Annotated in this window: 45 protein-coding genes (2 of these 45 cut by a window edge); 11 read left to right on the forward strand and 34 right to left on the reverse strand. The window is 70.9% G+C overall.

Annotation, left to right across the window (positions count from 1 at the left end):
- A protein-coding gene (locus ACFVFQ_RS12475) for an acyl-CoA dehydrogenase family protein (RefSeq protein WP_383413248.1) crosses the window boundary here: on the reverse strand, positions 1-462 show its start. The gene continues 678 nt to the left of window position 1, outside the view; the window shows 462 of its 1,140 coding nt (coding positions 1-462); the start codon lies at positions 460-462; its stop codon lies off the left edge, out of view.
- A 166-nt stretch (positions 463-628) separates the two neighbouring features.
- Between ACFVFQ_RS12475 and ACFVFQ_RS12480 the strand changes: the two genes are divergently transcribed.
- Both ACFVFQ_RS12480 and ACFVFQ_RS12485 read left to right on the forward strand, forming a co-directional pair.
- A complete protein-coding gene (locus ACFVFQ_RS12480; RefSeq protein WP_383413252.1) occupies positions 629-2,248 on the forward strand; it encodes an AMP-binding protein in 1,620 nt (539 codons plus the stop codon).
- A gap of 4 nt (positions 2,249-2,252) precedes the next feature.
- Positions 2,253-3,125: a PaaX family transcriptional regulator C-terminal domain-containing protein gene (locus tag ACFVFQ_RS12485; RefSeq protein ID WP_383413255.1), complete on the forward strand. Its 873-nt coding sequence runs from the start codon at positions 2,253-2,255 to the stop codon at positions 3,123-3,125.
- 127 nt (positions 3,126-3,252) lie between these two features.
- On the opposite strand, the gene ACFVFQ_RS12490 is transcribed toward ACFVFQ_RS12485, so the two are convergent.
- Entirely contained in the window at positions 3,253-4,056 is an 804-nt protein-coding gene (locus ACFVFQ_RS12490) for an HAD family hydrolase (RefSeq protein WP_383413258.1), read from the reverse strand.
- A 454-nt stretch (positions 4,057-4,510) separates the two neighbouring features.
- On the opposite strand from ACFVFQ_RS12490, the gene ACFVFQ_RS12495 reads away from it, so the two are divergent.
- On the forward strand, positions 4,511-5,164 hold the full coding sequence (locus tag ACFVFQ_RS12495) for a TetR family transcriptional regulator (protein WP_383413261.1): 654 nt from the start codon (positions 4,511-4,513) through the stop codon (positions 5,162-5,164).
- Positions 5,165-5,191: 27 nt separating this feature from the next.
- On the opposite strand, the gene ACFVFQ_RS12500 is transcribed toward ACFVFQ_RS12495, so the two are convergent.
- A complete protein-coding gene (locus ACFVFQ_RS12500) occupies positions 5,192-6,223 on the reverse strand; it encodes an MDR family NADP-dependent oxidoreductase (protein WP_383413264.1) in 1,032 nt (343 codons plus the stop codon).
- 215 nt (positions 6,224-6,438) lie between these two features.
- Here ACFVFQ_RS12500 and ACFVFQ_RS12505 point away from each other — a divergent pair, with 215 nt between their 5' ends.
- On the forward strand, positions 6,439-7,035 hold the full coding sequence (locus tag ACFVFQ_RS12505) for a ScbR family autoregulator-binding transcription factor (protein WP_383413267.1): 597 nt from the start codon (positions 6,439-6,441) through the stop codon (positions 7,033-7,035).
- A gap of 61 nt (positions 7,036-7,096) precedes the next feature.
- Here ACFVFQ_RS12505 and ACFVFQ_RS12510 read toward each other — a convergent pair whose 3' ends face one another.
- The 6 genes from ACFVFQ_RS12510 to ACFVFQ_RS12535 form a co-directional block, all read right to left on the reverse strand.
- Positions 7,097-9,433: a bifunctional salicylyl-CoA 5-hydroxylase/oxidoreductase gene (locus ACFVFQ_RS12510; protein ID WP_383413637.1), complete on the reverse strand. Its 2,337-nt coding sequence runs from the start codon at positions 9,431-9,433 to the stop codon at positions 7,097-7,099.
- Positions 9,430-10,257, reverse strand: coding sequence for an enoyl-CoA hydratase family protein (locus ACFVFQ_RS12515; RefSeq protein ID WP_383413271.1), 828 nt, complete (start codon positions 10,255-10,257; stop codon positions 9,430-9,432). The genes ACFVFQ_RS12510 and ACFVFQ_RS12515 overlap by 4 nt, the downstream gene beginning before the upstream one ends.
- Positions 10,258-10,588: 331 nt before the next feature.
- Positions 10,589-12,142, reverse strand: coding sequence for an amino acid permease (locus ACFVFQ_RS12520; RefSeq protein WP_383413274.1), 1,554 nt, complete (start codon positions 12,140-12,142; stop codon positions 10,589-10,591).
- A 180-nt stretch (positions 12,143-12,322) separates the two neighbouring features.
- Positions 12,323-13,327, reverse strand: coding sequence for an ornithine carbamoyltransferase (argF, locus tag ACFVFQ_RS12525; RefSeq protein ID WP_383413277.1), 1,005 nt, complete (start codon positions 13,325-13,327; stop codon positions 12,323-12,325).
- Between the two features lie 258 nt (positions 13,328-13,585).
- Positions 13,586-14,815: an arginine deiminase gene (locus ACFVFQ_RS12530; protein ID WP_383413280.1), complete on the reverse strand. Its 1,230-nt coding sequence runs from the start codon at positions 14,813-14,815 to the stop codon at positions 13,586-13,588.
- 79 nt (positions 14,816-14,894) lie between these two features.
- Positions 14,895-16,517, reverse strand: coding sequence for an MFS transporter (locus ACFVFQ_RS12535; protein WP_383413284.1), 1,623 nt, complete (start codon positions 16,515-16,517; stop codon positions 14,895-14,897).
- Positions 16,518-16,612: 95 nt separating this feature from the next.
- Here ACFVFQ_RS12535 and ACFVFQ_RS12540 point away from each other — a divergent pair, with 95 nt between their 5' ends.
- The gene (locus tag ACFVFQ_RS12540; protein WP_383413286.1) at positions 16,613-17,647 is read left to right on the forward strand and encodes a GlxA family transcriptional regulator; all 1,035 of its coding nucleotides are present in this window, start codon (positions 16,613-16,615) and stop codon (positions 17,645-17,647) included.
- A gap of 452 nt (positions 17,648-18,099) precedes the next feature.
- Here the strand turns inward: ACFVFQ_RS12540 and ACFVFQ_RS12545 are convergent, their stop codons facing one another.
- The 12 genes from ACFVFQ_RS12545 to ACFVFQ_RS12600 form a co-directional block, all read right to left on the reverse strand.
- Positions 18,100-20,964 carry a polynucleotide kinase-phosphatase gene (locus ACFVFQ_RS12545; RefSeq protein ID WP_383413642.1) on the reverse strand — a complete coding sequence of 955 codons (2,865 nt, stop codon included), beginning with the start codon at positions 20,962-20,964 and terminating at the stop codon, positions 18,100-18,102.
- Positions 20,965-21,050: 86 nt separating this feature from the next.
- Positions 21,051-22,718, reverse strand: a complete 1,668-nt coding sequence (locus tag ACFVFQ_RS12550) for a 3' terminal RNA ribose 2'-O-methyltransferase Hen1 (protein ID WP_383413292.1) — start codon at positions 22,716-22,718, stop codon at positions 21,051-21,053.
- A 258-nt stretch (positions 22,719-22,976) separates the two neighbouring features.
- Entirely contained in the window at positions 22,977-23,900 is a 924-nt protein-coding gene (locus ACFVFQ_RS12555) for an LLM class F420-dependent oxidoreductase (RefSeq protein WP_383413295.1), read from the reverse strand.
- A gap of 855 nt (positions 23,901-24,755) precedes the next feature.
- A complete protein-coding gene (locus ACFVFQ_RS12560; RefSeq protein WP_383413645.1) occupies positions 24,756-25,211 on the reverse strand; it encodes a DUF6099 family protein in 456 nt (151 codons plus the stop codon).
- A gap of 466 nt (positions 25,212-25,677) precedes the next feature.
- On the reverse strand, positions 25,678-26,034 hold the full coding sequence (locus tag ACFVFQ_RS12565; RefSeq protein WP_274912784.1) for a nucleotide pyrophosphohydrolase: 357 nt from the start codon (positions 26,032-26,034) through the stop codon (positions 25,678-25,680).
- On the reverse strand, positions 26,031-27,467 hold the full coding sequence (locus ACFVFQ_RS12570; protein WP_383413298.1) for a biotin transporter BioY: 1,437 nt from the start codon (positions 27,465-27,467) through the stop codon (positions 26,031-26,033). Before ACFVFQ_RS12570 ends, ACFVFQ_RS12565 begins: the two co-directional genes overlap by 4 nt.
- Positions 27,468-27,522: 55 nt before the next feature.
- Positions 27,523-27,912, reverse strand: coding sequence for a cell division protein SepF (locus ACFVFQ_RS12575; protein WP_383413301.1), 390 nt, complete (start codon positions 27,910-27,912; stop codon positions 27,523-27,525).
- 725 nt (positions 27,913-28,637) lie between these two features.
- Positions 28,638-29,501, reverse strand: a complete 864-nt coding sequence (locus ACFVFQ_RS12580; RefSeq protein ID WP_383413305.1) for an ABC transporter permease — start codon at positions 29,499-29,501, stop codon at positions 28,638-28,640.
- Positions 29,461-30,489, reverse strand: coding sequence for an ATP-binding cassette domain-containing protein (locus ACFVFQ_RS12585; protein ID WP_383413308.1), 1,029 nt, complete (start codon positions 30,487-30,489; stop codon positions 29,461-29,463). Before ACFVFQ_RS12585 ends, ACFVFQ_RS12580 begins: the two co-directional genes overlap by 41 nt.
- Entirely contained in the window at positions 30,486-30,941 is a 456-nt protein-coding gene (locus ACFVFQ_RS12590; protein WP_383413311.1) for a MarR family winged helix-turn-helix transcriptional regulator, read from the reverse strand. The genes ACFVFQ_RS12585 and ACFVFQ_RS12590 overlap by 4 nt, the downstream gene beginning before the upstream one ends.
- A gap of 365 nt (positions 30,942-31,306) precedes the next feature.
- The gene (locus tag ACFVFQ_RS12595; RefSeq protein ID WP_383413314.1) at positions 31,307-32,887 is read right to left on the reverse strand and encodes a PTS ascorbate transporter subunit IIC; all 1,581 of its coding nucleotides are present in this window, start codon (positions 32,885-32,887) and stop codon (positions 31,307-31,309) included.
- A 51-nt stretch (positions 32,888-32,938) separates the two neighbouring features.
- Complete coding sequence (locus tag ACFVFQ_RS12600; RefSeq protein ID WP_383413317.1) at positions 32,939-33,730, reverse strand: PTS sugar transporter subunit IIA; 792 nt, start codon at positions 33,728-33,730, stop codon at positions 32,939-32,941.
- Between the two features lie 396 nt (positions 33,731-34,126).
- On the opposite strand from ACFVFQ_RS12600, the gene ACFVFQ_RS12605 reads away from it, so the two are divergent.
- From ACFVFQ_RS12605 to ACFVFQ_RS12615, 3 genes are all read left to right on the forward strand, one after another.
- A complete protein-coding gene (locus tag ACFVFQ_RS12605; RefSeq protein ID WP_383413320.1) occupies positions 34,127-34,660 on the forward strand; it encodes a hypothetical protein in 534 nt (177 codons plus the stop codon).
- Between the two features lie 810 nt (positions 34,661-35,470).
- Entirely contained in the window at positions 35,471-36,682 is a 1,212-nt protein-coding gene (locus ACFVFQ_RS12610; protein WP_383413322.1) for a cytochrome P450, read from the forward strand.
- Positions 36,683-36,943: 261 nt separating this feature from the next.
- Positions 36,944-37,999, forward strand: coding sequence for a type III polyketide synthase (locus ACFVFQ_RS12615; RefSeq protein ID WP_383413325.1), 1,056 nt, complete (start codon positions 36,944-36,946; stop codon positions 37,997-37,999).
- 139 nt (positions 38,000-38,138) lie between these two features.
- Here ACFVFQ_RS12615 and ACFVFQ_RS12620 read toward each other — a convergent pair whose 3' ends face one another.
- The 3 genes from ACFVFQ_RS12620 to ACFVFQ_RS12630 form a co-directional block, all read right to left on the reverse strand.
- Positions 38,139-39,479 carry a class I SAM-dependent RNA methyltransferase gene (locus ACFVFQ_RS12620; protein ID WP_383413328.1) on the reverse strand — a complete coding sequence of 447 codons (1,341 nt, stop codon included), beginning with the start codon at positions 39,477-39,479 and terminating at the stop codon, positions 38,139-38,141.
- A gap of 124 nt (positions 39,480-39,603) precedes the next feature.
- A complete protein-coding gene (locus ACFVFQ_RS12625) occupies positions 39,604-41,655 on the reverse strand; it encodes an APC family permease (protein ID WP_383413331.1) in 2,052 nt (683 codons plus the stop codon).
- A gap of 229 nt (positions 41,656-41,884) precedes the next feature.
- Positions 41,885-43,837 (reverse strand): NAD-binding protein, encoded by a 1,953-nt coding sequence (locus tag ACFVFQ_RS12630; protein ID WP_383413649.1) that lies wholly within the window; start codon positions 43,835-43,837, stop codon positions 41,885-41,887.
- A gap of 331 nt (positions 43,838-44,168) precedes the next feature.
- Here ACFVFQ_RS12630 and ACFVFQ_RS12635 point away from each other — a divergent pair, with 331 nt between their 5' ends.
- Together ACFVFQ_RS12635 and ACFVFQ_RS12640 are read left to right on the forward strand one after the other, a co-directional pair.
- Positions 44,169-44,837 carry a TrkA family potassium uptake protein gene (locus ACFVFQ_RS12635; RefSeq protein ID WP_274912797.1) on the forward strand — a complete coding sequence of 223 codons (669 nt, stop codon included), beginning with the start codon at positions 44,169-44,171 and terminating at the stop codon, positions 44,835-44,837.
- Complete coding sequence (locus ACFVFQ_RS12640; protein ID WP_274912798.1) at positions 44,834-45,505, forward strand: TrkA family potassium uptake protein; 672 nt, start codon at positions 44,834-44,836, stop codon at positions 45,503-45,505. The genes ACFVFQ_RS12635 and ACFVFQ_RS12640 overlap by 4 nt, the downstream gene beginning before the upstream one ends.
- Before the next feature lie 68 nt (positions 45,506-45,573).
- Here ACFVFQ_RS12640 and ACFVFQ_RS12645 read toward each other — a convergent pair whose 3' ends face one another.
- From ACFVFQ_RS12645 to ACFVFQ_RS12660, 4 genes are all read right to left on the reverse strand, one after another.
- Complete coding sequence (locus tag ACFVFQ_RS12645) at positions 45,574-46,335, reverse strand: DUF3159 domain-containing protein (RefSeq protein WP_383413335.1); 762 nt, start codon at positions 46,333-46,335, stop codon at positions 45,574-45,576.
- 63 nt (positions 46,336-46,398) lie between these two features.
- A complete protein-coding gene (locus ACFVFQ_RS12650) occupies positions 46,399-46,797 on the reverse strand; it encodes an OB-fold nucleic acid binding domain-containing protein (protein WP_199836367.1) in 399 nt (132 codons plus the stop codon).
- 152 nt (positions 46,798-46,949) lie between these two features.
- Positions 46,950-47,633 (reverse strand): response regulator, encoded by a 684-nt coding sequence (locus ACFVFQ_RS12655; protein WP_016570936.1) that lies wholly within the window; start codon positions 47,631-47,633, stop codon positions 46,950-46,952.
- A 175-nt stretch (positions 47,634-47,808) separates the two neighbouring features.
- Positions 47,809-50,364: an ATP-binding protein gene (locus ACFVFQ_RS12660; RefSeq protein WP_383413340.1), complete on the reverse strand. Its 2,556-nt coding sequence runs from the start codon at positions 50,362-50,364 to the stop codon at positions 47,809-47,811.
- A gap of 299 nt (positions 50,365-50,663) precedes the next feature.
- Here ACFVFQ_RS12660 and ACFVFQ_RS12665 point away from each other — a divergent pair, with 299 nt between their 5' ends.
- Positions 50,664-51,248, forward strand: coding sequence for a GNAT family N-acetyltransferase (locus ACFVFQ_RS12665; protein WP_383413652.1), 585 nt, complete (start codon positions 50,664-50,666; stop codon positions 51,246-51,248).
- A 663-nt stretch (positions 51,249-51,911) separates the two neighbouring features.
- On the opposite strand, the gene kdpC is transcribed toward ACFVFQ_RS12665, so the two are convergent.
- From kdpC to dut, 6 genes are all read right to left on the reverse strand, one after another.
- Positions 51,912-52,574: a potassium-transporting ATPase subunit KdpC gene (kdpC, locus tag ACFVFQ_RS12670; RefSeq protein ID WP_383413343.1), complete on the reverse strand. Its 663-nt coding sequence runs from the start codon at positions 52,572-52,574 to the stop codon at positions 51,912-51,914.
- Between the two features lie 6 nt (positions 52,575-52,580).
- Entirely contained in the window at positions 52,581-54,686 is a 2,106-nt protein-coding gene (kdpB, locus tag ACFVFQ_RS12675) for a potassium-transporting ATPase subunit KdpB (RefSeq protein ID WP_383413655.1), read from the reverse strand.
- Between the two features lie 32 nt (positions 54,687-54,718).
- The gene (gene kdpA, locus ACFVFQ_RS12680; protein WP_383413658.1) at positions 54,719-56,395 is read right to left on the reverse strand and encodes a potassium-transporting ATPase subunit KdpA; all 1,677 of its coding nucleotides are present in this window, start codon (positions 56,393-56,395) and stop codon (positions 54,719-54,721) included.
- A 31-nt stretch (positions 56,396-56,426) separates the two neighbouring features.
- Positions 56,427-56,516 carry a K(+)-transporting ATPase subunit F gene (kdpF, locus tag ACFVFQ_RS12685; RefSeq protein WP_016575741.1) on the reverse strand — a complete coding sequence of 30 codons (90 nt, stop codon included), beginning with the start codon at positions 56,514-56,516 and terminating at the stop codon, positions 56,427-56,429.
- Between the two features lie 348 nt (positions 56,517-56,864).
- Positions 56,865-57,668 (reverse strand): DUF3710 domain-containing protein, encoded by an 804-nt coding sequence (locus ACFVFQ_RS12690; protein WP_383413346.1) that lies wholly within the window; start codon positions 57,666-57,668, stop codon positions 56,865-56,867.
- Positions 57,628-57,671 carry the end of a dUTP diphosphatase gene (gene dut / locus ACFVFQ_RS12695; RefSeq protein WP_383413349.1) on the reverse strand. Its footprint extends 478 nt past the window's final position, so 44 of the gene's 522 nt are visible here — the last part of the coding sequence; its start codon lies beyond the right edge, outside the window — the gene reads right to left on this strand; its stop codon occupies positions 57,628-57,630. The genes ACFVFQ_RS12690 and dut overlap by 41 nt, the downstream gene beginning before the upstream one ends.

Consider the following 57,671-nt stretch of genomic DNA (forward strand, 5'->3'; position numbering starts at 1 on the left):
GATCCAGCACTTCTCGCCGGACAGCCGCCAGCGGCCGGGGCCGTCGGGCGCGGCGGCCAGGGCGAGCGCCGCGGCGTCCGAGCCCGCGCCGGGCTCGCTCAGCGCGAAGGCGGCGACGGCCCGCCCGGCGGCCACCTCCGGCAGCCAGCGGCCTTGTTGCTCCGCGGTCCCGGACTGGACGATCGGGCAGGCCCCCAGCCCCTGGAGCGCCAGCGCGGTCTCCGCCTCCGTGCACTCCTGCGCCAGGGACTCCCGCAACAGGCAGAGGTCCAGGGCCCGCGGGCTACCGCCGTCGGGGAAGAGGCGGCGCAGCAGCCCCAGTTCACCGAGGGCGGCGACCAGCGGCCGGTTGACCCGGCCCAACTCCCCCCGTTCCGCCAGGGGGCGCAGCCGTCCAGCCGTGTCGGCGCGCAGTCGGGCGCACCATTCCTCCTGCTCCGGTGCCAGTGCGAATGCGGTCACAAGGCGGCTCCCTGGTCAGCGGTACCGGTCGCGGCGACGGCCCGGCGACCGGTTATCGCGGTCTGTTGACTGCCGTCACGAAGACGTTACGCTGACGGGGATCCGTTCGGCAGTCCCTTCCCTTAACGACCGGCCGCGCGGCGGCCACCTAGGGGGCGCACCCCGCATGGAGCTCCGGCCCTCGGCCCACACCGACACCTTCACCCGCGACCGGCTGCCGCCGCCCGAGCAGTGGCCGCACCTGACCGACCTGGGCTATCCCGACCGGCTGAACTGCGGCGCGGAGCTCCTCGACGGCACCATCGCGCGGCTGGGCGCGGACCGGCCCGCGGTCCTGGCCGCCGACGGACGGGCCTGGTCCTACGGGGAGTTGCGGGCCCGGGTGGACGCCCTCGCGCATGCGCTCACCGACCGGTTGGGCGTGGTGCCGGGCAATCGGGTGCTGCTGCGCGGCCCCACCTCGCCCTGGCTGGCGGCCTGTTGGCTCGCGGTGATGAAGGCCGGCGCGGTGGCGGTGACGGTGCTGGCGGCGCACCGCCCGGACGAACTCGCCACGATCTGCGACCTCGCCCGGGTCGGGCACGCGCTGTGCGACGCCCGCGCGGCCGACGACCTGGTCCGGGCCGAGGTCCCGGGCCTGCGCATCGCCACCTTCGGCGGGGAGGGGCCGGACGATCTGACGCGGTGCGCGCGCCCCGGCGGCGCGCCGTACGAGGCGGTGCCGACCTCCTGTGACGACGTCGCGCTGATCGCCTTCACCTCCGGCACCACCGGCCGCCCCAAGGGCTGTCTGCACTTCCACCGCGATGTGCTCGCCATCGCCGACACCTTCTCCGCGCAGGTGCTGCGGCCGCGCCCGGACGACGTGTTCGCCGGCAGCCCGCCGCTCGGCTTCACCTTCGGGCTGGGCGGACTGGTGATCTTCCCGCTGCGGGCCGGGGCCGCGGCGTACCTCGCCGAATGGGGCGGCCCGCGGCGGCTGTTGGGCGACATCGCCGCGCACCGGATCTCGGTGCTGTTCACCGCGCCGACCGCCTACCGGGCGATGCTGCCCGAGTTGGCCGGGCACGACCTGTCCTCGCTGCGCCGCTGCGTCTCGGCCGGCGAGAACCTGCCCGCCGCGACCTGGCGCTCCTGGCACGAGGCGACCGGCCTGCGGATCATCAACGGGATCGGCGCGACGGAGCTGTTGCACATCTTCCTCTCCGCCGCCGACGACGCGATCCGGCCGGGGACGACGGGGCTGCCGGTGCCCGGTTTCGAGGCGCGGGTGGTGGGCCCGGACGGCGAACCGGTGCCGGACGGCGAACCGGGCCTGCTCGCGGTCCGCGGCCCGACCGGCTGCCGCTACCTCGCCGACCCCCGGCAGACCTCCTACGTCCGCGACGGTTGGAATCTCACCGGCGACACCTATGTCCGGGACGGGGACGGCTACTTCCGCTATGTGGCCCGCGCGGACGACATGATCATCTCGGCCGGGTACAACATCGCCGGGCCCGAGGTGGAGGACGCCCTGCTGCGGCACCCGGACGTGACCGAGGCGGCGGTGGTCGGGCGGCCCGACGAGCACCGCGGGGAGGTGGTCGTCGCCCATGTGGTGCTGCGGGACGGCGCCTCGCCCGGGGAGGAGACCGTCGCGGCGCTGCGGGAGTTCGTCAAGTCCCGGATCACGCCCTACAAATGCCCGCGCGAGGTGGTCTTCCACACCGCGCTGCCGCGCACCCCCACCGGCAAGCTCCAGCGCTTCCGGCTCCGCGGGCCCGAAGCAGGGCCTGCCCTAAAGTGATCCGGTGAGCGACGAGCCTGCCCAGCACACCCCGCGGTCCCTGATCGTCACCTTCTACGGCGCCTACGGCCGGGGCGGCCCCCAGGACGTCGGCGGCGAGCCCGGGCCGGTGCCGGTGGCCGTGCTGATCCGGCTCCTTGGGGTGCTCGGCGTGGATCCGCCGTCGGTCCGCTCGGCGGTCTCCCGGCTCAAGCGCCGCGGACTGCTGGTCCCCGAGCGCACCGCCGCGGGCGCGGCCGCCTACGGGCTCTCCGACGCGGGTCAACAACTGCTCGCGGACGGCGACCGCCGGATATTCGGCCGGCCCGCCGGACCGCCGCCGGAGGGCTGGGTGTTGGCCGTCTTCTCCGTCCCCGAGGAGGAGCGGCACAAGCGCCATCTGCTGCGCTCGCGGCTGGCCCGGCTGGGCTTCGGCACCGCGGCGCCCGGTGTGTGGATCGCCCCCGCGCACCTCTACGAGGAGACCCGGCACACCCTGGAGCGGCTGCAACTGGCCGCCTACGTGGACCTGTTCACCGGCACCCACGCCGGTTTCACGCCCACCGCGCAGGCCGTGGCGCGCTGGTGGGACCTGGACGCCCTCGCGGCGCGGCACCGCGCGTTCCTGGCCGAGCAGGAACCGGTGCTGGCCCGTTGGAGCCGGCGCCGCTCGCTTCCCCCCGAGGCCGCCTACCGCGACCATCTGCTCGCCCTGGACGCCTGGCGGCACCTCCCCTATGCGGACCCCGGTCTGTCCTCTCCCCTCCTGCCGGAGGACTGGCCGGGCGGCCGCGCGGCGGAGGTGTTCCGCCGGCTGCACGACACCCTGCGGGCGGCTGCCGCCGCATACGTGCGGGAGGCGACGGCCGGGACGCACCGCACCCAGGACGCCGGTTGAGCCCCTGACTCCGTCGACCGTGGTCGATCGGGAGGCACCCCGCGTCCTCGTACGCCCCGCTCCGTCGCCTCCCGCCCGCGGTCCGGTGTTCCCCCTGGACCGCGGGCGTGGCCCGTAACCCCCGGTGTCAGCGTCGCCGCTGGTGTGCCCCCACCGGGACGGCGGCGGCCGGACGCTGCCGGACGGGGCCGGCGGTCGACGGACGCGGCCGGGCGGCGGCGATCACCGAGACCACGTCCTTGAACGAACTGCACATCCGGGTCCCGGCGACCGCGGCGAGTTCACCGAAGGTGCCGCTGCCGTAGGTGACCGCGACCGGCTCCATGCGCGCGGTCACCGCCATCCTCATGTCCCCCACGGTGTCCCCGACATACGCGCTCTGCCAGGCCGGGACCCCCAACCGACCGGCCGCGCGCAGCACCATCTCCGGGTGCGGCTTGCCGCGTCGGACCATGTCCTGCCCGATGACCGGGCCGACCAGGTCGCGGATGCCCATCACGTCGAGCAGGGCCTCGGCGCTGCGGGTGGTCTTGGAGGTGGCGACGGCCAGTTCGACGCCGTGGGCGCGCAGCGCGGACAGCCCGGCCGTCACCCCCGGGTAGAGCAACTGCGGCCCCTGGCACAGGACCTCGTAGGAGAACAGCTCCCGGTAGCGGGAGATGGCGGCCTGCACCCGCCCGTCGTCCTCGGGGCGGCCCAGCAGCCGTCCGAACGCGGCGGCCGGGGGCTTGCCGATGGCCGCGGCCGCCTGCCGCGCGGTCACCGAACAGCCCTGTTCCGCCGCCACCTTGACCAGCAGCTTGCTGATCGCGGGCAGGGTGTTGGCGAGGGTGCCGTCCAGATCGAAGACGGCGGCCCTGAGCGTCTCTCCTCCGCTGGCGCTCCGCGCGCCTCTCACAGGACGTTCGCCGACTTCCATTGATACGCGCATGGATGGGACCTTTCCGGATTCCGATGGGTGCGGGGGCTCGGTGACGTGTGCGGGTCCGGCTGGTCGGGCCGACCCCGCACCTCGACGACTGTGGCGGCAGAGGCGGTCTCGCCGTGGCGCACCACTGTCCAAGGGCGGCGCGCGACCGTCGAAGCGGCGGCATCGGAAGGGATCGTCCCGTTTACCGCCTTCGGAGATTTAAAAACCGCCTGCGCTGTTTGTCAATGCGCCTTAGCCCCTCCCTGACGGGTCGACAAGCCTTACCCGGCAGGACACACTGGATGAGGCCCTGGAAGCCGTGCATCCGCCGGGTTCCGGGCCCCACAAGGGCCGTTGACTTTCCGACAGACCGCGGCAGATCCGGCCATTCGTCCTCACCATAGCGAACCGCATGGTTGGTTTTCTCTGTAGACTGCAAGCAGGTTGCAGTCGTACGAGAGACGGGACGGACACCGTGCCCACGCAGCATCGAGCCATCCAAAGCCGCCAGGCGCTGATCCGCTCGGCCGCCGAGACGTTCCTGGAAAAGGGAGTGCCCGCCGCGGGCATGGTCGAGATCAGCCGGCGGGCCCGACTCAGCAAGGGAGCCCTGTACTTCCACTTCACGTCCAAGGACGATCTGACCCTCGCGGTCCGGGACACCGCGCTGGCCACCCTCAACGAGATCGAGGAGGGCTTTCTGCGCTCCCCCGAGCCGTTGACCGTCGCCGTCCGGGACTTCGCGGTCACGCTGTTCGGCCGGGTGCAGTCGGACCCGGTGCTGCGCGCGGGGTTGCGGCTGCGCCCGGAGACCGCACCGGGGTTGGATCTGCACGCCCTGGAGCAGCGCTGGTACGCGCTCTTCCTCGACAAGGCGGTGACCTGCGGCACCGGCGGCCCGGTCGGCCAGGGGCCCGGGCTCACCGGCCCGGACCCCGAGGACGCCGAACCGCGGCGCACCGCCCAGCTGTTGACCTCGGTCGTGGTGGGTCTGCTGCACCTGGGCGGCGGCGATCGGACGTGGTGGGACGCGGAGGCGGTCACCGGGCTGTGGGGTCTGCTGCCGGCGACGGCGGAGCGGGTCGGGGCCGCCGGGCTCCCGGCACCGGCTCGGGTCGCGGCCGGCTGACCGCTCCCCCCGCGCCCCGTGTCCGACTCACAACTCCACGATGACCGCCCCGACGTGACGTCCCTGGGTGAGTTCGCACAGCGCCCTCGGCGCCTGTTCGATCCCCTTCAGCAGCGCGTGCGGGAAGACCAACGAGCCGTCCCGCAGCCCCCGTCCGAACTCCGCCGTCCACTCCTCGGCCAGGTCGGGATGGGCGTACCGCCCGAAGCCGCGCAGCGCCACCCGGCGCGTGATGATCAGCCCCGCGTCCAGCTCGACCGGGCAGGTCGCCCCGCCGTCCCCGCCCAACTGGCTGGACAACACGCCGACCAGGGCGAAGCGGGCCTCCGGCCGGGCCACCGCGAGCGCCGCACGCAGCTGCTCACCGCCCACGGTGTCCAGCAGGACGTCGATCCCGTCGGGCGCGGCCCGGCGCAGCTGCTCCTCGATCGGCCCGGCACCGCGCACGACCGTGGCGTCGTACCCCAACTCCGCCCGCAGCCGGGCGGCCTTGGCCTCCGAACCGGTGCTGCCGATCACCCGGGCCGCCCCCAGCCGGCGGGCGAGCTGACCGGCCAGGCTGCCCACGCCGCCGGCGGCGCCGGTGACGAACACGGTGTCCCCAGGGCGCACCTCGGCGGCCCGGCGCAGCGCGCCCCAGGCGGTGTCCCCCTGGGAGAGGTGCGCCAGTGGCGACGGCAGCGCGGTCGGGTCGATTTTGCGCACCCGCGCCACATCAACAGCAGCGAACTCACGCCAACCATAGGGATGGTGGACGAGGTCGCCGGACGCGAAGGCGCCGCCGGGCGCGGCCACCACCTCGCCGACGGCGGCACCCGACAGCGGCTGCCCCGGCTCGAAGGACGGCATCGGCAAACGGGCCGTCGTCATCCGGGTCCGCATCGCCGCGGTGACCGCCATGAAACGGGTGCGCACCAGCACCTGATCGGGGCCAGGACTGGGCAGCGGGACCTCGGCAACGGTGAAATGACGCCCCGTCATTTCTTCGTCGCCGACCCGGCGGGCGAGCCGTACCTCCCGGTGGACGGAGGGGAGTTTGGGCGCGTCGGTCAGGGTCATCGATCTACTCCTTGCACGTTCGGCAGTACCACAGGCACCGCGCGGCCGAAGCGCGAATTCCGGCCGCAAACCGGCGTGCGGTCAATGAATACCGCACGGTTGGCTTCTTTATGATGCGGAAATAGACTGCGCGGCCACGGCAACGGGTCGCACCCAGGCACAACAACTCCAAGAGAGCATACGGAGGATGATCGGTGGTCAAGCAGGAACGCGCAGTGCGCACCCGGCGCGCCGTCCTCGAAGCCGCGGCCCATGTCATCGGCACCCGCGGCTACGAGGCCGCAACGATGGCAGAGATCATCCAGCGCGCGGGGGTCACCAAGGGGGCCGTGTACTTCCATTTCCGGTCCAAGGACGCGTTGGCGCGCGCGGTCATCCGGGAACAGACCGACCCGTTCGTACCGCCGGTGAGCGACTCCCGCCTCCAGGACGCCATCGACTTCACGCACCAGGTGGCGCTGGCCCTGCGGAGCGATCCGATGATCCAGGCCGGCACCCGGATCGCGGTCGAGACGACCTTCAGCGACGAGCCGTTGGTCCCGTACCAGGCGTGGATCGACATCATGGCCACGATGTTCACCGAGGCCCGGGACAACGGCGAGTTACTACCCGCCGTCGACCCGGACCGGGCCGCGGAGTTCTTCGTCGCCTCCTACATGGGCGTGCAGCTCTTCTCGCGGGCCGCGACCAACCGCGCCGATCTTCCCGAGCGGGTCACGACCCTCTGGAAGCACACCCTGCCGGGCCTGGCGTCGCCCGGCGCGCTGAGCCATCTCGATCCGCACGGCCGCTCCGCACGCGTCACCGTCTGACCCCTGCCACGCCGAGCGGCGCCCCCTTTACCGCCCCGCCCCGCTGCGTTCGGCCTCCCCGTCAGTGCAGCGTGAGGCGGGGCTTCGGCGCATCGGTGCGGCCGGTGGGCGGGGTGCGGCTGCCCGCCTGGTAGGACGGCGGCCAGGGGGCGCCGGGGCCGGCGTAGCCCTGTTCCGCGGCGGCGTGCAGGGTCCAGTGCGGGTCGTAGAGGTGGGGGCGGGCCAGCGCGCAGAGGTCGGTTCTGCCGGCCAGGATCAGGGAGTTGACGTCGTCCCAGGAGGAGATGGCGCCGACCGCGATGACCGGGATGCCGAGGGTGTTGCGGATCCGGTCGGCGAACGGCGTCTGGTAGGAGCGGCCGAAGTCGGGGCGCTCGTGGGGCACCACCTGGCCGGTGGAGACGTCGATGGCGTCGGCGCCGTGCTCGGCGAAGGCGGCCGCGATGGCGACGGCGTCCTCGGGGGTGGTGCCGCCCTCCGCCCAGTCGGTGGCGGAGATCCGGACCGTCATCGGCCGGTCGTCCGGCCACCGTTCGCGGACCGCGTCGAAGACTTCGAGGGGGAAGCGGAGGCGACCTTCGAGGCAGCCGCCGTAGGCGTCGGTGCGCTGGTTGGTCAGCGGGGAGAGGAAGCCGGAGAGCAGATAGCCGTGTGCGCAGTGCAGTTCGAGCAGGTCGAAGCCGGCGCGGGCGGCGCGGGCGGCGGAGCTGACGAACTGGTCGCGCACGGCGCCGAGTTCCGCCGCGGTCAGGGCGTGCGGGATCTGGTTGACACCCGGACGGTAGGGCAGCGGGGAGGCCGCGAGGACCGGCCAGTTGCCGTCCGGCAGCGGCTGGTCGATGCCCTCCCACATCCGCCGGGTCGAGCCCTTGCGCCCGGAGTGGCCGAGCTGGACGCCGAGGGCGGTGCCGGGGGCCTGGCCGTGCACGAAGTCGGTGATCCGCCGCCAGGCCCGCTCATGTTCCGGCGCGTAAAGCCCCGTGCAGGCCGGTGTGATCCGCCCCTCGGGGCTGACGCACACCATCTCCGTCATCACCAGCCCGGCCCCGCCCAGCGCGCGGGCGCCGAGGTGGACGAGGTGGAAGTCCCCGGGGGTGCCGGCACTGTCCGCGGCGTACATGTCCATCGGCGAGACCACGACCCGGTTGCGCAGGGTCAGCCCGCGCAGCCGGAAGGGGGTGAACATCGGCGGCGTCCCGTCGGGGATGCCGGCCTCCGCGGCCACCGCGTCGGTGAACTCGGCGTCCCGCAGCCGCAGGTTGTCGTGGGTGACCCGGCGGCTGCGGGTCAGCAGGTTGAAGGCGAACTGGTGCGGCGGCTGGTCGGCGTAGGTCGCCAGCTCCTCGAACCAGGCGAGGCTGGCACGGGCGGCGCGCTGGGTGGAGGCCACGACGGGGCGGCGCTCGGCCTCGTAGGCGGCCAGGGCGTCCGGCAGGGTGGGCGCCTCGCGCAGGCACGCGGCGAGCGCGAGGGCGTCCTCGACGGCCAGCTTGGTGCCGGAGCCGATGGAGAAGTGGGCGGTGTGCGCGGCGTCGCCGAGCAGCACGATCCGGCCGTGCGACCAGCGCTCGTTGACGACCGTGCGGAAGGCGATCCAGGCGGAGTTGTTGGTGCGCAACGGGCGGCCGCGCAGGGTCTGGGCGAAGAGCTCGGCGCACCAGGCGGCCGAGGCGCGCTCGTCGAGGGCGTCCAGCCCGTTGGCGCGCCAGACCTCCTCGCGCATCTCGACGATGACGGTGCTGGCGCCCTCGTCGGACGCGTCGGGCCGCCCGGTCTTGGGGCGGGCGTACGGATAGGCGTGGAGCTGGGCGATGCCGTGGCCGGTGTCGGCGATCTCGAAGCGGAAGGCGTCCAGGGCGAAGTCGGTCGAGAGCCAGATGTAGCGGCACCGGTGGGTGGTCAGTTGCGGGCGGAAGACGTCGGCGTGCGCGGTGCGGGTGGTGCTGTGCACGCCGTCGGCGGCGATCACCAGGTCGTGGTCGCGGGCGAGTTCGGCGGCCGGCGGGGCCTCGGTGCGGAAGACCAGCCGGACGCCCAGCGACCGGCAGCGCTCGTGCAGGACCGCCAGCAGCCGGCGGCGGCCGAGCGCGGCGAAGCCGTGGCCGCCGGAGGTGAGGGTCCGGCCGCGGTGCACGATGTCGATGTCGTCCCAGCGCACGAACTCGGCCTGGAGTGCACGGTAGATGACCGGGTCGGCGTGCTCGATGCCGCCGAGGGTCTCGTCGGAGAGGACGACGCCGAAGCCGAAGGTGTCGTCGGGGGCGTTGCGTTCCCAGACGGTGATCTCGCGGTCCGGGTCGAGGCGCTTGAGCAGGGCCGCGGCGTAGAGCCCGCCGGGGCCGCCGCCGAGCACGGCGACCTTCAGCGGGCGCCCGGCCGTCCCCGCGGCCGCGGTCACTTCCCCTGCCACTGGGGCGCCCGCTTCGCGGTGAACGCGGCGTGGAACTCGGCGTAGTCGGCGCTGTTCATCAGCAACGCCTGGGTGTTGGCGTCCAGTTCGACGGCGGCGGCCAGCGGCATGTCGAGCTCGGCGGTGAGCAGCGCCTTGGTCTGAGCGTGCGCGAGCGCGGGGCCGTCGGCCAGCCGTCGGGCGAGCGCCGCGGCCCGCTCGTCGGCCCGGCCCTCCTCGGTCAACTCGCTGATCAGACCGATCCGTTCGGCCTCGGGGGCCCGTACCGGATCGCCCAGCATCAGCACCCGGGTGGCGTGCCCGAGGCCGACGACGCGCGGCAGCAGATAGGCGGCGCCCATGTCGCCGCCGGAGAGGCCGACCCGGGTGAAGAGGAACGCGAAGCGGGCGGAGGGGTCGGCGACCCGGAAGTCGGCGGCCAGGGCGAGCACCGCGCCGGCGCCGGCGGCCACCCCGTGCACCGCCGCGACGACCGGGAACGGGCACTCCCGGATCGCCCGGACGACCTGCCCGGTCATCCGGTTGAAGTCCAGGAGTTGGGCGGTGTCCATGCCGAGGGTGACGCCGATGATCTCCTCGACGTCCCCGCCGGAACAGAAGCCGCGCCCCTCGCCGGCCAGGACCAGGGCGCGCACCGAGCGCTCCCGGGCGAGTTCGGCGAGCAGGTCGCGGAGGTCGGCGTATGCCTCGAAGGTCAGCGCGTTGAGCTTCTCGGGGCGGGCGAGGGTGACGGTCGCGACGCCGTCCTCCCTGCTGACCCTGATGTGCTGCCATGCGCCGGTGCTGCGGGCGGATCCTGCGAACGGGCTCATCGGTCTGCCTGCCCCCTTCAGCCGGTTGGCTGGTGCGTGGTGGCCGCGGATGCGGTGGCGGTGCGGAACGCGCGAAATGCTCCTCGAAGTTATCACTGCTTTGTGACCATCGTCATGAGTGCGCGATATGCGCGCCGTGGCGACGGGGCGGGGAAGTGCGGTGCGGGGGTGGGGAGTTCCGGGTGGGACGGGTCTTGTCGTGCGGGGTCTGCCCGGGTGCGGATGCGGCTTCGGCCCCGGTCCCGGGCGTTGCTGCCAGGGTCGGGGCCGAAGTCGGGGTCGGGGTAGGAGCCGGAGGGGGTCGATCAGGCCGACGCGCGGCGCGGAGCGGTCAGTTGCCGCCGCGGTCCGGGCGGTCCCCGCTACCGGATCCCACATAACCGGAATCCGCCGCGCCGGTCCCTGGCGCCGCCTCGCCACTCCCCCGCGACCCCGGGAAGTCCCCCGCGCCGTCCGGGACGGGCCCGTCGCCCCCGCCCCTGGCCAGGCGCGAGTGCCGGCGCCCGTACAGCGCGTAGACCACCGTGCCGAGGGCGAGGAAGCCGGCGAACTGGAGCCACGTGGCCGGGCCGGTGCCGTAGATGAGGTAGCCGCAGAAGACGATGCCGAGCAGCGGGCTGAGCGGGTAGAGCGGGACGCGGAAGCGGCGCGGCAGGTCGGGCCGGGTGCGACGGAGCACCAGCAGGCTGACGTTGACCGCCGCCATGATCGCGAGGGTGCCGATGGTGGTCAGGTTCATCACCACGTCCAGCGGGACGACCGCGGCCGGGAGGGCGAAGACCACCGCGACGATCCAGGTGTTGGCGACGGGCGTGGCGGTCCGGGGCGAGACCCGGGCGAAGACCCGCGGGACCAGCCCGTCCCGGGACATCGCCATCAGGATGCGGGTCTGCCCGTACATCACGGCGAGGACCACGGAGGCGATGGCGACGACCGCGCCGAAGGCGATCACCGCGCCGCCGACGTTGGAGTGGGTGACCCGGTCGACGATCAGCGACAGCGCGGCCGGGCGGCCGGCCACCTCGCCCGCGGAGAGCGCGCCGATCGCGGCGAGGGCGACCAGGCAGTACAGGACGGTGACCACGCCGATGCAGATCATGATCGCGAGCGGGATGTTGCGGCGCGGGTTGCGCACCTCCTCGCCGGCGGTGGTGATCGCGTCGAAGCCGATGTACGAGAAGAACGCGACGGAGGCGCCGGAGGTGATCCCGGCCAGCCCCTCCGGTGCGAACGGGGAGAGGTTCCCGCTGTGGAACGCGCCGAAGCCGATCACGCAGAACAGCGCCAGCACCGCCAGCTTGAGCACCGCCATCGCCGCGGTCGCCCGGGCGCTCTCCCGGATGCCGCGCACCAACAGCACCGCGGCCAGCAGCACCACGACGACGGCGGGGAGGTTGACGATGCCGCCGTCGCCGGGCGGGTTGGCGAGCGCGGCGGGCAGTTGCCACCCGGTGAGACTGCCGAGCAGTTGGTTGAGGTACTGGCCCCAGCCGACCGCGACCGCGGAGACCGAGACGCCGTATTCGAGCAGCAGGCACCAGCCGACGAGGAAGGCGGTGCGCTCGCCGAGGGTGGCGTAGGCGTAGGAGTACGAGCTGCCGGAGACCGGGATCGCACCGCCCAGTTCGGCGAAGGCGAAGGCGGTGAAGACACAGGTGACGGCCGCCAGCACGAAGGAGACGATGACCGCGGGGCCGGCCTGCGCGACGGTGTCGGACAGGCCGACGAAGATGCCGGTGCCGACGATGGCGCCGACGCCGAAGCAGAGGAGTTGGAACAGGCCCATGCTGCGGCGCAGGCCATGGCCGTGGAGGTCCGCTCCGGATTCGGCGAGGAGGAGGTCGGGCGACTTGATGCGCAATCCGGACGTGCCTGGGCGGAGCATGGGGTGGTTCTCTCTCTGGTGGTGCGTGGCGCGCGGCGCGGGTGGGCCGGGCGCGGTGCGGGGCCCGGACCGGTGGGTCCGAGCCCCGTGTGCGGCTCGATGGTAACCCGAGGCCGCATGATCGTTCATCACCCCGCATGGCTATGCATGACCCGGTCCGCGGCCCGCACGGGCCGCGCCCTACCGCCCCAGCGTCGCCACCATCACGGCCTTGATGGTGTGCATCCGGTTCTCCGCCTCGTCGAAGACGACCGAGTGCGCGGACTCGAAGACCTCGTCGGTGACCTCCAGCGAGGTCAGCCCGTGGCGGGCGTGGATCTCCCGGCCGACCGCGGTGCCGAGGTCGTGGTAGGCGGGCAGGCAGTGCAGGAACTTCACGTCGGGCCGGCCGGTGGCGCGCAACACGTCCATCGTCACCGCGTACGGAGCGAGCAACGCGATCCGCTCGTCCCAGACCTCCTTGGGCTCGCCCATGGACACCCAGACGTCGGTGGCGACGAAGTCGGCGCCCCGCACGCCCTCGGCGACCTCGTCGGTGAGGGTGATCCGGGCCCCGCTGGCCTCCGCGAGCGCCCGCGCCTTCGCGATCACGCCCTCCTCCGGCCACAACTGCCGGGGCGCGACGATCCGTACGTCCATGCCGAGGAGGGCGCCGGTGACGAGGTAGGAGTTGCCCATGTTGTTGCGGGCGTCCCCGAGGTAGGCGAAGGCGGTCTCCTCCAGGGGCCGCCCGCCGCCGTGCTCGACCATCGTCAGCACGTCGGCGAGCATCTGGGTCGGGTGCCAGTCGTCGGTGAGCCCGTTGTAGACGGGCACCCCGGCGTGCGCCGCGAGCTCCTCGACGTCGGCCTGGCGGCTGCCGCGGAACTCGATGGCGTCAAACATCCGGCCGAGGACGCGCGCGGTGTCCTTGACCGACTCCTTGTGCCCGATCTGCGAGCCGGACGGGTCGAGGTAGGTGGTCGAGGCGCCCTGGTCCGCGGCCGCGACCTCGAAGGAACAGCGGGTCCGGGTCGAGGTCTTCTCGAAGATCAGGGCGATGTTGCGGCCCTGCATGCGGCGGACCTCGGTGCCGGCGCGCTTGGCCGCCTTCAACTCGGCGGCCAGCTCGATCAGTCGACGGAACTCCTCGGCGCTGAAGTCCAGCTCCTTGAGGAAGTGGCGGCCCTTGAGGTCTATCGCCATGGGTGGGCTCCTGATTCGCGGCGGTCGGGGACAGGGGGCATCGGGGCACACAGCCCATGGAAGTCTATACGAACTTCCGCATCCCTATACGAGTACCCGGGCATCCAGGCATCCGGTCGCCCGGGTGCCAGGCAGTGCCAGGCACGTCCGACCCCGGCGCCCCGGGATCGCGTCCCCGACTCCCCCAGACTGCCAGTCAGGCCGGACGACCACCGTCCGCGGGTCGACCGCCGCCGGCGGACGCCCGCCTCCGCCGCCTCAGCCGGACACCGCGTCTCTCGTCACCGGGCAGCTCATGCAGCGCGGCCCGCCGCGCCCCCGGCCCAACTCGCTCCCGGGGATCGTGATCACCTCGATCCCGCGCTTCCGCAGGAAGGTATTGGTGGTGACGTTCCGCTCGTAGGCCACCACCACGCCCGGCTCCACGGCGAGCACGTTGCAGCCGTCGTCCCACTGCTCGCGCTCGGCCGAGTGCACGTCCTGGGTCGCGGTGAGCACCCGGATGTCGGCGAGCCCCAGGGAAGCCGCTATGGCGCGGTGCATGTGCTCCGGCGGATGGTCGGTGACCTTCAGGTCCTGCGTGCCCGCGCCCGGCTCGATGGTGTACGAGCGGAGCATCCCCAGGCCCTCGTACTGGGTGAAGGTGTCCCCGTCGATCATGGTCATCACGGTGTCCAGGTGCATGAACGCGCGCCGCTTGGGCATGTCCAGCGCCACGATCGTCCGCGCGGAGCCCGCCGCGAACAGCCCGCGGGCCAGCAGCTCCACCGCCTGCGGGGTGGTCCGCTCGCTCATCCCGATCAGCACCGCGCCGTTGCCCAGCACCAGGAGGTCGCCGCCCTCGATCGTCGAGGGGTAGTCGGCCTGCCCCTCCGACCAGACATGGAACGGCTCCTCGCGAAAGAGCGGGTGGAAGCGGTAGATGGCCTCGTAGTGCACGGTCTCGCGCTGCCGAGCCGGCCAGCGCATCGAGTTGATCGAGACCCCGTCATAGATCCAGGCGGAGGTGTCGCGGGTGAACAGATGGTTGGGCAGCGGCCCCAGCAGGAAGTCGTCCAGGTCCATCACGTGAAAGCGGACCGAGGTCGGCTCCGGATGCCGTTCCAGGAACTCGCGCTTGGTCATCCCGCCGACCAACGCCTCGACGAGCTCCGGCACCGGCAACGCGTCGAACGCCGCCCGCAGGTGATCGGTCGCCAGCGGCCCGTACTCCTTCTCGTCGAAGACCCGGTCCAGGACCAGCGTCCGCGCCTCGGGGATCTGGAGGCTCTCGGCCAGCAGATCCCCGAAGAGGTGCACCTCGACGCCCCGGTCGCGGAGCACGTCCGCGAACCCGTCGTGCTCGGCGCGGGCCCGCCGCACCCAGAGCACGTCGTCGAAGAGCAAGGTGTCCTTGTTGGAGGGGGTGAGCCGCTTCAGTTCGAGGTCGGGGCGGTGCAGGATCACGCGCCGCAGCCGCCCGGCCTCCGAGTCGACATGGAATCCCATCTCCCCATCTTGTCCGCTCCGGGGGCGTCGCGTCGCGGGTCCGGGGATCCCGGACGGGGTGTCGGGCGCGGGTGACGCCCTAGGCGGTGTCCGACCCCGACCCATCGGGCAGGCGCTGACGTCCCGCCGCGCCTCTGTTCTCCCTCTCTAGGCACAAGGCCGCCGCGACCGCGAGCGCCGAGGTCACCGCCGCGATGATCCAGCCGGCGCGCAGCGACCCGAACGCCGGGTGCTGCTGACCGCCCATGACTGCGACCAGTACGGCCACACCGAGGGCGGTACCGGCCTGCCGGGACACCATCAAGACGCCGGAACCGAGGGAGAGTTGGCTACCGGGCAGCGCCCCCGCGGCTGCGAACATCACGGGCTGGTACAGGCCGGTGCCCAACCCGGCGAAGACCAACCCGGGCAGGAACCGCTCCGCGTAGTGCGTCCCCCCGCTCCCGTCGCCAGCCAGGACGATCCACCACAGCGCGGCCGCCACGAAGCACAGCGCGCCGAGCACCGCCGTGCCCCGGCCGCCGATCGCGGCGACGATCCGGCCGGAGACCGCGGAGACCACCAGCACCGTCAGCGGCCAGGGCGCCATCGCCAAACCCGCCGTCCGCACCGGGTAGTGCCAGATGTCGGTGAACAACAGGCTCGCGGCGAGCATCATCGCCCCGTAGGCGACGAAGTAGCCGAGCAACCCCAGGGTGGCCGCGGTGAAACCGGGGGAGCGGAACAGCGCCGGGTGCACCACCGGGTTCGCGGCGCGACGCACATGGCGCACGCCCAGCGCCCCGGCCAACACTCCGGCGCCGAGGACCGCGAGCGTGCCCGGGGCGGCATAACCCCACTCGGGGGCCTCTACGCACGCGGTCACCAACGCGCCGACGCACACCAGCACCAGAGCCGTCCCCGGCAGGTCGAGCGCCTGCCGCGGACCGCGCACCGAACGGGGCAGCAGCCGGATGCCGCAGCCGACCGCGAGCAGCACCACCGGGACGTTGATCAGGAAGATCAACCGCCAGTCGGAGGCGGCGAGCAGCCCGCCGATCACCGGCCCGGAACTCGCCGCCACCGCGCTGACCGCCGTCCAGGCACCGACCGCGGTCGCCCGCTCGCGCGCCGGTAAGGCGGGCAGCGCGAGCGAGAGGGAGGTCGGGATCAACACCGCGGCGGCCGCGCCCTGCACCACCCGCGCCACGATGAGCAGGGTGAGTGTGGGCGCCGCGCCACAGGCCGCCGAGGCCAGCCCGAACAGCACCATGCCGACCAGGAAACACCGCCGCCGCCCGGCCTCGTCGGCGAGCCGACCGGCCGGCACCAGGAGCGCGGCGAGCACGACGGTGTAGCCGTTGAGCACCCACGAGAGCGTGGCGGCCGGCACCGGCGCGAAGTCCTGGCCGATCGCCGGGAACGCGATGGTGACGGCGATCAGATCGAGCACCGCCAGGAACTGCGCGGCGGAGGCGATCGCCAGGATCAGCCAACGGCGGGGGTCGGGTGCCACGGGCTCGGTGGACGCCGTGGTGGGGGTGGACACCTCTGCGGGGGTGGACACCTCTGCGGGTGGGGCGACCTGTGGGGCGGCCAGCGGGGAGCCCCGCCGAGCACCCTGTGTGGCGAACGGGCGTCCGCCGTCGTCGAGTTGGTGGGCAGCGGGGGCCGCGCCGATGGGCGCACCTGTCCCCCGATGCCCCGGAAGGGAAGTGGTCATGTCGATCAAGCATCGGCCCAGCGCCCCCTCCACACGAGTGGCAGCCCTGCCACCACCCGCTACATTTCTGCCACCCCGTCTGCCACACTCGCGCCATGCCCTCCATAGCGATCGCCCTCACCGACGGCATGCCGTTCTTCGAACTCGCCATCCCCGGCCACATCTTCGGCAACGACCGGCTCCAACTCCCTCCTGACTGGTACGACCTCCGGATGTGCCAGATCGCGACTCCGGAGTGCGCCAACCCGGAGGGCGAAGTGCCGCTCGCCGGGGCCCGGTTCAGCACCCGGACCCCGTACGGCGTCGAGGAACTGATCACGGCCGACACCGTGATCGTGCCGGCGACCGCCGATGTGCACGGCGACCCGCCGGACGAGCTCGTCGCGGCACTGCGCGAGGCCCACCGCCGCGGCGCGCGGGCGGTCTCGTTCTGCTCGGGCGCCTTCACCCTCGCCGCGGCCGGACTGCTCGACGGCCGCACCGCCGCCACCCACTGGATGTACGCGACACTGCTCGCCGAGCGCTACCCGACCGTGACCGTTGACCCGACAGTGCTCTACGTCGACCACGGCGATGTGCTCACCGGCGCCGGCGCTACCGCCTCCATCGACGTCTGCCTGCACCTGATCCGCGAGGACTTCGGCACCGGCGTCGCCAACTCCGTCGCCCGCCAGTTGGTCGCGCCGGCACACCGCCCGGGCGGCCAGGCCCAGTACATCGAGACGCCGCTGCCGGAGCACCGCGACGACTCGCTCGCGCCGGTCCTGCAGTGGGCCACCGAACGCCTCCGCGAGCCGCTGACCGTCGCCGACCTCGCCCGGTACGCACACACCAGCCCCCGCACCCTCGTCCGCCGCTTCCACGCCACGACCGGCACCACCCCCATGCAGTGGCTCCAGTCCCAACGCATCGCCCGGGCTCGCGAGTTGCTGGAGAGCACCGACCTTCCGGTGGACCGGGTGGCGGACATCGCCGGCCTGGGCACGGCCGCCAACCTCCGCCGCCACTTCACCCGCATCGTGGGCGTCCCCCCGGCCGACTACCGACGGACGTACCGGGCGGGACGAGAGGGGCGGAAGGGGCAGGAAGGGCAGGAGGGGCGGACGATCCGGGACGCCAAGGCGGCGTGAACTGGCGGCGCGAGCTGACGGCGTGAGCTGGCGGCCTGAGCTGACGGCGTGAACTGATCGCGCACAAGGGAAGGTGGCTCGTTGCCCGCTACCGGTTGGCCGTTGCTGGGCGCCCGGTATCGGTTGCCCGTTGTCGGTTACCCGTTGTCGGTTACGTTCCCGTCGTCAGTTGCCCGCCTTCGACGGTCAGTTGCCCATCTTCGGTCGTCAGTTGTTCGTTGCCGGAGGGCGGATGCCGGTGCCGTGCTCCGCCGCCGGCCGTTACGGCGGCGGAGCCACGCAACGGCGCACCGTCACAACCCTGGGCCGACGCGGACCCGGGCCGACACGGACCCGGGCTGACACGATGCCGCACCGCCACAAGTACGGGGCAATGCGGGCACCGCATCCCCACCGGCACGCCGCCACGCCCTCGTTCCGTCACGGGTGCGGGGACACGCGCCACCACCCGGTCACAGCCGCGGATCCACCGGCTCCGACTCCAACGCGAGCACCGCGAAGACCGCCTCGTGCACCCGCCAGAGCGGTTCCCCGTCCGCCAGCCGGTCCAGCGCCTCCAGCCCCAGCGCGTACTCGCGCAGGGCCAGCGAACGCTTGTGACCGAGCTGGCGGGCCCGCAGACGCCGGAGGTTCTCCGGGCGGGTGTACTCGGGACCGTAGATGATCCGCAGGTACTCCCGACCGCGGCACTTGACGCCCGGCTGGACGAGCCGCCCGTCCGGCTGCCGGACCAACGCCCGGGCCGGCTTGACGACCATGCCCTCGCCGCCATCGGCGGTCAGATCCAGCCACCAGGCGACACCGGCCGCGACCGACGCCTCGTCCTCGGTGTCGACGACCAGCCGCCGGGTCGGCGCGAGCAGCCGTATTCGATCGGTGGCGGGCTCGGCGGGGCCGCCGCCCGGGACGTCCTCCGTCGCGCCGTCCGCCCCCGTCACCAGCCCCTCCTCGGCCGCTATCAGGCGGTCGAGCAGGGCCAGTTGCTCAAGGTGCGGCAGGGCGGCCAGACTGCGCCCCTCGGCGGCGAGTATCTGGAACGGCGCGAGCCGCACGCCGGCCAGCTCCGCGAGCCCCCCGCCCTGCTGCGCCGCACCATCGCGGTCTCCCGCCTCGGCATCCCCAAGGCCGGAACTCCCAGAGCCCGAGCCCCCGGAACCCGAGCGCCCAGAGCCCAGGTCTCCAGCCCCCAGGTCCCCAGAGCCCAGGTCCCCATGGTCCAAGTCCCCATGGCCCAAGCCTCCGGTCGGTGCCGCCTCCTCCCCCACGCGCCAGCAGTAGCGCCGGTACGCCTCGGTGAACGCCGCGGCGTCCGCGGCCCGCCCCCGCTGCCGATCGAGCAGCGCCGCCACGTCGACCCCGCGGTCGGCCGCCGCCTCCAGCGCGCCGAGCACCCCCGGGAACGCCGACCGGGACGCCGCACCCACCGTCGCGTACTGCGTCCGCAACAGCCCCGTCGCCTTCAGGGACCACGGCATCAGCTCGGCGTCCAGCAGCAGCCACCCAGTCTCCAACTCGGCCCACAGACCGGCCCGTTCGACGCACTCGCGGACCCGTCGCAGTATCCGCTCGGTGGTCTCCCGGTCATCGAAGAACGGTCGCCCGGTGCGGGTGTAGACGGCACCCGACACCCCCTCGCCGGCCACTCCGAACCGCTCGCGGGCCACCGCTTCGTCGCGGCAGACCAGCACCACCGCCCGGGAGCCCATGTGCTTCTCCTCGCACACCACTTCGCGGACGCCGGCCGCGCGGTACTCGGCGAACGCCTCCCGCGGGTGCTCCAGGAACCCCTCGCCGCGCGCGTCCGCCTCGGACTCCTTGGCCGTCGCGCAGGGCGCCATGGTCGGCGGCAGATACGGCAGCAACCGCGGGTCCGTCGCAAAGCGGCTCATCACCTCCAGGGCCGCAGCGGCGTTCTCCTCCTTCACGGCGAGCCGGCCCATCTGCCGTGTCTCGACGCTCCGCCGGCCGGCCACATCGCCGAGATCCAGCGGACGGCCGTCCGCCCCACCCGGCGCCTCCGAGGCCAACGGCTTGGCCGGCTCGTACCAGACACGCTCCGCCGCCACGTCGACCAGCTCGCGCTCGGGCCAGCGCAACGCGGTCAGCTTCCCGCCGAAGACGCAACCGGTGTCCAGGCAGACGGTGTTGTTGAGCCAGCCGGCGCGCGGGGTGGGGGTGTGGCCGTACACGACGGCGGCGCGGCCGCGGTAGTCCTCCGCCCACGGGTACCGCACCGGCAGACCGAACTCGTCGGTCTCGCCCGTGGTGTCGCCGTAGAGCGCGAACGACCGCACCCGGCCCGACGTACGGCCGTGGTACTTCTCCGGCAACCCGGCGTGGCACACCACCAGTCCACCCCCGTCCAGCACGTAGTGGCTCACCAGCCCCCGCACGAACTCCGCGACCCCGGCGCGGAACGCCTCGTCCTCCTTGGCCAACTGCGCGATGGTCTCGGCCAGGCCGTGCGTGTGCCGCACCGCCCGACCGTTGAGATAACGCCCCAGCTTCTGCTCGTGGTTCCCGGACACGCACAGTGCGTGACCGGCCGCCACCATTCCGCTCACCAGACGCAGCACTCCCGGGCTGTCCGGCCCCCGATCGACCAGGTCGCCGACAAAGACCGCCGTGCGGCCCTCGGGGTGCACCGCATCCACGGCCCGCCCCCGCGCATCCCGGACCAGCCCATACCCCAGCCGCCCGAGCAGGACCTCCAGCTCCGAACGGCAGCCATGCACATCTCCGACGATGTCGAACGGCCCCGTGAGGTGCCGCAGATCGTTGAACCGCCGCTCCCGGACGACCTCCGCGGCCTCGACCTCCTCCGCACCGCGCAGCACATGCACCTTCCGGAACCCCTCGCGCCCCAACGTGCCGAGCGAGCGCCGCAGTTCGCGCTGGTGCCGCTGGATGACGCGGCGTGGCAGCCCTGCCCGGTCGGGGCGCGTCGCGTTCCGCTCGGCGCAGAGCTGCTCGGGCACGTCCAGCACGATCGCCACCGGCAGGACGTCGTGCTCGCGCGCCAGCCGCACCAGTTGGCCCCGCGACTCCGCCCGCACATTGGTGGCGTCGACCACCGTCAGTCTCCTGGCCGCGAGCCGCTTGCCCACGATGAAGTGCAGCACCTCGAAGGCGTCGGCGCTGGCGCTCTGATCGTTCTCGTCGTCGCTGACCAGCCCCCGGCAGTAGTCCGACGAGATCACCTCGGTCGGCTTGAAATGCCGCGCGGCGAACGTCGACTTACCGGAACCGGTCGCCCCGATCAACACCACCAGCGACAGATCGGGCACACCGAGCGAACGCTCCCCCGTCCGCGCCATCGCCCCCGACGACGCCTGCTCGGCCGGCGACGCCTGCTCGGCCGACGACTGCAACGCCGCACGACCCTCGTCTCGCTCCACGCCACTCATGCCGCTACCCCCTTCCGGCCGCTCGTTCCCGCACCGACATCTCCATCATGACCGCCACCACTGACAACGCGGCCGGGACCGCCGCTGCGACTGGACGCGGACGCCATTCCGCCACTTTCGGCGCTTTCGCCACGACTGCCACCACCGCGCCTACCGCCACTACCGCCCATTTCCTTACGTCCGTTCGCACCCGCATCGCCGTCCCCGCCCGTCGCTTCGCTCCCGTCGTCCTGCCGCGTGAAGCACGCGAGCTGGGTGGGCGGCCCGACCTCCGGGTCGTCCGGGCCCACCGGGCCGAACGCGACCGCATAGCGGTGCCGTGCGGCGACCTCCCCGGCCCACTGCCGGAACTCCGCCCGTGTCCACTCGAAGCGGTGGTCGGCATGCCGCACCTGCCCGGCCGGCAGCGACTCCCAGCGCACGTTGTACTCGACGTTGGGGGTGGTCACCACGACCGTCCGCGGCCTGGCCGCCCCGAAAACCGCGTACTCCAACGCCGGCAGCCGCTCCGGGTCCACATGCTCGACGACCTCGCTCAGCACCGCCGCGTCGTACCCCTTGAGCCTGCCGTCCGTATACGCCAACGAGCCCTGGATGAGCCGAACCCGCCGGGCCTGACGCTCCGGCATCCGGTCGAGGCCAAGCCTGCGCCGGGCCTCGTGAAGCGCCCGCATCGACACATCCATCCCGACGACCTCGGTGAACTGCCCCTCCCCCAGCAGCGCACCGATCAACTGCCCCTGCCCACACCCCAGATCGAGGACCCGAGCGGCCCCGGCCGCACGCAACGCATCGAGCACGGCCTCCCGCCGTCGCACGGCGAGCGGAACCGGCCGCTCCGCGGTGTCCGTCGCCTCGTCCACCGCGTTGTCGATCTCCTCGACGGCCACGTCATCCGCCTCGGCGAGCCGCGCCAACTCCAGTCGCGCCATGGCCTCGCGCGTCAGCGACCGGCGACGGGTGAGGTAGCGGTCGGCGATCAGCCGCTGCTCCGGGTGGTGTTCCAGCCAGCCCTCGCCGGCTCGCAACAGCTTGTCGACCTCGTCGGGCGCCACCCAGTAGTGCTTGGCGTCGTCCAGAACCGGCAGCAGCACATACAAATGCCGCAGCGCAGCGGCCAGTTCGACATCGCCTTCGAGAACCAGCCGTACGTAATGCGAGTCCCCCCACTCGGGAAAGGTCTCATCCAACGGCAGCGGCTCGGCCAGCACCGACCAGCCCAACGGCCGGAACAGCTTCTCCACCAACCCGACGCCACCGCGGGCCGGCAACACCGGCACCTCGATGCGCAACGGAATCGCCCGCCCGACCAGTTCGGGCCGGGCCGCGCACTGCCCCTTCAGCGCGCTCGCGAAGACGCTCCGCAACGCCACCGCCAACAGCGACGACGCCGCGTACGGCCGGTCGTTGACATACCTGCCGAGCGCCGCATCCGCAGCCCCGCCGCGCCCCTTCCCCTGCCCACGACGCACCAGGGCTACGGGATCGACCTCCAACAGCAGTGCTGCCGTGCACCGTTCGGCGTCCGCCTCCGGATAGAAGACGTGCGCCGTACCGTGCGCGGTGGAGAACTGCTGCGCCTTCCCGGGATGCTTGTGCAGCAGGAACCCGAGATCGGTCGCGGGACGGTCAACGGTGCCAGTGGTGGTTATGGTCAGAAACACCCGTTCAGTATGGGTGTGTACGGGCTACCCGCCCTACCGATTTTCCAGGGCCCCTCCCCCTCCCCCGCCTCCCCACCCCACTCCCGCAACCTCAGGCAACGCATTGCCGCAGGCCCAACCGATCCCCCGGCTCCGCCCTGGGCCACCCCGCGGCCGGAGACCGCAACCGGCCCCGGCCCGAGGTCGCCCCAACTGCACACCCCCACGCATCCACGAGGCATCAGCCGAGCCGCAAGACACCAGCGCGGCTACACGACGTCAACGAAGCTGCGACTGAACCTGCCCGTAGATCAACTCCAGGTGGTCCAGGTCATCCAGATCCAGGATCTGGAGGTAGACCCGGGACGAGCCGATGGCGCCGAACTGGCCGAGCCTGTCCACGACCTCCGCCGGCGAGCCCATCACACCGTTGGCCTTCAGTTCGTCGATGTCGCGCCCGATGAACGCGGCCCGCCGCGCCACCTCGGCGTCGTTCTTACCGACGCAGGCGATCAGGGCGTTGGAGTACACCAGGTCGTCCGACGTGCGCCCGACGGCCTCGGCGGCCGCCCGCACCCGTCCGAACTGGCGCTCCGTGTCTTCGAGCGAGGCGAAGGGGACGTTGAACTCATCGGCGTACTGCGCCGCCAACCGCGGGGTGCGCGTCGCGCCGTGCCCACCGATCAAGACCGGCACCTTGCCCTGGGCGGGCTTGGGCAGCGCGGGCGACTTCTCCAACTGGTAGTACGTGCCGTCGTATGAGAACTCCTTTCCCACCTCGGTGGCCCACAGGCCGGTGACGATCGCCAGCTGCTCCTCCAGCCGCGCGAACCTCTCCTTGGGGAACGGGATGCCGTACGCCTTGTGCTCCTCCTCGAACCACCCTGCGCCCAGGCCGAGTTCCACCCGCCCGCCGGACATCTGGTCAACCTGCGCGACCTGGATGGCCAGCACGCCCGGAAGGCGGAAGGTGCCGGCCGTCACAAGCGTGCCGAGCCGGATCCGCTTGGTCTCGCGGGCCAGACCGGCCAGCGTGATCCAGGCGTCCGTCGGGCCGGGCAGCCCGTCGACCGTTCCCATCCGCAGATAGTGATCGGAGCGGAAGAAGGCGTCGAACCCGAGGTCCTCGGTGGCCTTGGCGGCCTTCAGAAGGGTGTCGTAAGAAGCCCCCTGCTGGGGCTCGGTGAAGATCCGTAGGTCCATACCTCCATCCTGCACCGACGCTCAGCAAACCAACCTCCGGGCACTGCCGATAAACCAGGTGTCTTGTTTCCGATCTAGCTCCCCTGCGCGCGGTTTCCGATGCGCGACGTTTTCGACGTGCGACGTTTTCGACGCATGACCTCCCGATGCGTGACCTTTCCGATGCGTGACGTGCTCGTTGTGTGCGGTACGCGGTACGCGTAGCGAAGACCGGCTAGATGTAGTCGACGCAGCGAACGCAGTGACTATGGCGTTGGGATGGACAGACCGATCGAAGCGGATGAGGCGAGTAGCGACTGAGGGATCGGGGCTGGGCAGAAGAAGCCTCGGTGCCCCTGACTCACGACGCTCACGACGCCAGATCGGGGCCACCAAGTCGCCTAATACGGCTGGCAATTGAGATACCGAAGGGCTGCTGCAAAGGCCCGTGGCCCACCAAGGCGGTCACAACGCCGTCAGCGGCAGCAAGCCCACGGCTCGTAACCAGAGGGACAACGGCTCGCCACCAGAGGCGGGAGACAGGAATAGCGGCCAAGAGAACACGAGAGCAGGAAACGGGAGGGAGAGCAGAAGAAGCAGAGGGGAGATGACGCGCGGGCGGGCGCTAACTCCGGGCGTGATGGGGCGGCGGCACAGGTCGATCGTCCCTGTCCCGGCACGCCGGTCGAAGTGGTCGACAGGCGTGCTGCGCCTGCCCAGGCCGACAACGGCTCCAGACCGCCGGCCGCACCGACTGTCCTGGCGACTCCGACCGTTCCGGCCCTTCCGACCCTTCCGATGGTGCTGGCTAGTGCGCTGGTGCTGGCTGTTCCGGTGGTTGCAGGGCAGGCAGCTTGAGAGACGGCCCGCCCTCCGTCAGGCAAGGTGCCGGTCGCGTACCTCCAGCTTCTCCAGTATTCCGGCGGCGTGGTCCCTCGATTCGTCTGCCGTGTCCATGGCCTCCACGCAGGTCCAGTACATCCCCTCCTCCTCGGCCGAGATCACCACCCCGACCAACGCCTCGCACACCTCTCGGAGCAGTTGGCACAGGCTGATTAAGGCCGCCTTGACATCGCGGATCTCGGTCAGTTGAGCTGCTCGAAGCCCCCCGGTGGTCGCCGTCGAGCACAGCAGTCCCCCGCTGAACCGCCCGCCCGCGTCGCCCAACCCTCGGGCCCTGGACCGCACTTCGTACGGCCCGAATATCGCGAGGTGGCTACCTATCGCCTCTGCCAAGGCTTGCGCTTGCCACGCCTCGACGACCACGTCGTGCACCGAGCTCGCCTGCGCCAGACCGCGTCGACTGGTCGCAATGATTCGCACCGCGTCCATCTGCGTCCCTCCTTCCTTCGTCATGCGCGTTCACCTCATTTCCCTTCCACTACCCAGCGTGAGGGTCAACAGCCAAAAACGCCAGGGGAATTCGCAAATCTGTGGACAACCAAGACGCTGTGGAAAGATCCATAACTCCATAGAGTGACGAGAGGTGGTTTTAGAACGGTCGCGCCGACGGTTCTGGCCCGCGGAGCTCCCTCGTGCGTCACTACACCCTCGTTCGCCCCTCAGCAGCCATGAAACAACTTGCACCACGCAGCTCCCTGTTGTCCCGCCAAACACTCCTGCCGCCGACATGCGGCACGCGGTGCGTGACGCCGACCGCGGCGAACCCCGCCGCACGACGGTGCGCGCCGCGACCGACGCCCGTGCGGCGCGCAAAGGGCCGGCGGGGCGGAGGCTCTCGCCCCCGCCCCGCCGGCCCTGACCCTGCGCGCGCCGCCCGATGCGCGCCGCCCGGCGGCTACTCGCCGTCCCGCGGCCGGTCCGGCGGCGCCTGCCGCACCGCCGGGAACCGCGTCTCATTCCGTTCGATCTTCGCGGCGAGCGCGGTCAACGGATCGATCCCCAGCGCCTGGCAGAACTGGAGCAGATACGCCAACACGTCCGCGACCTCGTCCTCGACCCGTCCGGCCGCCTTGGGGTCGGACATCACCTTCGCCGACTCCTCCGGCGTCAACCACTGGAAGATCTCGACCAGTTCCGCGGCCTCGACACTCAGCGCCGCGGCCAGGTTCTTGGGGGTGTGGTACTGCTGCCAGTCCCGGGCGGCCGCGAAGTCGGCCAGGCGTCGTTGCAGCGCATGAAGATCCTCACTCATACCCCTAGGTGTAGCACCTGCACACCGGGCAGCCCGTCGGCGACCGACGGGTCCCGCACCGTCCCCAGCAGCCGGACATGCCCACGATCGGCCATCCGCACGGCCAACGACACCAGTTCCCGGGCCTGTCGACGATCCATGCAACGGTCCATGCCGTCCGCCATCACCGTCATCTGTTGCAGCGCCGACGGGATCTCCCCGGCCGGATCCATGGCGAGCACCCCGGGGCCGGTCAGCAACACCAACGCGAGCGCGAGGAATCGGAGCTCACCGTCGCCGAGCTGCTCGACGGGCATCTCCCCCAACACGCCACGGTCGAGGACGGTCCGTAGGGCCGGCGGGCCCGAGGGCCCCTGACCATCCGGCGCCGCCCCGCCGCCCGTCCCCCCGGTGGATGCGGCGTCCGCCGCCGTCGCCGCATCCGGCTGCCGCGGCACCGCCCGCACCCCGTCGACCGGCCCGGAGCAGGCGTCCCGTACGGCCGCGACCAACACGGCGTGCCGCCGGGAACATTCGCGACTGGTGCGCTCCAGTACGGCGGAGAGGTTCTCGCACGACGACCGCAACCGCCCCTCGTCACGCTCGCCGTCATGCCCCCAACCACTGGCCTCCGCGCCGCTCCTGACGCCCTTCCGCCCGCGCGCCCCCGACGGTCCACCAGAACCACCGGATCCTCCACTCTTGCCCGAGCGCCCCGAGCCACCACTTCGGCCACCACCACGCGCCCCGGCACTGCGCCCCGCGCCTCCCCCGCCCGACGCATCGCCCGCCGGGCGCCCGTAGTTCACGGCGTCCCGTTCCGCGCGATCCCGCATCGCCTCCGGTCGCGGATCACACACGAAGGCCGAACGGAGCGCCACCACGACCTGTTCCGCGGCGGCCAGGACGAGCCGCTGCCCTTCCGTCTTGCCCGCGACCCGCAACGGGAGGAGGGAGGTGGCCAACCGGTCGTCGGGCAGCGGCGCCCGGGTCACCGGGGTGGCACCGGCGGTGTGCCAGGCAGCCTGGACGGCGGGGCGGTTGGGGTCGGCGAGGGCGGTGGTGAGCAATGTCTCGCCACAGCCCGTCAAACGCTCGCCGACGATGCGGAGTTCGGGTTCGGCCTGTACGGCGAGATCGAGGCGAACGGCACCGACCGGGCCGTCGACCGTACAGCCGAGACGGAAGCCGCGCCGCCCCTGGTCATCGGGGCGTGCGCCGGCGGGCACACAGGCGGAGGCCCCTCCCGCCACCACCCCGACGGCCCGTTCGAGCGGATCTCCGCTGCCGAGCCGAGCGAGGAGCTCGTACGCCTGCAACACACTGGACTTGCCGCTTCCGCTGTCCCCACTGAGCAGCGTCAGCGGCCCGAACGGGAGGGAAACGCCACGATGAGCCTTGAAGGCGGACAACCGTAATTCGGTGACCGCCGGACGCACACTGTCGGTATTCATGCGGGGACGCTATGCAGTCCCCCACCCGGAGAACCGTTACGCCCAACTGCTCTTCCTACGAACGGGGGACGGTGCCCGCCGCCGGCTCCGCAACCTCGGTGCCGACCGGCGCCAACAGGAACACATTGGTGTCCACGCGGTGCATGCCACTGCCGAGCCCGAAGACGACCCCGCTGGCGAAGTCCAGGATGCGCTTGGCGACATCGGTGTCGGCACTGCTGAGGTCCAACAGGACCGGAAGCTGCGCCATGAGGTACTCGGCCACTTCCCTGGCGTCCGCGAAGGTCTGCACGCGGATGACGATGAACCGCCGTGTCTCCTCGGTCGGTTCGTCGTCCGGAAGGGCCCGGTGGGCGGGCCAGGAGGGCCATTCACTGCCGCCGCGTAGCGGTACGACTTCGGCGAGCCCTTCCCACTGCTCGTCGGTGGCATCGGGGCCGTTCACCGAATCACCTCACCCAGTGGAGCGCTGGCCTTCTGCGTTATGTGCATCGCACGATTCTAGAGATAAACCTACAAACGTCGCTGACTGCGACACACGCGGCGCCGCAGCCACTCCCATCCTGCCTCATAGCCCTGACCAGTGCGGACAGCTGGGCAGAACTGCCGGATCGAGTTTGTGTATGCCCGTTCATCCTCCCTTGCGACAGAGGTCGAGAGCACCCCGGCGTGGCGGCGAGTCAACTGACTTGGACTCAGCGCACCCCAGGGCAGCCACCCTTGAGCAGGCGTGAGTTGCGCTGGACGAACGGGGACATCGCCACAATCCACGGTGGAGGACACGGCGTTCACCACGGGGACGGACTCTCAGCAGCCAATGCGACGGGGCGGCACCGCCCCACTTCCGCACAGCGCCCTCAGCCACGAACCACACTCCCACCTTCAACACCTGGATCCATGGCCGGCGTTCAGTGCAGCGGACGCGCGAGGGGCCGACCTCCGCGCGATCGCGGCAGCCGCCCCACCCGCGAGGAGGGCGCTCGAAAACGGCGACGCGTCAGGCATTTCCGCTGGCCGAGGCCATTGTCAGTGGCGCCACTTACGGTGGGGGCATGAGTACACAACGTGCCTGTTTCGGAAGGGAATCGACGGCCGGGTCAGCCCGGCCGCCCGGGAAGTGTCCGGGAAGTGCGCCCGCCCGTTCGCTGGGGTGCGACGGCGGCAGACGAGTCAACGTGCCAGACGACCGAGGAGTGAGGATGCGGCGGCGATGCCGGCGGCCGCGGCGCCGACGAGCACAGCGAAGTCGAGGGCCAGATGAGAGGGGGTGCCCAGAAGCAGTCCGCGGAGCGCTTCGACCTGATAGCTGAGGGGGTTGAATCTACTGATGACTTGTAGCCATCCAGGCATGACGGCCACGGGATAGAGGGCGTTGGAGGCGAAGAAGAGCGGCATGGTGATGGCCTGGCCGATGCCCATCAGGCGGTCACGGGTCAGCACGATGCCGGCGATCGTCATCGACAGACAGGAGAAGAAGGCCGAGCCGAGGATCACGGCGACGGCAACGCCGAGCAGGCGCAGCGGGTTCCACGTCATGGCCACGCCGAGGAGCGCGGCAATGAGGATCACCACAACTGCCTGGAGCAGCGCCTTCACTCCCGCGGCAAAAGCCTTGCCCGCAATCAGGGCGGACCGCGGGGTGGGAGTGACCAGCAGTTTGGTGAGGATGCCGGCGTCCCGCTCCCAGATGATCATGATCCCGTAGAAGATCGCGATGAACATGGCGGACTGGGCGATGATCCCGGGCGCCAGATAGTCGATATAGGGGGTGCCACCTGTGGGGATGGCCTTGATACGCGTGAAGGTCTCACCGAAGACCACGAGCCAGAGGGCGGGTTGGACGGCGCGGGTGTAGAGCTCGGTGCGGTCGTGGCGGAGCTTCTGCAGCTCGACCACACACATCGCGGCGACTCTGGCGGGCAGTACCCGCCAGCCGGTACGGGCGCGCGGCGGGGCCAGTAGCAGGTCCAAGTGGCGTGCGGCGGCGGTGGCTTCAGCCGACCCGGGCCGCGGTGCGACGGGTACTCCGGACATCGCGGAAGTCTCCTGACTGCTCGTCGAGGCCGGTGCCGGCGACGTCCCGGAAGACGTCCTCCAGCGTCGGCTCCGTATGGGACGAGGGAGCGGGACGGGACGCGGACGCTGCGGTCACAGACGTCGCGGTCGCGGACGCCGCGGATTCGGTGGTTGCGCTCGCGGGCTGCTCGGCACGGGCGCGGCGGGCGCGCAGGGCGGAACGGAGTTCGCCGGGCGTGCCCAGGGCGCGGATCCGACCGCGGTGCATCAGGGCGACGCGGTCGCAGTACTGCTCGGCCTCGTCCATGTAGTGGGTGGTAACCAGGACAGTCATGCCGGTGGCTGCGCGCACCGCGTTGATGTGCTCCCAGACATTGGTGCGGGCGATCGGGTCGAGACCGATCGTCGGTTCGTCGAGCATCAACAGGCGAGGCGCGCTGACCAGGGCCTGGGCGAGTTCCAGGCGGCGGATCATGCCGCCGGAGTAGGTCTTGGCGAGCCGGTTCGCGGCGTCGGTGAGGTTGACGGCCTCCAGTGCCTGGGTGACACGGGCGGCGCGCTCGCGGCGCGGCACGTCGAAGACCCGGGCGAACAGCGCGACGTTCTCCCGGCCGGTGAGCCCGGCGTCGGCGGACAACTGCTGCGGCACATAGCCCAGGAGGCGCCGCACGGCCATCCGTTCCCGCGCCGCGTCATGTCCGAAGACCCGCACCATGCCCGCCGGAACAGGCAGCAAGGTGGTGATGCAGCGGATGGCGGTGGTCTTGCCTGCGCCGTTCGGTCCGAGCAGGCCGAAGACCTCGCCGGGCCGGACGGCGAGGTCCACTCCGTCCACGGCCCTGGTCTCGCCGAAGGCATAGCGCAGTGCGTGGCAGGAGAGGGCATCCGGGGCGGGGGCGGCTGTTGGGGCCGCTTGTTCGGCGGCCTCCGCCGGTGCACCGGCGGTTTGCTGGAGCTCACCCGTAGCGGTGGGCGGCACCGTCCGGCCGGGGTCGTCGCTGGTCATGGTCCCTCCGTCTGCTGGTGCAGGTTGTGGGCGAGCCGGCGCAGCGCCGGAAGAGCGGCCTCCAATGCCGCCCGGTCGGCCTCGGGGAGGCGGGCGACCTGTTCGTGGACGAGCGCGCTGCGACGGGCCTCCCAGTCGCGCAGCCGTGCCCGCGCCTCTGGTGTGGGGAAGAGCTGGGCCGAGCGCCGATCAACAGGATCGGTCTCACGGCGTAGATAGCCGGCCCGACTGAGCTCGTTGACCAGTGTGGAGACCGAGTTGCCCGCCAGGTAAAGCTCCTGCGCGGCGGCAGAAACCCGGATGCCGGGTCGGGCTGCGACCAGCCGCAGGAGTTCGACCTGCGCGCCCCGCAGCCTGGGCTCGGGCATGCCGGGACGCAGCCGCCGGCGGATCAGCCGCTGGATCCCGGCCAGTACGTCAGCCAACTCATCGGGGAGGTCCCCTGTGGCCATACGTCGACTTTAGCTCTGAGACGGAGGCAATGCAGTAGGGCGGACACTGACCAAACGGGGCAGCACAAAGCGCCTGTGGGCAGGCCGATCACGAGGAAGGCCCCGAGTAGCACGGCGCTCCATCGCCAGGCACAAGGAGCCCGACCCGCGCGCCGCGCTGAGGGGCGCGACCTATCGAGGCGCCCAGGCCCAAAGACACCGGACATCGCCTGCCCACACCGCAGGCAACAGAACTCCACGCCGAGATCCGACGGACCGACCACGGCCTGCCGACCAGCCGGCCCCAACCGCCCCAGCCGGCCCAGCCGTCCCATTGATCGCCGGACCAGTGAGCCGGTCGTTCACTTGGTCGTTTGCTCCTGCGGTCAGTCGCCCAGGGGCGGTGGTGGGGCCGGCGCACCTACGGGCGGCGCGATCTTGGGGTGCCGACGGAGCGGAACCTCAGCACCCGCTCCAGCCCCATCGGCAGCCGTCGACGCCCCCGTAACGGACCCGGCAGCGATCCGCCCGCCACCTGGGTCCCACCCCCGCTCCACCACCCGCCGCTGGAAGACGATCGCGCCGACCAGTACACCCGCGCCGATGACCACCATGGCGACGGCCCCACCGCTGGGCCCCACCTTGGCCGCATAGCCGATGAGCGTGCCGAACCAGCCGAAGTCGGCGTCACCGAAGGTGGTGTTGGCCTTGCCGAACGCACCGAGCGAGGTGAGCAGCAGCGCCGGCAGGAAGGTGATCAGCACGCCGTTCAGGAAGGCGCCGACGATCGCACCGCGCCGGCCGCCCGTCGCGTTCCCGTAGACGCCGGCCGCGCCGCCCGTGAAGAAGTGCGGTACGAGGCCGGGCAGAACGAGCGCGAGCCCAATGGCGGGATGGAGCACCCAGGCCAGCAGAGCGAGGCCGGCCAGGCCCCCGGTGAAACTGGCGAGGAAGCCGATCAATACCGCGTTCTGGGCGTACGGGAACACGATCGGCGCGTCCAGGGCCGGTACCGCGCCGGGCACCACCTTGCCGGCAATGCCCTGAAATGCAGGCACCAGTTCGCCCAGGATCGTGCGGACCCCGAAGAGGATCACCGCGACCGCGATGCCGAATTGCAGTCCCTGCATGACGGATTGCATGAGGTAGTTGCCGAGGTCGCGGGCCGCACCCTCGCCTCCGGCAGCGGCGGCAAATGCCTTGAAGGCAGTGGATCGGCCGGCGTTGGCCAGGTAGACGAGGGCCATGACCACGTAGATCAACGCCATGGACAAGGCCGTGGCAACCATCGAATCCCGTAGGAACCGCAGGCCCTCGGGCAGTTTCCACTCCTCGGTGCTGCGACTGCGGCGGCCGACGAGTCGCCCGGTGACGCCCGCGAGTATGTAACCGGCGGTGCCGAAGTGGCCGATGGCAATGGAGTTGTCGCCCGTGACGCGCTTGGTCCAGGGGTGGGCGAACGCGGGCATGGCCACCAACAGGATGCCCAACAGGACAGCACCAACGGCGATCACCATCGGCGCCGGCTGACCGGCCGCGCTCAACACCATCGTCAACAGCGTGGCCATGAACAGGATGTGATGCCCAGTGAGGAAGACGTACCGCAGGGGCGTAAACCGGGCCAGCAGGAGGGCGACGACGAACCCCAGGATCATCAGCCAGGCAACCCGGGCACCGAACCGCTCCTGAGCGATGCCGACGATCGCCTCGTTGGCCGGGATCACCCCCTGCGCCCCGGTAGCGCCCTGGATCATGCCGCCCAGCGGCCCCAACGCGCCGACGACCAGGGTCGCACCGGCCCCGATGAGCAGAAAGCCGAGCGTGGCCTTGAGTGCGCCACCGACGATCTGCCCGACGGACTTTCGCAGCGCGATCAGCCCCGCCGCGGTGATCAGGCCAATCAAACAGGCCGGCCGGCTGAGCACTTCGTTGACGAGGAACGTGGCGACGGACCGCGGCACGGTCATGAACTCCCCCTTGTCCCAGATGGACTTGGACAACCTCGGACAGCGTCGGCGTCACACGTCGTAGAGGCCGCGGAGCACGCGGTCGACCTCCCTGGTACTGGTGAAGTCCGCCACGACCGCGACCGGAACGCCGGTCTCACCCAACGTCCCGGCGATCTCACGGGAGGTGAGGATGGCGACGGCCTCCGTCGCCCTGCCCCTGGCGGAAATGGTGTCGGTCGCCTCCACGGTGACGTGACGGCTCCAGCCCCAGTGGTCGAGCACCCGCTCCAGAGTGGACTTGAGGAAGAGGCTGGTACCGAGCCCGTTACCGCAGACCGTCAGAATCCGGTGGACGGCGCGGCCCCCGTCTACGGCAGGGACTTCGGCCGCGTCGTCCCGTTGGTGGTGCGCATCAGGACCGGCGAGCAACCTGCGCACGCCCTCAGCATCGGGGGCCTCCCGCAGTGCTCGGGCGGTACCAGGATCATCGAGCAGTCGCGCCAGGGCCGCGAGCGCCGCCGTATGCGCGCCCTGGTCCCGCGCCGCGAGGGCGACGACGAGGCGCACCGGATCGTTCGTCGCATGCCCGAACTCCACCGGCGCCGCCGGACGGACCCACGACATCCCGGTCCGGAGCACCGCGGGCGAGGGGCGGGCGTGCGCCAGGGCGAAGCCGGGCGCAATCACGATGTACGGACCGTTCTCCGCCACGTTCTCGATCATCTCGGCGGTGTACGCGGCCGTCGTCGCGCCGCTGTCCACCAGCAGCCCACCGGCCGTCCGGATCGCGGCCCGCCAGTCCGACACGGACACGTCCAGGCGCACGGCCGCGGCGGGGAGGAGAGCGTTCAGTGCTGCCATGCCGGGACTCTACGGGTGCGTGGGTGGCCATGCACCGGTGCGTGGAAGGGGAGTTGGGGTCAACGTCAGGGTCGGGGTTCGGGTGGGGCTCAGGGTCCGCTCAGGGGCGGATCAGGGTTGGTGAGCGGGTGGGTGGGTGCGGGCGCGGGGACAGATGAGTCAGGACGAGGAACGGCGATACACGACAGCAAAGGCCCACGGAAGACGCAGACGGGAAGACCGAGGAGGCAGCAATGAAGAACATGAATATGGCCGCAACAGACACAGTTGTTGTAACGGCGGAGGTAACTGACGTAAGTACGAAGGTGGCTGGGGGCATGAGCACGTACGGAGCGATGCCGGGACCGACGTACCGGTGGCGGCCGGCGGAAGCCGCGATGGGTATCGTGACGCCGCGTGGGCGACAGCACGGTGTGGACTCTGGCCATCGCGGCAGTGACGGGCGGTACGGCGGTACTGGCCAGTTGGGTAACCAGCCGCGGCAGTACGCGGGCTGCTCGCATACAGGCGGAGACCGCGGCACGCTCGCAGCGAGCCGAGCGCCTACGGGAGAGTCGGCGCACCGCTTACCTGGACCTGATCGAACAGACCCACCGGATCGGCGAGTTGTACTGGGAGATCTCAGCGGAGCTGCGGGAGCCGTCCTCCGCAGAGCGGGCCACCCGGCTCGACGCGCTACTCGACCGAGAAGTCGCGGAGTACGCGAAGATCCGACGCTGCACACGGGTCGTCGAGTTGGAGGGCCCGCCCGCGGCCGCAGCCGCGGCGCTCGCCCTCCAGAAGGCCACCGGTCCCTTCTACGATGCGCTTCGGCCGGGCACGGCCGAAGGCAAGGACTGTCGCGAGGAGTTCGACGCCGCATATAGACCCTTCTGGAAGGCGCTGGAGAACTTCGTGGACGCGGCCCGAGACGCCCACCAGACGGATTGACCACTCTCCGACCGAAGTTGGCGACACGGACGTAAGCGCCGAACCCCTTCACGCCTGGTCCCGAACCCTGGCTCCGGCCGACCGAACCGGGCGGCCACCGACCATGCCCCCGTAGATCACATATAGCCCGATACAGGCATGGCCCCAGACACAACCGCGACCGCAACCACAGCGACAGTCACAGCCACAGCCACAGAAAGGCAACGCAGACGCCGATGCGTGACCATTAAGCAGGGGCAGACACCCGTCGTCGAGCGGCACCGCTCCACCCCGCCAACCAAACCGCAACCAGAGTGACCACGCAGTCACCACGAGGCATCGCACCCACCACCAGCCCGACAGCGAAAGCCTCGACGGTCCCCACTGTCGCTCCCCCCACACCTCGCCCATCGACCACCACCCATCGCTCATCACCCATTCGGCGTAATCACAAAGCGGCCTACGTCCTCCCGCACGGTTCGCCGCACGAGGCGGGAATCAGCGTGAAGGGGCGGCGAGACGCGAAACCGTCGTACGGCGTGACGGCCCGCGCCGCACCTCGCCAGCCAAGGCGGAGCACAAGGCGCCTACGTACGATATCGGGGATGAAATAGCGCCTTTGCGGCCCGCCGGCGAGGGCATGCGCACCCTTCGACTGTCCGATCCACGGGCGGCAATTCCGCTCCTCGCGCTCGCCCCATCACACCCGACAATTCCCCCTCCACTTCAACCCCGATCCCCCCGCTCAAGCCTCATCTCTCAGCTCCCCCTCAGTTCTCCTCAGCACATTCGACCAAAACGCACCCGTCCTTCTCACCCCGGGAGTTCGGAATGGCACAGGAAGCCGACAACAGCGTCTGGAATTGCCCGTTCGATTACGCCGAGGCGTTGGAGTTCGATCCGACACTCAGGCGGATCATGACCGAAGAGCCCGTCGCACGCATTCGGCTGCCGTACGGCGAGGGCGAGGCATGGTTGGTCACGCGGTACGAGGACGTGCGGACGGTGACGACGGACCGGCGGTTCAGCCGGCACGCCATCGTCGGGCGGGACTTCCCGCGGATGACACCGGAGCCGATCGTGCAGGACGAGGCCATCAACGTGATGGACCCGCCCGCGAGCAGCCGGCTGCGGAGCCTGGTGTCCAAGGCGTTCGCCCCGAAGCAGGTGGAGCGGATGCGGACGCGCACCCAGCGTGCCGTGGACGACCTGCTGGACCGCATGGTCGAGGACGGGGCCCCGGGCGACCTGATGGAGAACCTCGCGTCGCCGCTGCCGCTGACGACCATCTGCGAGGTGCTGGACATCCCGGAGGGCGAGCGCGCACAGCTGCGCACGTACGCCCGCACGATGATGAACACCAGCCTCGACAACAAGGAAAACGCCATCCACGCCAAGGCGAACATGCGGGAGTACTTCAAGGAGTTGACCGCGAGACGCCGGCGCGACCCGGGTGACGACCTGATCAGCGCCCTGGCGACGGCCCGCGTCGGGGACGAGGTCCTAGACGAGAAGGAGCTCACCGTCATGGCCATGGTGCTCCTGATCACCGGCCAGGACACCACCACCTACGAGATCGGCAACCTCTCCTACATGTTGCTGACCCGGCCCAAGGACCTGGAGATGCTGCGCGCGCACCCCGAGGCGCTGCCTCAGGCGCTGGAGGAGCTGCTGCGCTTCATTCCGTTCCGCAAGGGCGTCGGCATCCCGCGAGTCGCGCTGGAGGACGTCGAGTTGAGCGGCGTGACGATCCGGGCCGGGGACATCGTGCACGTCTCGTACCTGACGGCCAACCGGGACCCGGCGAAGTTCGAGCGGCCCGACGAGGTGGACCTGACCCGCGAGACCACCGGCCACATGACATTCGGCTGGGGCGGACACCACTGCCTGGGTGCCCCGCTGGCCCTGACCGAAATACAGGTGGCGCTCGGCACGTTGTTGAAGCGCTTCCCGGAGCTGAAGTTGGCGAAGCCGGCCGAGGAAGTGCGCTGGAACGAGACCGCGATCTGGCGCTATCCACTGGCCTTGCCGGTGGTGTGGTGAGGTACCGGGGTCGCGGGAAACCGCGACCCCGACCGCGGCATGCGGAACTCACTCCCCTGGCGTACGGTCGAGGAATGACCCATCTGCACGGGGAAAGTTCATTCTTCGACGGATGGCCCGCTCGCGTCCTTCCAGGGGTCTGTGTCATCGGGCCGAAGGATTCTCCTGAGATTCCGCCGGCCGACAACGGAAGCGACCACAGCGCGAATTACAGAGCAGAAAAAGCACTGGGCGGACCACAGTCTGCAAGGAGTGCATCCGATGGCGGTTTTGTGCAAACCGGCAATCGCGGTCCCTGAATACATCATCACCAGGGACGACACCCTCGAACTGGCACGGCAGCTGCACGGCAACCACGCCCAGCTGAAGCTCGTGCTGAGGCTCATCGAGCATACGGGCGTGGCGCGTCGGCACTTGATCCAGCCCATCGACAAGGTGCTGGAGCATCCCGGATTCGACGCCCGCAGCGCCATCTACGAGGAGGAGTCCAAGGCGCGCGTTCCCGCCGTGGTGCGCAAGGCGCTGGACCAAGCGGAGTTGGAGCCGCGGGACATCGACCTGATCGTCTACGTCTCGTGCACCGGCTTCATGATGCCGGCGCTGACGGCGTGGCTCATCAACCACATGGGATTCCGGTCGGACACCCGACAGGTCCCGATCGCTCAACTCGGCTGTGCCGCGGGAGGCGCCGCGATCAACCGCGCGCACGACTTCTGCCGTGCCTATCCGGAAGCCAACGTCCTGCTCGTCGCCTGCGAGTTCTGCTCGCTGTGCTACCAGCCCACGGACATGGGCGTCGGATCGCTGCTGTCCAACGGCCTGTTCGGGGACGCGGTCGCGGCGGCCGTGATGCGCGGCAGGGGCGGCACGGGCGTCCACCTCGAACGGAACGCCTCCTACCTGATACCGCACACCGAGGACTGGATCTCGTATGCGGTGCGCTCCACGGGATTCCACTTCCAGTTGGACAAGCGGGTCCCGGGAACGATGGAGCCGCTCGCGCCGGCGCTCCGCGCGCTGGCCGAGGAACACCACTGGGACGCGGGCAACTTGGACTTCTACATCGTCCACGCCGGCGGCCCACGCATCCTCGACGACCTCAGCCGTTTCCTCGGCGTCCCCCGCGAGGCGTTCCGCTTCAGCCGGGCGACGCTGACCGAGTACGGCAACATAGCCAGCGCGGTGGTGCTGGACGCACTGGCCCGCATGTTTGACGAGGCGTCAGCAAAGGAGGGCCAGCGCGGCCTCATGGCCGGCTTCGGCCCCGGCATCACCGCGGAGATGGCACTGGGGACGTGGTCGTCAGCGGCGACGTGAATGACGGGGCGGGCGGGGGCGCGTTGGCGAAGTAGCCCTCAGCGCCCCGGGCCGGGGCGACGGTGAACTCACCAACGCAATCGGCGAGTTGAACCGCCACCCCCACAACACCCCACGGCCGAGCGCCCGTTAGCGACCGTTAGCGCCCCTTCTTGGCCGATTCCAGGATCACCACGCACTCCACATGATGGGTCATCGGGAAGAGGTCGAAGGCGCGCATGCGGCGGGGGGTGTAGCCGGCCTCGCGGAAGTAGGCGAGGTCGCGGGCGAGGGCCGCCGGGTCGCAGGCCACGTAGGCGATGCGGCGGGGGGTGAGGGTGGCGAGGTGCTGGACGGTCTGCTTGCCGGCGCCGGCACGGGGCGGGTCGAGGACGACGAGGTCGACGTCGGTGATGCCGGTGCGGGGGAGGACCTGCTCCACCTTGCCGCGCTCGATGCGGACGCGGTCGAGGTCGGCGAGGTTGTGCTCGGCGTCCTCGACGGCGCGCTTGCTCGCTTCGATGCCGAGCACCGCGCCCTTGTCGCCCACCCGCTCCGCGAGCGCGCCGGCGAAGAGGCCGACGCCGCAGTAGAGGTCGAGGGCCATGTCGCCCTTCTTGGGCATCAGGCCCTGCATGACGGCCTCGACTAGGAGGTCGGCGGCCTTGGGATGGACCTGCCAGAAGCCGCCGTTGCCGACCCGCCAGGTGCGACCGGCGGCGCGTTCGCGGACGAAGGGGCGGCCGTGGACGCGGTGGACGGCCTTGTCCTTCTCGCCGATGCGAAGGACGGAGACCGGCTTGTCGAGTTCGACGATCGGGAGGCGGCCGCCGGGGCGGGGGGTGAGGACGACCTGGCGGTCGTGCGAGCCGGTGGCGGCAATCGCCTCGACGGTGGCGATCTGCGGCCAGGTGCGCTGCTCGATGCCGAGTTCGGAGACGCCGGGGGCTGCGATCATGCAGTGGGTGACCGGCTCGATGTCGTGCGAGCGGTGCTTGCGGAGGCCGGGGCGGCCCTCGGCGTCCACGGCGTACTGGACGCGGGTGCGCCAGGCCGGGACCTCGCCCTTGGCGACCTTGTCGCCGGGGGCCGGTTCGACGGTGCCGTCCCAGCCGCTCTCCTCGGGGGTGAGGCCGGCCAGTCGCGCCAACTGCTCCGTGATGACGGCGGCCTTGAGGCGGCGCTGGGCGCCGGGCGCGGCGTGCTGCCAGTCGCAGCCGCCGCACCGGCCGGGGCCGGAGAACGGGCAGGGCGCCGGGACGCGGTCCTTGGAGGCGTCGAGGATCTCGACGGCGTCGGCGCGCAGGAAGCGGGCGCCCTCCTCGCCGTCGGTGACGCGGGCGCGGACCCGTTCGCCGGGCAGCGCGTGCCGGACGAAGAGGACCTGACCGGCCTCGGTGCGGGCGATGCAGTGGCCGCCGTGCGCGACCGGGCCGACCTCGACCTCGTACTCCTCGCCGACCAGTGACTTCCTGGATTCCGGCGGCGTGTCCGGCTGCATGGCGGGGAGCTCCTGGGTAGGCGTGGGGCGAAACCGTGACGGCTGGCTTCCGGGTGGAGACCAGCCGTCCATTCTACGGGGTGTGATGCGGTGCGCCGGCCCCGAGCGGGGGCCGGCGCCGGGGTCACTTCTTCGTGGCCGCGGCTTCCTTCTTCGGTGCGGAGACCGGGCCGCGCCGGACCGAGCCGGGGGCGTTCCACTCGGCGCGCTTGCGGGCGCGCTTCTTGGCGGCCTCGGAGGAGTCCAACTGCCAGGGCACCGAGGTGACCATGACGCCGGGAGTGAAGAGGAGGCGTCCCTTCAGGCGCAGCGCGGACTGGTTGTGCAGCAGGTGCTCGTACCAGTGGCCGACGACGTACTCGGGGATGTAGACGGAGACCGCATCGCGCGGGCTCTCCCGGCGCAGCGACTTGACGTAGTCGATGATCGGCCGGGTGATCTCGCGGTACGGGGAGGCCAGGACCTTCAGCGGCACCTCTATGCCGCGGCGCTCCCACTCGGCGCGCAGGACGCGGGTGTCGGCCTGGTCGACGTCGACGCTGACGGCTTCCAGGGTGTCCGAGCGCATCAGCTTGGCGTAGTTCAGGGCGCGCAGGGTGGGCTTGTGCACCTTGGAGACCAGGACGATGGAGTGGACGCGGGAGGGGCGGACGACCTCGTCGTCGGGGAGGTCGGGGGCGGCGATCTCGTCGGAGACCCGGTCGTAGTGACGGCGGATCGCGGTCATCGTGACGAAGAAGATGACCATGCCGAGGAGGGCGACCCAGGCGCCGTGGGTGAACTTCGTCAGCAGCACGACGACGAGGACGAGGCCGGTGAAGAAGGCGCCGAAGGCGTTGATGGCGCGGGAGCGGTGCATCCGGCGGCGCTTGGCCTGGTCCTTCTCGGTCCGCAGGTGGCGGTTCCAGTGCCGGACCATGCCGATCTGACTGAGCGTGAAGGAGACGAAGACGCCGACGATGTAGAGCTGGATCAGGCGGGTGGAGTCCGCGCCGTAGAGGTAGACCAGGACGGTGGCGGCGCCGGCCAGCAGCACGATGCCGTTGGAGAACGCCAGCCGATCGCCGCGGGTGTGCAACTGGCGCGGCAGGTAGCGGTCCTGGGCGAGGATCGAGCCGAGCAACGGGAAGCCGTTGTAGGCGGTGTTGGCGGCGAGGAAGAGGACCAGCGCGGTGGCCGCGGCCAGGATGACGAAGAGGAAGCTGCCCTTGCCGAAGACCGCCTCGGCGACCTGCGAGATCACCGGGTTCTGGGTGTAACCGGAGCCGATCGGACGGCCGTTGTGGAGCAGGTCGGTGGCCGGGTTCTCGGCCATCCGCACGTGCGTGGTCATGGCCAGCGCGATGATGCCGCAGAACATGGTGACGGCCAGCCCGCCCATGAGGGCGAGGGTGGTCGCGGCGTTCTTCGACTTCGGCTTGCGGAAGGCGGGCACGCCGTTGGAGATCGCCTCGACGCCGGTGAGCGCGGCGCATCCGGAGGAGAAGGCGCGCAGCAGCAGGAAGATCAGCGCGAAGCCGGCGAGTCCGCCCTGCTCGGCGTGGATGGTGTAGTCGGCGGTGGGGGCCTTCATGGTGTCGCCGAGGACCAGGCCGCGGAACGCGCCCCAGAGGATCATGACGAAGACGCCAGCCACGAAGACGTACGTGGGGATGGCGAAGAGCTTGCCGGACTCCTTGACGCCGCGCAGGTTCATCAGCGTCAGCAGCACGATGATCGCGATGGCGCACAAGGTCTTGTGCTCGACGACGAACGGGACCGCGGAGCCCAGGTTTTCCACTCCGGAGGAGATGGAGACCGCGACGGTCAGGACGTAGTCGACGAGGAGCGCGCTGGCCACGGTCAGGCCGGCCTTCGGCCCGAGGTTGGTGGTGGCGACCTCGTAGTCGCCACCGCCGCTCGGGTAGGCGTGCACGTTCTGCCGGTACGACGCGACGACGGTGAACATCAGCACCACGACCGCGACCGCGATCCAGGGGCTGAAGTGGTACGCGGAGACCCCCGCCACGGAGAGGACGAGCAGCACCTCGCCGGGCGCGTAGGCCACGGAGGAGAGCGGGTCGGAGGCGAAGACGGGGAGTGCGATGCGCTTGGGGAGAAGGGTCTCGGCGAGCCTGTCGCTGCGCAGTGCGCGCCCGATCAAGATCCGTTTGGGCACGTCGGTCAGTTTGGACACCAGAGGATGCTAAGCCTTCGTCAAGGTGCTCGCCCACCCGCCATCCGGACGGGTAATGGCACACGAACGCGTCACGGTGCACAGAGTCGCCCGACTCCGCTTCAGCTGCCCGTTACTTCCACACAATCTGCACGTCAGGGGGCGGTGGCCCGGTCGGTGCGGGGTACCTCGTGGGGCCGGGCCCCGTGGCGGACGTCACGGGGCCCGGGCGTGTCGCGGTTGCGCGGGCTCACCCCGCGTGTACCGGCCGCGGCCGCCGCGACAGCAGCTCGCCCAGTCCCTCCCGGGTCGCGGCCAGCAGCACCACGTCGCGCGGCCGGAGAACGTAGCCGTTCAGCTCGTCCGCCAGGTGCGCCGGCGCTCGTCCCGGGCCCGGCTGCGGTTCGTCCGCCGCGGACTGTTCCGCCAACGCGTCCGACGCGAAGGTGTCGACGGCCAACACCCGCAGCCGCCCCGGGCGGAGCACCGCGCCGACCGTGCGCCCTTCCAGGGCGGCATGCCCGCCGACCTCCACCCTGGCCACCAGCAACACCCGCCGCTCCACCGGGATCGCGCCCAGGATCTCCCGGCCCATCATCGCCCCGGCGAACGCCGGCGCTCCCAGGAAGGAGACGCTGCGGCTGCGAGTCCGCGCGCCCGGGTGGGCGGCGCGCAGCGTCCGGTAGACGGCGGCGGCGAACCCGTCGTCGAAGATCCGCAGGGTCACCCGCAGCCGCGGATTGACCGACCGGGCGTACAGCGCGGCCTCCAGATTGGTGGTGTCCTCGCTGGTCAACGCGAGCAGGGTGCGAGCCCGGTCGGCCAGCGCCGCCTCCAGCACCCCCTCCTGCGTGACGTCTCCCACGACGGTCGGCACTCGCAGCCGGCGGGCCAGGGCGATGCCGCGCGCCTCCGGGTCGGCCTCGATGCACACCACCGGGATGCGCATCTCGTGCAGCCGCGCGAGCACCCGGGTACCGACCTTCCCCAGGCCCAGCAGCACCACATGGCCGGAGAGTCCGCGCGGTGGCCGGCGCAGCGCCGAGGCGCTGCGGAAGGTGCCCAGCCCCTCGAACGCCGCCGCCACCAACACCGGGAGCAACAACAGCCCGACCAACCCGGCCAACAACTGGAGCACCTTGCGCGCCAGCGACCCGTCGAGCGCCGGCTCGTCGATCGCGAAGAGGTCGAGCAGCGTGAGGTACGCCGCGTGCAACGGCTGCTCCCCCGTCGTCAGGGACGCGGCCACCGCCAGCGCCAACACCGCCCCGACGAAGCCCGCCAGCGACCAGCGCAGCCGCCGGGAGAACAGGGACGCCAGCGGCGCGCCCCGGCCGCGGAGTCGACTCGGCCGCACCGTCCGGCCCGTATAGGCGACGGTCTCCAGGACGACCCGTCCACAGTCCGCGGCCGCACCGGCGGTGGCATCGTCCGGCAGCAGCACCGTGCCGTCGTCACCGGCCCCCGCCTCGGAGGCGCCCGCCGCACCGGGCTGCTCACCGGGCGACGGCGACAGCAGCGCCAGGGTGCACAACCGCCGCGCCCCGGCCGGCCCGGACTGCCCCGGCGCGCGCTCCACGGCGCGCAGCATCAGCCCGTCCGCCTCGATGACCTTGCTGGTCCCCGCGACCGCGGTGGCCACCAGCGCCGGGGCGACGGTGTCCGTGTCGGAGAGCACCGTGGTGGACGCCTCGGCCCCCGCGGTTCGTGCGCCGTCCGCCGCCCGCCCCGCGCCGACCGCCGCCGCCTGGTCCAACAACTCCTCCAGATGCTGGCCCAGTTTGCGGTTGTAGAGCCGGATGACCAGCCGCAGCCGGGGGTTGAGGCGGCGGGCGCGGAGCGCGGCGTGGATGTTGAGATCGTCGTCGTCGTGGACCAGCGCCAGCGCCCCCGCGTCGGCGATGCCCGCCTCGACCAGCGTCGCGTCGTCCACCTGGGCCGCCTCCAGGACCCGGACCGGCTCCGGCGGCGGCTCGACGTCCTCGCCCGGTACCGGGACCGCGCCCGGCCCGGTGCGCCCGACCACCGCCGACACCCGGCCGAGCAGCGCGGTGGCCCGGCCGAGGCCGCGGGACGGCGCGGGAACGCGGGAGCGGCGCGGCTCGCGCGCGGACGGCACGACCAGGGTCACCCGTTCGCGGTAGACGTCGCGGAGTTCGGCGGCGAGCCGGTGGGCCAGCGCGTCGTCACCGCACACCACCATGTGCGGTGCGGTAGCGGCCTGTTGGGGCTGATGTGGCAGTTGAGGCACACGCCGTAGCGTGCCCTACCCACCCGCCCCCACGCAGCCCACCGCACCCTTCCCCGTCGCCGCACCACCGCCCCACGACGGCCCGGGGCCTACCGCGCCCCCTACTGGGCCCACCGTTACGGCTACGGTTGTACCGGACCACGGTGCGGCCGGCGCCCCCGTCTGACGCACCGGGCCGCCGTCGCGGACAGCGGCTCCGTGTCGCCAAAACGTCGGAGAAGGAAGTAGTGAGCAGGGTGTTTGGTCAGGTCAGCGCGCTAGTACAGGGCACGGGGTAATCAGCATGCACATCGTCATCATGGGGTGTGGCCGCGTGGGCTCCGCGCTGGCGCAGACCCTGGAGGGCCAGGGCCACACCATCGCGGTGATCGACCAGGACCCGACCGCGTTCCGCCGGCTCGGCTCCGCGTTCGGCGGCCGCCGGGTCACCGGCGTCGGCTTCGACCAGGACACCCTCCGCGAGGCCGGCATCGAGGAGGCGGGCGCCTTCGCCGCCGTCTCCAGCGGTGACAACTCCAACATCATCGCCGCCCGGGTGGCCCGCGAGATGTTCGGCGTGGAGAACGTCGCGGCCCGCATCTACGACCCGCGCCGCGCCGAGGTCTACCAGCGCCTCGGCATCCCCACCGTCGCCACCGTCCGTTGGACCGCCGACCAGATGCTCCGCCGGCTGCTGCCCTCGGGCGCCGAGCCCCTGTGGCGCGACCCCAGCGGCGGCGTCCAGTTGGCCGAGGTGCACACCTCCACCTCCTGGGTCGGCCACAAGATCAGCAAGCTGCAGGAAGAGACCGGCGTCCGCGTCGCCTTCCTCACCCGCCTGGGAGAGGCCATGCTGCCGACCTCCCAGACGGTCCTCCAGGAAGGCGACCTGGTGCACGTGATGATGCGCACCGACGAAGTGGAGAAGGTCGAGGCGGCATTCGCCCAGGGTCCCGAGGAGGCGCACGCATGAGGGTCGCGATCGCAGGCGCCGGCGCGGTGGGTCGTTCCATCGCCGGCGAACTCCTGGAAAACGGGCACGAGATCCTGCTCATCGACAAGGCGCCCACCGCCATCTCCGTCGAGCGGGTCCCGCTCGCCGAGTGGCTGCTGGCCGACGCCTGCGAGATCACCTCGCTCGACGAGGCCGCGCTCCAGCGCTGCAACGTCGTCATCGCCGCGACCGGCGACGACAAGGTGAACCTCGTCGTCTCGCTGCTCGCCAAGACCGAGTACGGCGTGCCCCGGGTGGTCGCCCGCGTCAACAACCCCAAGAACGAATGGCTGTTCAACGAAGCCTGGGGCGTCGACGTCGCGGTCTCCACCCCGCGCCTGATGTCCGCCCTGGTCGAGGAGGCGGTCAGCGTCGGCGACCTCGTCCGGCTGCTGCGCTTCAGCCACGGTGACGCCAACCTCGTCGAGCTCACCCTGCCCCCGGAAGCCGCCCTGGCCGGCACCCGGGTCGGCGACGTCGAGTGGCCCGAGGACACCTCCCTGGTGACGATCATCCGCGGCACCCGGGTCCTCACCCCCAACAAGGACGACGCCCTCGAAGCCGGCGACGAGCTGCTGTTCGTCGCCGCCCAGTCCCGCGAGGAACAGCTGGAGGACCTGCTGTCGGTCCGCCGCACCGACGGCTGAACCAGCCACGGCACACGAAGGGCCCGGAAGCCACCCGGCTCCCGGGCCCTTCGCCCGTCCATTCCCCCTCAGCGGCGGTGCCGCGGTCCCCCGCCGCCCCGCTCGGCGGCCACGTCCGGCGCCAACGGCCCGCGCTGCCGCTCCCGTTCGGCCTCCTCCGCCTTCTCCTGCGCCTCCATCTCCGCGAAGACATCGATCGGCGCCGGCGCCTTCACCAGGAACATCCACGTGAGATAGAGCGCCAACAGGAACGGCGGGATCTTCAGCGCCACCAGCACCCAGCCCAACTGCGTGGTGTCCGCCCACCAGTACAGCGGGAAGAGGATCAGGCACTTGCCGAGCAGGATCAGCCCCCACGCCCAACTGGCCTTCGCATACGCCTTCTTGCGCCCCGGATTCCGCGTGCGCCAGGAGAGGTTCTCCTTGAACACCGGCCCCAGAATCAGGCCGATCAACGGGACGCCGGCCAGCGTCGTCACGATGTAGGCCAGCGCCAGCCCCAGCGTGTAGAGCATGCCCGGCAGGTAGAAGTCCTTGGCGTTGCCGGTCATCATCGCGAAGACCACGCCGAAGGCCACCCCGAACACCCCGCTGAAGGCGTGCTTGACGGTGCCCTTCGCCACCAGTCGCACCACGCACAGCACCAGCGACACCGCCAGCGCCGCGATCGCCGAGACGTGCAGGTCCTTGTTGACCGTGAAGATCGCGACGAAGAGCAGGCCCGGTAGCACCGTCTCCACCATGCCGCGCACGCCACCGAACGCCTCGAACAGCGCCGCCTCGGTCACCTCCCTGCCGCCGGCATCGGCGGTGGCGGTCGGCGCGCCCACCGGACGATCGGTGGAAACGGAAGCCTCAGGCTCAGTGGTCGGTCGGTCGTACGACGTCACCGGCTACTCCTGTCCGAGCGGTCGCAGTTCGTACTTGGGATTGAAGAGCACCCGGCGCCCGTGACTCAGCGAGACCCGGCCCGAGGCGATGAGCTTACGGCCCGGCTCGATCCCGACGATGGAACGGCGACCCAGCCACACCACGTCGAGCGCCGCGGAGCCGTCGAACAGCTCCGCCTCCAGCGCGGGCACCCCGGCGCGCGGCCGCAGCGTGACATGCCGCAGGGTGCCGGAGACCTTCACTATCTGTCGGTCGTCGCAGTCGCATATCCGGGTGCACCCCGTCGCCTGCGCGTCCTCCTGCAACTCGGCGGACTGCAGCTCCTCCTCGGAGGACGACAGCCTGTCGAGCATCCGGCGGAACCGGCCGGCCGGCTTCTCGGGTCGGGTCCCAGCACTCATAACCCCAGCGTACCGGGGCCCGCCCGGCCTCCCCCGCCCCCCGCACAACCCCCAGCAACCCCACCTTCACCCCACGAAGCAACAGCTCTCCCCCGCCCCATCGTCCCCACGGCCCCCGCACCGCTCCCCCGGACAACGGCCGGCACGCGCCTTCACCCCTCGAACCGATACCCCATCCCCGGCTCCGTGATGAAGTGCCGCGGGTGCGACGGATCGCCCTCCAGCTTCCGCCTGAGCTGCGCCATGTACACCCGCAGATAGTTGGTCTCGGTGCCGTAGGACGGCCCCCACACCTCCTGGAGCAGCTGCTTCTGGCTGACCAGCCGGCCCTGGTTGCGGACCAGGACCTCCAGCAGGTGCCACTCCGTGGGCGTCAGCCGGATGTCCCGGCCGCCCCGGTTGACCTTCTTCGCCGCCAGGTCGACCGTGAACCCCTCGGTCTCCACGATCACCTCGTCGTCCGCCGGCCCGGTCGGCTCCGCCCGGCGCACCGCCGCCCGCAGCCGCGCCAGCAGCTCGTCCATCCCGAACGGCTTGGTCACGTAGTCGTCGGCGCCCGCGTCCAGCGCCTCCACCTTCTCGTCCGACGTCTGCCGGGCGGACAGCACCAGGATCGGGACTCTCGACCAGCCGCGCAGCCCCTTGATGACCTCCACCCCGTCCATATCGGGCAGCCCCAGGTCCAGGACCACGACATCGGGATGGCGGGCCGCGGCGAGCTTCAGGGCCGTCGCCCCGTCCGGGGCGGCGTCCACCTCGTACTTGCGCGCCTTCAGGTTGATCACAAGGGCGCGGACGATCTGCGGCTCGTCATCGACCACAAGCACCCGGTTCACTGGCCTTCTCCTCGCGGTGTCGGTTGCCGACGGACAACGCCCGCCGGCCAGGTGGTGAGTGCGGCCGGTGTTGCCCGACCGCTGTGCTGGGCCCCTCCCGGGCCACGCGGCGGGCACGTACCGTCACCGGAACGCGGCCGTGTCCCGCCGCAGGTACGACCGCCCAGGCTCCGACTCATGTCGTCGCCTGTGCCGGAAGATCGGGGCGGACCGGCGGAACGCCCGGGGCGGCCGGCAGCGTCAGCACCATCGTCATGCCGCCCCCCGGAGTGTCCTCCGCCGCCAACGTCCCGCCGATCGCCTCCGCGAAACCACGCGCCACGGCCAGCCCGAGCCCCACCCCGGCGCCCCGCGGGGCGTCCCCGTAGCGCTGGAACGGCTCGAAGATCCGGTCCTTGGCGCTGTCCGGCACCCCCGGCCCCCGGTCGGCGATCCGCAGCTCCACCCGGTCGCCGAGCGCGCTAGCCGCGACCAGCACCGCCTCCCCGTCCGGGCTGTACTTCACGGCGTTCTCCACCAGATTGGCCACCGACCGTTCCAGCAGCCCCGGGTCCACCGCCACCATCGGCAGTTCCTCGGGGATGTCCAACGTGACACTGCCCTCCGGGACACCGCCCAGCGCCATCGGCACCACCTCGTCGAGGTCGATCTCCCGGATCAGCGGCGTGACCGTCCCGGTCTGCAACCGCGACATGTCCAGCAGATTGCCCACCAGGTGATCCAGCCGGTCCGCGCCCGCCTCGATGCCCTCCAGCAGCTCCGCCTCGTCCTCCTCCGACCACGCCACGTCGTCCGACTGCAACGACGTCACCGACGCCTTGATGCTCGCCAACGGCGTCCGCAGATCGTGGCTGACCGCGGCCAGCAACGCGGTCCGTATCCGGTTGCCCTCCGCCAGCTCCTGGGCCCGCTCGGCCTCCCCCACCAGCCGCTGCCGGTCCAGGACGACGGCGGCCTGCGCGGCGAACGCGGCCAGCACCCGGCGGTCCTCCGCCGGCAGCACCCGACCGGTCAGCGCCAACGCCATGTGGTCCCCCACCGGCATGTCCACGTCCGCGTCCTCGGGGCGCCGCAGCGGGGGCGCGCTCTCGTCACCGCCGGCCCGGCCCGCGCACGTCCACGGATCGACGTCGCTGCGCCGCTCCAGCAGCGCCACGGTGTCCATCCCGAACGTCTCCCGCACCCGCTCCAGCAGCGCGTCCAGCGTGGTCTCGCCGCGCAGCACGCTGCCCGCCAGGAACGAGAGGATCTCCGACTCGGCGCGCAACCTCGCCGCCTGATGGGTCCGCCGGGCGGCCAGATCCACCACCGACGCCACCGACACCGCCACCGCGAAGAAGATCGCTATTGCCACGATGTTCTTCGGGTCGTTGACCGTGAGCGTGTGGGTGGGCGGAGTGAAGTAGAAGTTCAGCAGCAACGAGCCGACCGCCGCCGACGCCAGTGCCGGCAACTGCCCACCGAGCAGCGCCGCGATGACCGTCAGGAACAGGAACAGCAGCACGTCGTTGGCGAGCCCCGGCCCGTTCGAGATCTTGGTCAGCAGCAACGACAACAGCGCCGGGCCGCCGACCCCGACGAGCCAGCCGGCGACGATCCTCGACCGCCCCAGCCGCGCCCCCCGCGCCACCGGCAACCCCCGGCCCTTGGCCACCTCGTCGTGCGTCACGATGTGCACGTCGAGGTCCGGCCCGGAGTCCCGGGCCACCGTCGCCCCCACACCGGGACCGAAGATGTACTGCCACGCCTTGCGGCGGCTCGACCCCAGCACGATCTGAGTGGCGTTCACCCCCCGGGCGAACTCCAGCAACGCGCTCGGTATGTCGTCCCCGATGACGTGGTGGAAGGTCCCGCCGAGGTCCTCCACCAGCGTCCGCTGGACCGCGAGTTCCTTCGGCGAGGCCGAGGTCAGCCCGTCGCTGCGGGCGATGTAGACGGCGAGCACCTCACTGCCCGACCCCTTAGCGGCCATCCGCGCGGCCCGGCGGATCAGCGTCCGCCCCTCCGGACCGCCGGTCAGCCCGACCACGATCCGCTCTCGCGCCTGCCACGTCGAACGGATCGAGTGCTCCGCCCGGTACTGCTGGAGGTACTCGTCCACCCGGTCGGCCACCCACAGCAGCGCCAGCTCCCGCAGCGCGGTGAGGTTGCCCGGCCGGAAGTAGTTCGACAGCGCCGCGTCGACCTTGTCCGACTGGTAGATGTTGCCGTGCGCCATCCGCCGCCGGATCGCCTGCGGCGACATGTCGACCAACTCGATCTGGTCGGCCCGCCGGACGACCTCGTCCGGCACCGTCTCCCGCTGCCGCACTCCCGTTATTGACTCGACGACGTCCCCGAGCGACTCCAGGTGCTGGATGTTCACCGTCGAGATCACCGTGATCCCGGCTTCCAGCAGCTCCTCGACGTCCTGCCAGCGCTTGCCGTTGCGGGACCCGGGAATGTTGGTGTGCGCCAACTCGTCGACCAGCGCCACGGCCGGCTTCCGCTCCAGCACCGCATCGACGTCCATCTCCGTGAACGTCGACCCGCGGTACTCCAGCTCCCGCCGCTGCACCTGCTCCAGGCCGTGCAGCATCACCTCGGTGCGGGGCCTGCCGTGGTGCTCGACGAACGCCACCACGACGTCCGTACCGCGCTCCACGCGCCGGTGCGCCTCCGACAGCATCGCGTACGTCTTGCCGACGCCCGGTGCCGCGCCGAGATATATCCGTAGCTTGCCGCGTGCCATGGCCCCATTGTCTTACGTGAAGGTCGCCCCCACCGGGCTAGACCTGATGCGACCCTACCGACCGTTTCGCCGAAAAAAGCCCCAGGTAGCGGCTTCCCGCCCGGTCTTTACGCGACTCTGATACCCCCTCTGAGCAGGGAGCCGATCGGGCTGCCGGGCGCTCTGGTATGGGGCATCACCGACGCCCCGGACACCGCTCCCGGGTCACCGATACGGGGCGCTCACCACCGGCATCACTGGCCGAAACAAAGCGATCGCACCCACCGAGACCCCCTGCCACGATGCCTCCCATGACCCCCATGTCCCCCACGAGCCGCCCGACGCCCCCCACCTCCTCCGAACACCCCACCAGCGCGGCCCCGGTGCGCGTCGTCCACACCGCCGACCTCGACACCGCCACCCTCAACGCCGCCCGCATCCTCCTCTACGACGTCTTCGACGACATGACCCCCGAGGACTGGGAACACGCCCTCGGCGGCCTGCACGCACTCGTCCACGAGGACGGCGAACTGATCGGCCACGCCGCCGTCGTCCAACGCCGCCTGCTGCACAACGGCCGGGCCCTGCGCTGCGGCTACGTCGAGGGCGTCGGCGTCCGCGCGGACCACCGCGGACGCGGCCACGGCGCCGCCCTGATGAACGCCCTGGAACGCGTGATCCGCAACGCCTACGACCTCGGCGCACTCAGCGCCGCCGACGACGCCGCCGCCTTCTACGCCGCCCGCGGCTGGCAACCCTGGCGCGGCCGCTCCTGGACCCTCACCCCAACCGGCCCCCGCCGCACCCCAAACGAGGACGGCACCCTCTACGTCCTCCCCTCGTCCGTGCCCCTCACCCCCGAAGCCGACCTGACATGCGACTGGAGAGAGGGAGACGTTTGGTAGCGGTGGCATGTGGGGGGGGAGAGCGAGGATCGCTTTTTTCACAGCCTCCCCTTCACAGCCTCCCGTCCGCTATCTGTATCTGGTTGAGGAGAAGAGCGGCCTCCCCGGGCCCGAAACGTCCACGCAGGGCGACGAGTTCGCCACGCGGGGCGCTAGGTCTCTCCCCGCCCTCCGCCAGCCTCCCCCCAACGACCTTGCTCCCAGACGCAGTTCCATCGCTTCCGTCATTTCCATCGTTCGCCCCGCTACTACTGCCTTTCACGGCCCATCCCCCGCTCTCATCATGACGCCGGCGCCTCGCCCCGAACGCCCTTCCAACTCCACTCCAGATCCGCACAGTTGCAGTCCCTGCCAACGCGCTTCCATCCCGCTGCAAAACAGTATGAGGATCCCGCGCTCGGGCCGACAACGCCTGTGGATAACTCGAAGGAGACGCAGATCAGGCTGGTTCGGGCGGAGTTGGGGGAGGCGTGTCAGGGCGGGCGCCGCACCAGACCAGCGCGAGCCGAGCCAAGCCGACGAAGATCATCGCTCCCGCGCAACACGCACAAAGGGGAGGCCCCGAGGACGCTCATCCCCGGGGCCTCCCCGTATGCCGATCGGTCGCGGCGACCGCCTACGGCAGACGCGCGCCGCATGAGTGCCTCAATGGGCCACCGCTCGTCACCGCTGTCCCTGTGCCAGGTCCCGGAGTGCGATGTTGAGTTCCAGGACGTTGACCCGGGGTTCTCCCATGAATCCCAGCTGACGTCCCTGGGTGTGGTCCTGGACGAGCTGCTTCACCTTGTCGGCGGGGAGGCGGTTCTCCTGGGCGACGCGGTTGACCTGGAGGAGTGCGAACTCCGGGGAGATGTCGGGGTCGAGGCCGGAACCGGAGGAGGTCACGGCGTCGGCCGGCACCTGCGACTCGGGGACACCGTAGGTGGTGGCGACCCAGTGCTTGCGCTCCTTGATGGCCTTGATGAGGTCGGTGTTGGTGGCGCCCTGGTTGGAGGCACCGGACACCTGGAGGTCGTACTGGGGGTTGACCCCGTTGGCCCGGTTACTGGTCAGCCCGGCCGAGGGGCGGGGCTGGAAGTAGCGGAGGTCCGGGATCGGGTTGCCCTTCTTGTCAGTGCCCTTGTCGTAGCGCTGACCGAGGAGGCCGGAGCCGACCACCTTGCCGTGGGAGGTGACCTCGGAGCCGTTGGCCTTGTTGTTGAAGGCGGCCTGCGCCACTCCGGTGACCACCAGGGGGTAGATCACCCCGCAGACGACGGTCAGGACGAGCAGGGCGCGCAGGCCCGCGGTCAGCAACCGTGCGGTGTTGCGTACGGAGTTGTTCATGGCGGGTCACCCGATTCCGGGGATGAGGGAGATCAGCAGGTCGATGAGTTTGATGCCGATGAACGGGGCGATGAGGCCGCCCAGTCCGTAGACCGCGAGGTTGCGGCGGAGCATCTTGTCGGCGCTGACGGGGCGGTAGCGCACGCCCTTGAGGGCGAGCGGCACGAGAGCCACGATGATCAGCGCGTTGAAGATGATCGCGGAGAGGATGGCGGAGTTGGGGCTGGACAGCCGCATGATGTTGAGGGTGTCCAGGCCGGGGTCGGCCACCGCGAACATCGCGGGGATGATCGCGAAGTACTTGGCGACGTCGTTGGCGATCGAGAAGGTCGTCAACGCGCCCCGGGTGATCAGGAGTTGCTTGCCGATCTCGACGATCTCGATCAGCTTGGTCGGGTTGGAGTCGAGGTCGACCATGTTGCCGGCCTCCTTCGCCGCGGAGGTACCGGTGTTCATCGCCACACCGACGTCCGCCTGCGCCAGCGCCGGGGCGTCGTTCGTCCCGTCACCGGTCATCGCGACCAGCTTCCCGCCGGCCTGTTCGCGCTTGATGAGCGCCATCTTGTCCTCGGGAGTGGCCTCGGCGAGGAAGTCGTCCACGCCGGCCTCGTCCGCGATGGCCTTGGCGGTCAGCGGGTTGTCGCCCGTGATCATGACCGTCTTGATGCCCATCTTGCGGAGCTCGACGAAGCGCTCGCGCATGCCGTCCTTGACGACGTCCTTGAGGTGGATCACGCCGAGTACGCGAGGTCCGCTCTCGTCTTCCAGCGCGACCAGCAGCGGGGTGCCGCCGGCCTGGGAGATCGTGTCGGCGAGCTGCCGGGCGTCCTCGGTGGCCTCGCCACCGCGCTCCTGGACCCAGGCGAGAACGGAGCCGGTGGCGCCCTTGCGGATCTTGCGGCCGTCGACGTCGACACCGGACATCCGGGTCTGCGCGGTGAACGGGATCCACTCGGCGCCCGTCAACGTGTCGGCGTTGAACTCACCCTCGCGCAGCGCGTACTTCTCCTTGGCGAGTTCGACGACGGAGCGTCCCTCGGGGGTCTCGTCGGAGAGTGAGGAGAGCTGTGCGGCGTCGGCGAGTTCCGTCTCGTCGGCGCCGGGGACGGGGACGAACTCGGCGGCGCGGCGGTTGCCGTAGGTGATGGTGCCGGTCTTGTCGAGCAGCAATGTCGATACATCGCCAGCCGCCTCGACGGCGCGTCCGGACATGGCGAGCACATTGCGCTGCACCAGGCGGTCCATGCCGGCGATGCCGATGGCGGAGAGGAGCGCGCCGATGGTCGTCGGGATGAGGCAGACCAACAGGGCCAGCAGCACGATCATCGGCTGCTCGGCGCCGGCGTAGATGGCGAACGGCTGGAGGGTGACGACGGCCAGCAGGAAGACGATGGTGAGCGACGCGAGAAGGATGTTCAGCGCGATCTCGTTGGGCGTCTTCTGCCGAGCCGCGCCCTCGACGAGGTTGATCATCCGGTCGATGAAGGTCTCGCCGGGCTTCGTCGTGATCTTGATGACGATGCGGTCGGAGAGGACCTTGGTGCCGCCGGTGACGGCACAACGGTCGCCACCGGACTCCCGGATGACGGGCGCGGATTCGCCGGTGATGGCGGATTCGTCGACGGAGGCGACGCCCTCGACGACGTCGCCGTCGCCGGGGATGATGTCGCCGGCCTCGCACACGACGAGGTCGCCGACGCGGAGTTCGGTGCCGGGCACCTGTTCCTCGTCGGTGCCGTTGAGGCGGCGGGCGACGGTGTCGGTCTTGGCCTTGCGGAGGGTGTCGGCCTGCGCCTTGCCGCGGCCCTCGGCGACGGCCTCGGCGAGGTTGGCGAAGATGACGGTCAGCCACAGCCAGACGGCGATCGCCCAGCCGAACCAGTCGGAAGGTGACAGGCAGGCAAATATCGTGGTGAGGACGGAGCCGACCTCGACGACGAACATGACGGGCGACTTGATCATCACCCGCGGGTTCAGCTTCCGCAGGGCGTCCGGCAGGGACGTGACGAGTTGCTTGGGGTCGAAGAGACCGCCGCCCACACGGCCGTCCTTGGGCTGCTGCCCGCTCGTGTCGTCCTGTTCTGGAGCGCGGGTCGGTGTTGCGGTGGACATGGAGCCGGGCTCCTCCGGTTTCACGGGGACGGTCATGACAGGCCCTCCGCCAGCGGCCCGAGGGCGAGCGCCGGGAAGTACGTCAGACCGGTGATGATCAGGATCGTGCCGACGAGCAGCCCGGCGAAGAGCGGCTTCTCGGTACGGAGGGTGCCCGCGGTCTCGGGGACCGGCTGCTGCTCGGCGAGCGAACCGGCGAGGGCGAGCACGAACACCATCGGGAGGAAGCGGCCGAGCAGCATGGCCAGGCCGATCGTGGTGTTGAACCAGGGAGTGTTGGCGTTCAGTCCGGCGAAGGCGGAGCCGTTGTTGTTGGCGCCGGAGGTGTAGGCGTAGAGGACTTCGGAGAAGCCGTGGGGCCCTGCGCCCAGTGCCTTGGTGTTGAGCATCGAGCCGAGAGCATCGGGAAGCACCATGGACGCGGCGGTGAAGCCGAGGACCAGGGTGGGCGTGATGAGGATGTAGCACGCGGCGAGCTTGATCTCGCGGGTGCCGATCTTCTTGCCGAGGTACTCGGGCGTGCGTCCGACCATGAGGCCGGCGATGAAGACGGCGATGACGGCCATGACGAGCATGCCGTAGAGGCCGGATCCCACGCCGCCGGGGGCGATTTCGCCGAGCATCATGCCGAGCAGTTGGATGCCGCCGCCGAAGGCGGTGAAGGAGTCGTGGAAGGCGTCGACGGCTCCGGTCGAGGTGAGGGTGGTGGCGACGGAGAAGATGGCGGAGGAGCCGACTCCGAAGCGGTTCTCCTTGCCCTCCATCGCGGCACCGGCGACCTGCAACGCGGGCCCGCCGTGGGCGAATTCGCTCCACATCATCAGCGCGGTGAAGCCAAGCCAGATGATGCCCATGGTGGCGAGGATGGCGTAGCCCTGCTTCACGTTCCCGACCAGCTTGCCGAAGGTGCGGGTGAGCGCGAAGGGGATGACGAGGATCAGGAAGATCTCGAAGAGGTTGGTGAAGGCGTTGGGGTTCTCGAACGGGTGGGTGGAGTTGGCGTTGAAGTAGCCGCCGCCGTTGGTACCGAGTTCCTTGATGACTTCCTGGGAGGCGACCGCGCCACCGTTGGTCTGCTGGGCGCCGCCCATGAACTGGCCGACCTCGTGGATGCCGGCGAAGTTCTGGATGGCGCCGCAGGCGACGAGGATGACCGCGCCGATGATGGCGATGGGGATCAGGACCCGGACCGTGCCGCGCACCAAGTCGGCCCAGAAGTTGCCCAGTTCACCGGTGCGGGAGCGGGCGAAACCGCGGACCAGGGCGATGGCGACGGCCATGCCGGTGGCGGCGGAGACGAAGTTCTGGACGGCGAGCCCGAGGGTCTGGACGACGTGGCCCATGGCCTGTTCACCGCTGTACGACTGCCAGTTGGTGTTGGCGACGAACGAAGCGGCGGTGTTGAACGCCTGGTCGGGGCTGATGGAGGCGAATCCGAGGGAGAGCGGCAGCCCACCCTGGATCCGCTGGATCAGGTACAGGAAGAGCACCCCGGCCAGGGAGAAGGCGAGGACGCCACGGAGGTACGCGGGCCAGCGCATCTGCGTGTCCGCGTTGGCGCCTATGCAGCGGTAGATGACCTTCTCCACGCGCAGATGACGCGGGGAACTGTAGGCGGCGGCCATGTAGTCGCCGAGGGGGCGGTACACCAGGGCGAGCGCTGCGACGAGCGCCGTCAACTGGAGCACGCCGGCGAGAGCGGGGCTCATGTGGCCCGCTGCGGTTGCAGCTGTCGACACCTCAGAACCTCTCCGGGAAAACGAGGGCGAGGACCAGGTACCCGAGGAGGGCGACGGCCACGATGAGGCCGACGATGTTCTCGATGGTCACAGCTTCGTCACCCCCTTGGCGACGAGAGCCACCACTGCGAAGACAGCGAGGGTGGCGACGACGAAGGCCACGTCGGCCATCGTGTGCTCCTAGATGGGCAGACGGAATTGGACCCCTAGAGCAAACCGCCGTTCTTCCACTACTTGAGCCCTGTTGACGCCTCCCTTACGGCCATTAGCGTTCCGTTGACGGTTTTCTTACGCAGCCCGATCTGACCTGCACAAACAACAAGGGGCCGTACGCCCTTACGGGAATACGGCCCCTCTCAACCGTCATGTTTGAGCCGTTGCCGGGGTGTTGGCGCAGCGTAGCCGCGGTGTCGTCGTACCCGGCCGCGCCGACGGCGGGTCAGCGGATCTCGGTGATCTCCGGCCCGCGCTCCAGGCGCTCCACGCCGCCGCCGAAGCGCGACCCCTCGGCCTGCTCCTGCTGGACCCCGTCCGGCACCATCTGGGCGTCGTCGGGCAGCTTGAGGACGATCGGGTCGCGGGGCGCCATCGGGCCCTCGCCGCGCACGACGACGGTGTCCCGGAAGATGTGCTCCAGCACCCCGGCGGCCTCCGGCTGCACCGCGCCCTGCCCGGAGATCACACCACGCAGGAACCAGCGCGGGCCGTCCACGCCGACGAAGCGCACGACCTGAACTCCGTTGGTCCCGTCTGGCAGTTGCACCGGCACCTGGGCGCGCAGCTCCCAGCCGAGCGGACCCTCGACCTCGTCGATGACGCCGCCCTGCTGCGTGATGCCGGTGGCGATCTCTTCGCGGACCTCGCCCCAGATGCCCTCGCTCCGGGGAGCGGCGAACGCCTGCAACTGCACGGCGCTGTCCTGGAGAACGATCGTCGCGGCCACGATCGCGTCGCCGGCGACCTCGACCCGCAGCTCCATGCCCTCGACGCCGGGGACGTACAGGCCACCGAGGTCCACCCGGCCCTCGCCGGGGTCCTTGACCTCCGACACGTCCCAGGGGCCGTCGGGGCGCGGCGCGGGCGGAAGGTTGAGCCGCGCTTGCGTCACGTCGTCGTTCTCGCCGTCCGTCGTCTCTTCGGCGAGCGCCGTGTCCTCGGCGGGCTCTACAGGAGCCTCGTTCTTCTTGCGACGTCCGAACACGTCACTGTCCTTCCCGGTCGCCAACGACCGATGCGTATTCATTCC

Origin of the sequence: Streptomyces sp. NPDC057743 (assembly GCF_042798755.1) — a bacterium.
Classification (GTDB): domain Bacteria; phylum Actinomycetota; class Actinomycetes; order Streptomycetales; family Streptomycetaceae; genus Streptomyces.

Bases quoted from the DNA above. Each gene is read 5' to 3' on its own strand.
- ACFVFQ_RS12480 (WP_383413252.1), top strand. From the start codon at position 629: ATGGAGCTCCGGCCCTCGGCCCACACCGACACCTTCACCCGCGACCGG.
- ACFVFQ_RS12490 (WP_383413258.1), bottom strand. From the start codon at position 4,056: ATGCGCGTATCAATGGAAGTCGGCGAACGTCCTGTGAGAGGCGCGCGG.
- ACFVFQ_RS12500 (WP_383413264.1), bottom strand. From the start codon at position 6,223: ATGACCCTGACCGACGCGCCCAAACTCCCCTCCGTCCACCGGGAGGTA.
- ACFVFQ_RS12515 (WP_383413271.1), bottom strand. From the start codon at position 10,257: ATGAGCCCGTTCGCAGGATCCGCCCGCAGCACCGGCGCATGGCAGCAC.
- ACFVFQ_RS12520 (WP_383413274.1), bottom strand. From the start codon at position 12,142: ATGCTCCGCCCAGGCACGTCCGGATTGCGCATCAAGTCGCCCGACCTC.
- argF (WP_383413277.1), bottom strand. From the start codon at position 13,327: ATGGCGATAGACCTCAAGGGCCGCCACTTCCTCAAGGAGCTGGACTTC.
- ACFVFQ_RS12530 (WP_383413280.1), bottom strand. From the start codon at position 14,815: ATGGGATTCCATGTCGACTCGGAGGCCGGGCGGCTGCGGCGCGTGATC.
- ACFVFQ_RS12535 (WP_383413284.1), bottom strand. From the start codon at position 16,517: ATGACCACTTCCCTTCCGGGGCATCGGGGGACAGGTGCGCCCATCGGC.
- ACFVFQ_RS12540 (WP_383413286.1), top strand. From the start codon at position 16,613: ATGCCCTCCATAGCGATCGCCCTCACCGACGGCATGCCGTTCTTCGAA.
- ACFVFQ_RS12545 (WP_383413642.1), bottom strand. From the start codon at position 20,964: ATGGCGCGGACGGGGGAGCGTTCGCTCGGTGTGCCCGATCTGTCGCTG.
- ACFVFQ_RS12555 (WP_383413295.1), bottom strand. From the start codon at position 23,900: ATGGACCTACGGATCTTCACCGAGCCCCAGCAGGGGGCTTCTTACGAC.
- ACFVFQ_RS12560 (WP_383413645.1), bottom strand. From the start codon at position 25,211: ATGGACGCGGTGCGAATCATTGCGACCAGTCGACGCGGTCTGGCGCAG.
- ACFVFQ_RS12565 (WP_274912784.1), bottom strand. From the start codon at position 26,034: ATGAGTGAGGATCTTCATGCGCTGCAACGACGCCTGGCCGACTTCGCG.
- ACFVFQ_RS12570 (WP_383413298.1), bottom strand. From the start codon at position 27,467: ATGAATACCGACAGTGTGCGTCCGGCGGTCACCGAATTACGGTTGTCC.
- ACFVFQ_RS12580 (WP_383413305.1), bottom strand. From the start codon at position 29,501: ATGTCCGGAGTACCCGTCGCACCGCGGCCCGGGTCGGCTGAAGCCACC.
- ACFVFQ_RS12585 (WP_383413308.1), bottom strand. From the start codon at position 30,489: ATGACCAGCGACGACCCCGGCCGGACGGTGCCGCCCACCGCTACGGGT.
- ACFVFQ_RS12590 (WP_383413311.1), bottom strand. From the start codon at position 30,941: ATGGCCACAGGGGACCTCCCCGATGAGTTGGCTGACGTACTGGCCGGG.
- ACFVFQ_RS12595 (WP_383413314.1), bottom strand. From the start codon at position 32,887: ATGACCGTGCCGCGGTCCGTCGCCACGTTCCTCGTCAACGAAGTGCTC.
- ACFVFQ_RS12600 (WP_383413317.1), bottom strand. From the start codon at position 33,730: ATGGCAGCACTGAACGCTCTCCTCCCCGCCGCGGCCGTGCGCCTGGAC.
- ACFVFQ_RS12610 (WP_383413322.1), top strand. From the start codon at position 35,471: ATGGCACAGGAAGCCGACAACAGCGTCTGGAATTGCCCGTTCGATTAC.
- ACFVFQ_RS12615 (WP_383413325.1), top strand. From the start codon at position 36,944: ATGGCGGTTTTGTGCAAACCGGCAATCGCGGTCCCTGAATACATCATC.
- ACFVFQ_RS12620 (WP_383413328.1), bottom strand. From the start codon at position 39,479: ATGCAGCCGGACACGCCGCCGGAATCCAGGAAGTCACTGGTCGGCGAG.
- ACFVFQ_RS12630 (WP_383413649.1), bottom strand. From the start codon at position 43,837: ATGGTGGTGTGCGGTGACGACGCGCTGGCCCACCGGCTCGCCGCCGAA.
- ACFVFQ_RS12635 (WP_274912797.1), top strand. From the start codon at position 44,169: ATGCACATCGTCATCATGGGGTGTGGCCGCGTGGGCTCCGCGCTGGCG.
- ACFVFQ_RS12640 (WP_274912798.1), top strand. From the start codon at position 44,834: ATGAGGGTCGCGATCGCAGGCGCCGGCGCGGTGGGTCGTTCCATCGCC.
- ACFVFQ_RS12650 (WP_199836367.1), bottom strand. From the start codon at position 46,797: ATGAGTGCTGGGACCCGACCCGAGAAGCCGGCCGGCCGGTTCCGCCGG.
- ACFVFQ_RS12660 (WP_383413340.1), bottom strand. From the start codon at position 50,364: ATGGCACGCGGCAAGCTACGGATATATCTCGGCGCGGCACCGGGCGTC.
- ACFVFQ_RS12665 (WP_383413652.1), top strand. From the start codon at position 50,664: ATGTCCCCCACGAGCCGCCCGACGCCCCCCACCTCCTCCGAACACCCC.
- kdpC (WP_383413343.1), bottom strand. From the start codon at position 52,574: ATGAACAACTCCGTACGCAACACCGCACGGTTGCTGACCGCGGGCCTG.
- kdpB (WP_383413655.1), bottom strand. From the start codon at position 54,686: ATGTCCACCGCAACACCGACCCGCGCTCCAGAACAGGACGACACGAGC.
- kdpA (WP_383413658.1), bottom strand. From the start codon at position 56,395: ATGAGCCCCGCTCTCGCCGGCGTGCTCCAGTTGACGGCGCTCGTCGCA.
- ACFVFQ_RS12690 (WP_383413346.1), bottom strand. From the start codon at position 57,668: ATGAATACGCATCGGTCGTTGGCGACCGGGAAGGACAGTGACGTGTTC.